The organism is Knoellia sp. Soil729 (assembly GCF_001427985.1).
Taxonomy (GTDB): domain Bacteria; phylum Actinomycetota; class Actinomycetes; order Actinomycetales; family Dermatophilaceae; genus Knoellia.
In genome coordinates this window covers 57,672-115,342 of record NZ_LMSA01000007.1, presented here as the reverse complement: position 1 = coordinate 115,342, position 57,671 = coordinate 57,672, and the positions used below count along the sequence as shown (strand labels likewise).

The 57,671-nt window shown below is 67.4% G+C and carries 51 protein-coding genes (1 of these 51 only partly in view); 13 read left to right on the top strand and 38 right to left on the bottom strand.

What is annotated here, in order from left to right; genetic code table 11:
• Positions 1-24 precede the first annotated feature (24 nt).
• Complete coding sequence (locus ASG74_RS16620) at positions 25-609, top strand: hypothetical protein (RefSeq protein ID WP_056146319.1); 585 nt, start codon at positions 25-27, stop codon at positions 607-609.
• Between the two features lie 268 nt (positions 610-877).
• Here ASG74_RS16620 and ASG74_RS16615 read toward each other — a convergent pair whose 3' ends face one another.
• Both ASG74_RS16615 and ASG74_RS16610 read right to left on the bottom strand, forming a co-directional pair.
• The gene (locus tag ASG74_RS16615) at positions 878-1,813 is read right to left on the bottom strand and encodes an acetamidase/formamidase family protein (protein ID WP_056146316.1); all 936 of its coding nucleotides are present in this window, start codon (positions 1,811-1,813) and stop codon (positions 878-880) included.
• Positions 1,814-2,515: 702 nt separating this feature from the next.
• Positions 2,516-3,589, bottom strand: a complete 1,074-nt coding sequence (locus ASG74_RS16610) for a YeiH family protein (RefSeq protein ID WP_056146357.1) — start codon at positions 3,587-3,589, stop codon at positions 2,516-2,518.
• Between the two features lie 154 nt (positions 3,590-3,743).
• Here ASG74_RS16610 and ASG74_RS17965 point away from each other — a divergent pair, with 154 nt between their 5' ends.
• A complete protein-coding gene (locus tag ASG74_RS17965; protein ID WP_082569863.1) occupies positions 3,744-4,646 on the top strand; it encodes a LysR family transcriptional regulator in 903 nt (300 codons plus the stop codon).
• 128 nt (positions 4,647-4,774) lie between these two features.
• Here ASG74_RS17965 and ASG74_RS16605 read toward each other — a convergent pair whose 3' ends face one another.
• The 15 genes from ASG74_RS16605 to ASG74_RS16540 form a co-directional block, all read right to left on the bottom strand.
• Positions 4,775-5,521 (bottom strand): GntR family transcriptional regulator, encoded by a 747-nt coding sequence (locus ASG74_RS16605; RefSeq protein WP_082569862.1) that lies wholly within the window; start codon positions 5,519-5,521, stop codon positions 4,775-4,777.
• Positions 5,505-7,826 (bottom strand): penicillin acylase family protein, encoded by a 2,322-nt coding sequence (locus ASG74_RS17050; protein WP_082569861.1) that lies wholly within the window; start codon positions 7,824-7,826, stop codon positions 5,505-5,507. Before ASG74_RS17050 ends, ASG74_RS16605 begins: the two co-directional genes overlap by 17 nt.
• Positions 7,823-8,770, bottom strand: coding sequence for an ABC transporter ATP-binding protein (locus tag ASG74_RS17045; protein ID WP_235499077.1), 948 nt, complete (start codon positions 8,768-8,770; stop codon positions 7,823-7,825). Before ASG74_RS17045 ends, ASG74_RS17050 begins: the two co-directional genes overlap by 4 nt.
• Positions 8,771-8,820: 50 nt before the next feature.
• A complete protein-coding gene (locus tag ASG74_RS16595) occupies positions 8,821-9,852 on the bottom strand; it encodes an ABC transporter ATP-binding protein (RefSeq protein ID WP_056146308.1) in 1,032 nt (343 codons plus the stop codon).
• A complete protein-coding gene (locus tag ASG74_RS16590) occupies positions 9,845-10,696 on the bottom strand; it encodes a polysaccharide deacetylase family protein (RefSeq protein WP_156465456.1) in 852 nt (283 codons plus the stop codon). Before ASG74_RS16590 ends, ASG74_RS16595 begins: the two co-directional genes overlap by 8 nt.
• Positions 10,697-10,700: 4 nt before the next feature.
• The gene (locus tag ASG74_RS16585) at positions 10,701-11,489 is read right to left on the bottom strand and encodes an SDR family NAD(P)-dependent oxidoreductase (protein ID WP_056146301.1); all 789 of its coding nucleotides are present in this window, start codon (positions 11,487-11,489) and stop codon (positions 10,701-10,703) included.
• A gap of 23 nt (positions 11,490-11,512) precedes the next feature.
• Complete coding sequence (locus ASG74_RS16580; RefSeq protein WP_200942652.1) at positions 11,513-12,316, bottom strand: ABC transporter permease; 804 nt, start codon at positions 12,314-12,316, stop codon at positions 11,513-11,515.
• 209 nt (positions 12,317-12,525) lie between these two features.
• The gene (locus ASG74_RS16575; RefSeq protein WP_200942651.1) at positions 12,526-13,494 is read right to left on the bottom strand and encodes an ABC transporter permease; all 969 of its coding nucleotides are present in this window, start codon (positions 13,492-13,494) and stop codon (positions 12,526-12,528) included.
• A 1-nt stretch (position 13,495) separates the two neighbouring features.
• Positions 13,496-14,989, bottom strand: a complete 1,494-nt coding sequence (locus tag ASG74_RS16570; protein WP_056146299.1) for an ABC transporter substrate-binding protein — start codon at positions 14,987-14,989, stop codon at positions 13,496-13,498.
• A gap of 113 nt (positions 14,990-15,102) precedes the next feature.
• Positions 15,103-16,332: a threonine synthase gene (locus ASG74_RS16565; protein ID WP_056146296.1), complete on the bottom strand. Its 1,230-nt coding sequence runs from the start codon at positions 16,330-16,332 to the stop codon at positions 15,103-15,105.
• A gap of 786 nt (positions 16,333-17,118) precedes the next feature.
• Positions 17,119-17,595: an SRPBCC family protein gene (locus ASG74_RS16560; RefSeq protein WP_056146292.1), complete on the bottom strand. Its 477-nt coding sequence runs from the start codon at positions 17,593-17,595 to the stop codon at positions 17,119-17,121.
• Entirely contained in the window at positions 17,592-18,335 is a 744-nt protein-coding gene (locus ASG74_RS16555; protein WP_056146289.1) for a DsbA family protein, read from the bottom strand. The genes ASG74_RS16560 and ASG74_RS16555 overlap by 4 nt, the downstream gene beginning before the upstream one ends.
• Before the next feature lie 234 nt (positions 18,336-18,569).
• A complete protein-coding gene (locus tag ASG74_RS16550; RefSeq protein ID WP_056146286.1) occupies positions 18,570-18,776 on the bottom strand; it encodes a hypothetical protein in 207 nt (68 codons plus the stop codon).
• A gap of 21 nt (positions 18,777-18,797) precedes the next feature.
• A complete protein-coding gene (locus ASG74_RS16545) occupies positions 18,798-19,466 on the bottom strand; it encodes an LLM class flavin-dependent oxidoreductase (protein WP_056146283.1) in 669 nt (222 codons plus the stop codon).
• 285 nt (positions 19,467-19,751) lie between these two features.
• A complete protein-coding gene (locus ASG74_RS16540; protein ID WP_056146281.1) occupies positions 19,752-20,504 on the bottom strand; it encodes a YqjF family protein in 753 nt (250 codons plus the stop codon).
• 140 nt (positions 20,505-20,644) lie between these two features.
• Between ASG74_RS16540 and ASG74_RS16535 the strand changes: the two genes are divergently transcribed.
• On the top strand, positions 20,645-21,961 hold the full coding sequence (locus ASG74_RS16535) for an NTP transferase domain-containing protein (RefSeq protein WP_056146278.1): 1,317 nt from the start codon (positions 20,645-20,647) through the stop codon (positions 21,959-21,961).
• A 45-nt stretch (positions 21,962-22,006) separates the two neighbouring features.
• Here the strand turns inward: ASG74_RS16535 and ASG74_RS16530 are convergent, their stop codons facing one another.
• The 4 genes from ASG74_RS16530 to ASG74_RS16515 all read right to left on the bottom strand — a co-directional run bounded on the left by ASG74_RS16530 (position 22,007) and on the right by ASG74_RS16515 (position 26,970).
• On the bottom strand, positions 22,007-22,669 hold the full coding sequence (locus ASG74_RS16530) for an HAD family hydrolase (protein WP_056146276.1): 663 nt from the start codon (positions 22,667-22,669) through the stop codon (positions 22,007-22,009).
• An 86-nt stretch (positions 22,670-22,755) separates the two neighbouring features.
• The gene (gene dxs, locus ASG74_RS16525; protein ID WP_056146273.1) at positions 22,756-24,630 is read right to left on the bottom strand and encodes a 1-deoxy-D-xylulose-5-phosphate synthase; all 1,875 of its coding nucleotides are present in this window, start codon (positions 24,628-24,630) and stop codon (positions 22,756-22,758) included.
• A 162-nt stretch (positions 24,631-24,792) separates the two neighbouring features.
• Complete coding sequence (locus tag ASG74_RS16520; protein WP_056146269.1) at positions 24,793-26,409, bottom strand: M4 family metallopeptidase; 1,617 nt, start codon at positions 26,407-26,409, stop codon at positions 24,793-24,795.
• Positions 26,410-26,538: 129 nt separating this feature from the next.
• The gene (locus ASG74_RS16515) at positions 26,539-26,970 is read right to left on the bottom strand and encodes a hypothetical protein (RefSeq protein ID WP_235499074.1); all 432 of its coding nucleotides are present in this window, start codon (positions 26,968-26,970) and stop codon (positions 26,539-26,541) included.
• Positions 26,971-27,095: 125 nt separating this feature from the next.
• On the opposite strand from ASG74_RS16515, the gene ASG74_RS16510 reads away from it, so the two are divergent.
• From ASG74_RS16510 to cobA, 5 genes are read left to right on the top strand one after another with little or no spacing between them, the layout of a single operon-like run.
• On the top strand, positions 27,096-28,799 hold the full coding sequence (locus ASG74_RS16510; RefSeq protein WP_056146264.1) for a nitrite/sulfite reductase: 1,704 nt from the start codon (positions 27,096-27,098) through the stop codon (positions 28,797-28,799).
• Positions 28,796-29,512 carry a phosphoadenylyl-sulfate reductase gene (locus ASG74_RS16505; protein ID WP_056146261.1) on the top strand — a complete coding sequence of 239 codons (717 nt, stop codon included), beginning with the start codon at positions 28,796-28,798 and terminating at the stop codon, positions 29,510-29,512. The genes ASG74_RS16510 and ASG74_RS16505 overlap by 4 nt, the downstream gene beginning before the upstream one ends.
• The gene (cysD, locus tag ASG74_RS16500; protein ID WP_056146259.1) at positions 29,509-30,450 is read left to right on the top strand and encodes a sulfate adenylyltransferase subunit CysD; all 942 of its coding nucleotides are present in this window, start codon (positions 29,509-29,511) and stop codon (positions 30,448-30,450) included. The genes ASG74_RS16505 and cysD overlap by 4 nt, the downstream gene beginning before the upstream one ends.
• The gene (locus tag ASG74_RS16495; protein WP_056146256.1) at positions 30,450-31,829 is read left to right on the top strand and encodes a sulfate adenylyltransferase subunit 1; all 1,380 of its coding nucleotides are present in this window, start codon (positions 30,450-30,452) and stop codon (positions 31,827-31,829) included. The genes cysD and ASG74_RS16495 overlap by 1 nt, the downstream gene beginning before the upstream one ends.
• Positions 31,817-33,037, top strand: coding sequence for a uroporphyrinogen-III C-methyltransferase (gene cobA / locus ASG74_RS16490; protein WP_056146253.1), 1,221 nt, complete (start codon positions 31,817-31,819; stop codon positions 33,035-33,037). Before ASG74_RS16495 ends, cobA begins: the two co-directional genes overlap by 13 nt.
• An 84-nt stretch (positions 33,038-33,121) precedes the next feature.
• On the opposite strand, the gene ASG74_RS16485 is transcribed toward cobA, so the two are convergent.
• From ASG74_RS16485 to ASG74_RS16460, 6 genes are all read right to left on the bottom strand, one after another.
• A complete protein-coding gene (locus tag ASG74_RS16485; RefSeq protein WP_056146250.1) occupies positions 33,122-34,381 on the bottom strand; it encodes a hypothetical protein in 1,260 nt (419 codons plus the stop codon).
• An 87-nt stretch (positions 34,382-34,468) separates the two neighbouring features.
• Positions 34,469-35,419 carry a hypothetical protein gene (locus ASG74_RS16480; RefSeq protein ID WP_056146247.1) on the bottom strand — a complete coding sequence of 317 codons (951 nt, stop codon included), beginning with the start codon at positions 35,417-35,419 and terminating at the stop codon, positions 34,469-34,471.
• 295 nt (positions 35,420-35,714) lie between these two features.
• Entirely contained in the window at positions 35,715-38,561 is a 2,847-nt protein-coding gene (locus tag ASG74_RS16475) for an aconitate hydratase (protein WP_156465453.1), read from the bottom strand.
• 225 nt (positions 38,562-38,786) lie between these two features.
• Complete coding sequence (locus ASG74_RS16470; RefSeq protein ID WP_056146239.1) at positions 38,787-39,668, bottom strand: potassium channel family protein; 882 nt, start codon at positions 39,666-39,668, stop codon at positions 38,787-38,789.
• An 85-nt stretch (positions 39,669-39,753) separates the two neighbouring features.
• Complete coding sequence (locus tag ASG74_RS16465; protein WP_056146236.1) at positions 39,754-41,070, bottom strand: class I SAM-dependent RNA methyltransferase; 1,317 nt, start codon at positions 41,068-41,070, stop codon at positions 39,754-39,756.
• Positions 41,067-43,076, bottom strand: coding sequence for an APC family permease (locus ASG74_RS16460; protein WP_056146350.1), 2,010 nt, complete (start codon positions 43,074-43,076; stop codon positions 41,067-41,069). Before ASG74_RS16460 ends, ASG74_RS16465 begins: the two co-directional genes overlap by 4 nt.
• Before the next feature lie 64 nt (positions 43,077-43,140).
• Between ASG74_RS16460 and ASG74_RS16455 the strand changes: the two genes are divergently transcribed.
• Both ASG74_RS16455 and ASG74_RS16450 read left to right on the top strand, forming a co-directional pair.
• Positions 43,141-43,803, top strand: coding sequence for a potassium channel family protein (locus ASG74_RS16455; RefSeq protein ID WP_056146233.1), 663 nt, complete (start codon positions 43,141-43,143; stop codon positions 43,801-43,803).
• Positions 43,804-43,818: 15 nt separating this feature from the next.
• Positions 43,819-44,505 (top strand): potassium channel family protein, encoded by a 687-nt coding sequence (locus tag ASG74_RS16450; protein WP_056146230.1) that lies wholly within the window; start codon positions 43,819-43,821, stop codon positions 44,503-44,505.
• Here ASG74_RS16450 and ASG74_RS16445 read toward each other — a convergent pair.
• The 7 genes from ASG74_RS16445 to ASG74_RS16415 all read right to left on the bottom strand — a co-directional run bounded on the left by ASG74_RS16445 (position 44,490) and on the right by ASG74_RS16415 (position 49,306).
• Complete coding sequence (locus ASG74_RS16445) at positions 44,490-45,182, bottom strand: DUF3159 domain-containing protein (RefSeq protein ID WP_056146227.1); 693 nt, start codon at positions 45,180-45,182, stop codon at positions 44,490-44,492. The two genes, ASG74_RS16450 and ASG74_RS16445, sit on opposite strands and share 16 nt — an antisense overlap.
• A complete protein-coding gene (locus tag ASG74_RS16440; RefSeq protein WP_056146225.1) occupies positions 45,179-45,547 on the bottom strand; it encodes an OB-fold nucleic acid binding domain-containing protein in 369 nt (122 codons plus the stop codon). The genes ASG74_RS16445 and ASG74_RS16440 overlap by 4 nt, the downstream gene beginning before the upstream one ends.
• Complete coding sequence (locus ASG74_RS16435) at positions 45,547-46,323, bottom strand: DUF3710 domain-containing protein (RefSeq protein WP_056146222.1); 777 nt, start codon at positions 46,321-46,323, stop codon at positions 45,547-45,549. Before ASG74_RS16435 ends, ASG74_RS16440 begins: the two co-directional genes overlap by 1 nt.
• Entirely contained in the window at positions 46,320-46,814 is a 495-nt protein-coding gene (gene dut, locus ASG74_RS16430; RefSeq protein ID WP_056146219.1) for a dUTP diphosphatase, read from the bottom strand. Before dut ends, ASG74_RS16435 begins: the two co-directional genes overlap by 4 nt.
• A 53-nt stretch (positions 46,815-46,867) precedes the next feature.
• Positions 46,868-47,167: a DUF4193 domain-containing protein gene (locus tag ASG74_RS16425; protein WP_056146215.1), complete on the bottom strand. Its 300-nt coding sequence runs from the start codon at positions 47,165-47,167 to the stop codon at positions 46,868-46,870.
• 155 nt (positions 47,168-47,322) lie between these two features.
• The gene (locus tag ASG74_RS16420) at positions 47,323-48,186 is read right to left on the bottom strand and encodes an inositol monophosphatase family protein (RefSeq protein WP_056146212.1); all 864 of its coding nucleotides are present in this window, start codon (positions 48,184-48,186) and stop codon (positions 47,323-47,325) included.
• Position 48,187: 1 nt separating this feature from the next.
• A complete protein-coding gene (locus ASG74_RS16415) occupies positions 48,188-49,306 on the bottom strand; it encodes a ferrochelatase (protein ID WP_056146209.1) in 1,119 nt (372 codons plus the stop codon).
• A 114-nt stretch (positions 49,307-49,420) separates the two neighbouring features.
• Between ASG74_RS16415 and sepH the strand changes: the two genes are divergently transcribed.
• Positions 49,421-50,725 carry a septation protein SepH gene (gene sepH / locus ASG74_RS16410; RefSeq protein ID WP_056146207.1) on the top strand — a complete coding sequence of 435 codons (1,305 nt, stop codon included), beginning with the start codon at positions 49,421-49,423 and terminating at the stop codon, positions 50,723-50,725.
• Positions 50,726-50,797: 72 nt separating this feature from the next.
• On the opposite strand, the gene ASG74_RS16405 is transcribed toward sepH, so the two are convergent.
• The 4 genes from ASG74_RS16405 to ASG74_RS16390 form a co-directional block, all read right to left on the bottom strand.
• The gene (locus ASG74_RS16405; RefSeq protein WP_056146204.1) at positions 50,798-51,475 is read right to left on the bottom strand and encodes a thymidine kinase; all 678 of its coding nucleotides are present in this window, start codon (positions 51,473-51,475) and stop codon (positions 50,798-50,800) included.
• Positions 51,476-51,486: 11 nt separating this feature from the next.
• Entirely contained in the window at positions 51,487-52,761 is a 1,275-nt protein-coding gene (locus tag ASG74_RS16400) for an alkaline phosphatase family protein (protein ID WP_327035470.1), read from the bottom strand.
• Complete coding sequence (locus ASG74_RS16395) at positions 52,758-53,417, bottom strand: DUF5998 family protein (protein WP_156465452.1); 660 nt, start codon at positions 53,415-53,417, stop codon at positions 52,758-52,760. Before ASG74_RS16395 ends, ASG74_RS16400 begins: the two co-directional genes overlap by 4 nt.
• Positions 53,418-53,534: 117 nt before the next feature.
• Positions 53,535-56,198 (bottom strand): bifunctional acetate--CoA ligase family protein/GNAT family N-acetyltransferase, encoded by a 2,664-nt coding sequence (locus tag ASG74_RS16390; protein ID WP_056146342.1) that lies wholly within the window; start codon positions 56,196-56,198, stop codon positions 53,535-53,537.
• 31 nt (positions 56,199-56,229) lie between these two features.
• Between ASG74_RS16390 and ASG74_RS16385 the strand changes: the two genes are divergently transcribed.
• Both ASG74_RS16385 and ASG74_RS16380 read left to right on the top strand, forming a co-directional pair.
• Positions 56,230-56,859: a nitroreductase family protein gene (locus ASG74_RS16385; protein WP_056146201.1), complete on the top strand. Its 630-nt coding sequence runs from the start codon at positions 56,230-56,232 to the stop codon at positions 56,857-56,859.
• A 69-nt stretch (positions 56,860-56,928) separates the two neighbouring features.
• On the top strand, positions 56,929-57,671 hold the beginning of the coding sequence (locus tag ASG74_RS16380; protein WP_056146199.1) for a DNA gyrase/topoisomerase IV subunit A. Its footprint extends 1,705 nt past the window's final position; the window shows 743 of its 2,448 coding nt (coding positions 1-743); the start codon lies at positions 56,929-56,931; its stop codon lies beyond the right edge, outside the window.

The window sequence follows — 57,671 nt, the reverse complement described above, 5'->3', positions numbered from 1 at the left end:
GGGCTGTCATGGATACTGCGACACATGAAGCTCAAGAAGGTCCGCAGGCTGCTCGCCGAAGCGCTTGAGGCACATCGGGTTGTTCGTGTGTGGCGAGACCCTTATGACTCCGCATTTACGGATGGGTTCATCATCGGGCTCACCCACGACTGGGTCGTCATGCATGAAATCGACGACGGGGTGTACCTCGACGGCTTGCTGATGATGCGAGTGAGGGACATCAGCACCGTCATCGATGGACACAATGGCTACGTCGATCGAGCGCTCCGAGGGCTGGGTCAGTCGGTCGCTGAGTTTGCCTGTCCCGACAAGGCAACGGTTCGGGACCTTGTCGTTGCCGCTGCCGGCCTCCATCAGCTCTCGGTCTTTGCACTTGGGGACGAGGATGAGGAGCAACTCATGGTCGGCCGCCTGATCAAGGTCGGCAAGAAGCGTGTCCGGCACCACTTCTTGCGACCCGATGGGACGTGGGCAGCCGACGTCGACCGGTGGAGGTACGAACAGGTCTCCAGCATCCATATCGGGGGTCGCTATCTCGATGCGCTGGCTCAGTTTGGGGACCCGTATCCCGGCGACGGCCCGGGCGCGTCGCCTGAAGTCGGGCGCTGAGGTCACCGCAGAACGGCTGACCGCCTACTGGTTCCTCGACACTCAAAGTCCCGGTAGAGCGGCGGGGACGCGGCGGATCAAACATAAGTTCACAGGGCGCCACCAATCGCGGCAGAAGCGGACGTTTCCTACGCAGACCAAGACTGGAGTCCCCGCAGCATGTTTGCCCACGTTGGTCAAACCTTCTTGGACGATGCGGTAGGAGTCGCAGCCCAAACTGCACACAACGCTGGCGCGGCTCTCGGTGAGATCAGGGCATTTCACCGGTTCATTTCCTGGGCAAGAGGTACTTCTTCTCTATACGAGCTACGGTGACTGCGCCGACTGCCCTGAGTGGGTGGAGCGGGTCAGGCTCTCGCGAGCCTGCGGGCCCTCCTAGTTCAGTGTGGCCCACAGCGCTCAGGACGGTGTACGCATCCTCGCGGCTGAAGCAGTGCTCTGTGACTAAGACGTCGAACAGCGACTCGTAGGCCATAATGACGGAGTCCTGGACCTGCTCGCCCAAGCCGACACAGACGAGCTCGTTACCGGTGTCGATGCGGGGAGCACGAAGTGAGAGGCCCTTCACGACGTCAACGCTTACCGTGGCGGTACCGGCGACCTCGATGGCCACGAAGGACGACTCCCCGCGGCTCATGACGGCGTGGAGGTCGCCAATCGCGAGCAGCGCGCCATGGACCTCGACCGGCAAGTAGACGGTCGAGCCGGGACGGGCGTCGGTGAGGTCCATGTTTCCGCCCGTGGGGTAGGACGGCATGAGTGTGGACCTGATGCCCTCAGACGGCGCTACCCCGATGCAGCCGATCATTGGGGCCACGGGCGTGCTGACCCCGTCAGCTAGCTGCACGGTGCCGTTCTGGATCGGGACTTGACGCACGTACCATTCCTCGCCCATCCGTCCGGCCAGGGCTCCGGCGCCCGGGATGTAAATCGACCAGCCCTGAGGGCCAAGTGTGATGTCGTGGATCGTCACAGCGAGAGCATCGCCGGGCCCTGCATCTTCTACGAAGACCGGCCCGGTGACGGGGTTGCGGGTTGCGGTGATCCTGCCGAGGTCGCGAAACTCTTCCATCTGTTTGTGCGCCGCGTCATCGGTCTGGAAGGTGATCCGTTCGCCGGTGCCCGGTCTGATTGTGAGGGCCGGAGTGATGTCGCGCGCGAAACCTGCCTTGCCGTGTTCTTTTCCAAGGAAGTAGTCCGTCAACGTGCCTGCACCTCTCGCTTAGCCCTCGACATACCTTCCGGAGCGCCACGGCGACGTCCTTGAAAAGCCTCCCAAACAGGCGCTTGTTGCCGTACAAAATACAAGGATCGTGAGCGTAAGGGAAGCGATACCATCCATCATCGTGTCGGTATGACAGGATTAGGGCTAGATGGTGCCTCGCTGATCACCGCGATAAGCTGTATGGCCGCCTTCTTGGCGGACAGTTCGCGGCCGGATGCCAAATCTGGACTGCAGGCTCATATATCTCTTGGTCCCGCAGCAGGCGCTGCGGCGCTTCCCGAGCGAAGCAATTTCCTTGATTGCGGCCTTACTCCGCACGGCGCACCTTTCTGACGCAAGATCTAGGTATCCGGGTCCTTGCTCCCTTCTTTGGGCAACTTGCCCACATGCGGAGTATGGTTAGGAATCAGAGACGAACGAACGTGACGCTACTCCCTGAAATCAGGGATCTACGGTCCCGCAGGAAATGGAGACTCTTTTGCGTGCTTTCGCGACCCTGGGGAACGCGAGTTCGGTCGTCTGGCACTGATTTCTGCGGACGAAACTGGGACGACGCATTAGCTGTCAAAACAGTGATGGCCCGCAGCAATTCGACCCTGCGCGAATGGCTTCGCGCCGCTATCGTGGTTCTAGGACACGAATGAGCTCGGTGGCGCTGGGAGCTCTTGACTGACGTCGTGGTCAACCGATGAGGAGCACACCGGTCGTTGCCACCGCAAAGACCCACACGGTGGAAAGCGCACCCAGCACCACTGGCCTGCCTCCGACCTTCTTGAGCACGCTGACGCGCACACCGCAACCCAACGCGAACATGGCTGCCGATAGAAGGATGGTTTCCAGCACCTTTCCGCCAGCCAAGATTGTGGGGCCAAGGGGCAGCAGTGTTCGGGCTAGCGCGGCTACCAAGAAGCCGGCGACGAAAAGCGGGATCAAAGGAGGTCCACTGTCGCCGACAGGGGCGTCTCCACGCCTACGGAGAAGTCCGATCACCGTGATGACAGGCGCGAGCATGAGTACTCTGGCCAGTTTGACAACCACTGCAGTAGCCAGTGCTCCCCCGCCGAGAATGCCCCCCGCGGCAACAACCTGAGCTACCTCGTGAATCGATCCACCAGCGATGAGGCCCTCCTGGTGGTGGGTGAGGTCCATAAGGCTCAAAATAGCTGGAACGAGCCCGATCATGAGAGTGCCGAACACGACGACGAGTCCAATGGCGGACGCGACGTCCTCCTCTTCCGCCTCAACCGCCCCGTCAACCGCAGCGACAGCGGCAGCTCCGCAGATAGAGAAGCCACAGGCGATCAGGAGTCGCTGCATGGGGGGCACCCCGAGAGCTTTTCCCATCACGAAAGTGCCACCGATACCAAGCCCCACAATCAACAGAACGACGATAATCATGCCTAGGCCCAGCGCAAGAATGTCGCCCAGTGCTAATTGCAAGCCAAGCGCCACAATGCCGAGACGCAGAAGGCGCTTTGCCGCCACCTTCATCCCGGGGGCGAAGGTGTCCGGGATACTCCATAGATTCGTGAGGGCAACTCCGAGCACTATTGCGACCAGCAGGGGGCTAACCGGTGGAGCGACCCATTGCACGAGGAGTGCGACGGCCGCTGCGCCAAGTGCTAAACCGAGCCCCGGCAAAACAGAGGACTGCCTGCGGTCCGTTCGGCGCTCGTCAGCAGGGACGGGGACGGTGGAACTGTCTGGCACCACTGGCGCCGGTTGTCCATTCGCTCCTGAGGTCACCGGACTCATCTTTGGCAACGGGTCAGCGCTAGAGGAGCCCCTTGGGTCGGCGTCTTTATCCATGCTTCCACCTTGCGGCAGCCAGCTAGACCTGGGTACTCCCCAAACTCGGATAAGGTCATAGACGTGGGCTATGACAGGGTCATCAGGGAGGCGCTAGAACATGGCGGACCGTTGGCCAGATCTTGACGTCCTACAGTTGCTTGTTGGCGTGGCAGAGTTGGGCAGCGTGGGTGCGGCAGCGGCACACGTCGGTATAAGTCAGCCAAGTGCAAGCTCCAGCATCACGCGCTGTGAGCGGCGACTTGGGTTTAAGATTCTGGACCGCTCCCCTCGAGGTTCGACCCTGACCACGGACGGCGCCCTGTACGTAGACTGGGCTCGGGACCTGCTGTTCGCTGCAGAACGTATGCAGTCGGCCACTGCCGCTTTGAGATCTGCGAGGGCGGCTCACCTGAGGGTCGCCGCAAGCATGACTGTTGCCGAGTACCTGGTACCGAAATGGCTGGGCGCGTTTAGGCGTAACTTCGCGCGCGTAGACGTGAACTTGTCAGTCCTCAACTCTGACCAAGTCGTCGAGGAGGTGAGCGGCGGCCACCAGGATTTAGGGTTTATCGAGACGACCCAACCGGTGCGAGGATTGCACGTCGCGACTTTGAGACGGGATCAGTTGGTCGTCGTTGTCGCTCCGGACAACGTCTGGGCCCGACGCAGCAAGCCAGTGCCTGCCGCCGAGCTGGCGGCAACCCCGCTTGTGCAGCGTGAGGAGGGATCCGGTACCCGCCGGACCTTTATCGATGCCTGTCGGGCTGCGGGCTTGGAGCCCCCAAACCCAGCGCAGTCTTTGGCCAGTAACACGGCTGTTCGCGTTGCAGCCATGGCCGGGACAGCGCCTGCCGTCCTCAGCCAACTAGCCGTAAGAGATGCAGTTGCAGTGGGAGATCTAGTCGTCGTCCCTGTTAGCGGCATAGACCTTCGCCGCCCTATCCGAGCCATATGGACCGGTCCCAAGCGGGCACTCGGCCCTACGGCCGACTTTCTCTCGCTGGCGCAAGACCCACCCTAACAAGGAATACAGCGCCTAACTGGATCCTTGAGAGTCGGTTCCTACCCATCGGCCGACTCAAGTGGCTTTGTGTCGTGTCTTCACGGCCGCGTCAGGTGATGTTCGTCGATGGGCAGCAGACAATGGACTCAGGACTCCTCCGGTTCAGATATTGAGGTCATGAACGTCATCCTGACACTGGCCATATGTCTCGACGCGGCGGATTGAGCCGCTTCCAAATCAGCTCGTTCAATGGCCTCGACAATAGCCAAATGCTCCTCTAGTGATTTCCTCACTCGACCGGGAAGGCGAGCGGAGAGGCTGTTTCCCAGTTTCATCTGACCCAGCAACTGTTCGCCCGTGTCGCGTATGCGCTTGTTGCCGCAAAGGACCCACAGCTTTTCATGAAACTCGACGTCCGTCCGCCGGTACGCGTCAACATCGTCCAGTTCTAGGAACTCGCGTTGAAGCTCGCAGTTCGCACGCAGTTCTTCGGCGATGGCGAAGTGCTGTGCCGATGCGGCGGCCCGACCCCCGGCCAAACGGTCCAGCGCCTCCCGCATCTCATAGATTTCACTCATGTCTTGGATGCTGATCTCCGGTACGAAGTACCCTCGGTGCAACTTAGAGATGAGAAAGCCCTCCCGCTCGAGCTTCATCATTGCCGCTGTGACGGGGGTCGCTGACAAACCGAGCTGCTCTGCGATCGGCCGCACGGTCAAGCGCGATCCTGGTGGAATCTTTCCGTCAACTATCATCTCCCGCAACGCGTCATACGCCTGTTGCGCAAGTCCGAAGCGTTGCACCACCGTTGCTTGTTCCACGTTACCCGCCATCACACACGCTTCGAGACCATAATCGACGACCGTCCGACGGATATCACGATGCTTCATCATCCACGACGGCCATAGGTACCAACCTGTCCATTGCCCAAATCCTCAACTGATCTTCGTAATGAGGACTTCCAGGATCGCCGCTGGCGCCACCCGGAATGACCCATTCCGATTTTTCGAGGGCACCCAAGTCGAGTATCTGACGGTAGACGGCCGTATTCGTGACTTTAAAGCTGCTGCCACGTGGCCAAGCGTAAGCCGCCGCCTGCACCGTCTCTGCGTCACCACCGGCACTGACTGGTTGGGGGGAGCGCCACTCGTCCCCCATTGTGTCGGCCAAGGTGTGCATGGGTTCTAACCAGTGGTGCTCCCGCCAGCGCCACGTGTCGGAATCCGGTCCCGCGATCGCCGAAGCGTCTGCCCATGCCCCTGCAAGCGCGGCGCAGAGGTCTAGGTCCGGGATCGAATCCGCCTCTGAGCTGTGGCCATCGGTCGGCCAGATCAGTTGAGCGAACCACCGCTTGAGGAGGACGCCACCAGCAGGGATATCAGTCCCTGCTAGGAGTCGTTGCCCGCGCGGCCCGACACGCTCAGCGATAAGTCGCTCGGCCAGCGTTCGACGGAAGCAGGCATAGACCAGTCCGGCCTCCCTGTCACTGGCCAGATCGCCATCCCAGTCCAGCATTGCTGCACGGGCCAGTTCGACGTCACCCTTGTAGGGGCCCCGCAGGGCAAGGTGGCTGGACCAACTGCGCGCAGCGATAGACGTTCTGTCCGATTGGACGCACCCCATGCTGACAGCATCGTGAGTTCGCGAGGTCTCAAGCAGCTCGTGAATCCGCTGGATGCGATAGAAGTCGTTGATTGCATGGCTTACCTTCACGGTGCCATAAGCGTCCGTGATGGCATTGTTACCGCTGACGATAAAACCGATTGCGGGGTTGATCTCGCGCGGCATGTCCTCGAAAGCCACGTTTCCGTCCCACTGCGAATCGCCTTCCCAACCGGGCACGGGTACCTGCAAGCTGGCGGGTCGGCGGCGCTGAGGAAGAGCCCCCCGGAGCAGGTATCCGATGTTTCCACCGGTGTCGGCACAAAGAAAATTGTTGACGGGGTCCACCCAGTTCCGCTGCGCCTCGAGAAGTCCCTCGACGTTGTCGGACTCCAGCATCTCCTGTAACACGCCGAACTGACGGCAGGGCTCCTCAGTGGCGGTCCAGCGCAGTGCCAATGCTCGTCCGTTGTCAGGGTCGCCGTGGACAACGGGCCCGTTGGGCGTGCTTACACAGCGGACCATAACCGACTCACCGCCGGCTACGTCGATGGTCTCCTCGTCAATGTCGACGTCCGCCCAACCGTCAGCGGTGCGCACTTGGAGCCCGTGGACGTCGGTCCGGAACACCTCCGTGACCAAATCCTGAGCGTCCGCCGCCGCGTTAGTTATGGCCCAGCCCACTCGGCCGTTATGGCCGAAGTGAGGGAAGCCTGGGATGCCCGGAAAGGTGGCACCGACAATTTGGAGGTCCGGGGTACGCAGCCGTGCCTGCCAGTAGACATTTGGCACCTCTGCTGCCCTGTGAGAGTCGCTGGCCAGCAGCGGCGCCCCTGACGCGGTCATCCTTCCTGACACTGCCCAAGCGTTGGAACCGGCCTCAACTTCCGTCAGAAAGCCGAATTCGGCGGCGGCGTTCGTGACGTCGCGGTGGGCTTCAAGCAGCAAGGCGGCTTCCTCGGGGCCGGGAGCTCGTTGGTGAGATCCCGCCGGCGTGGTCAGTCGCATTCCTTCGCGAGGAACGGGGTCGAACTCGGCAAATGCGTCCGCGCCCTCCGTCGCATACAGCAGAGCCCGCGCCAGTTTGTATTGCCATGCTCCCATGAGGACGTGCCGTATTTTGAAAGCAGCTATGGAGTGCCACGGGAGCCAAGGTTCGAACTGAAGGCCTCGACTTTCGTATTCGGGGGGCAAGCCACCTGGCCTGCAGGCTGCTGCGTTCACCCCATCTGCGTAGTCCGCGAACGACTCCCGGGTGCGGGTATCCATCGCCTCTACATCTCGCTGGGCGGCATCGGCCAGACGAAGGCGTCGAGCCAGAATGTCGCCGACCAAGGCTCGTCGGCCGATCACCTCTGACCATCGGCCGGTTGCGCGGCGCCGATCGAATTCCATCTGCCACAAGCGGTCTTGGGCGGCCGCATAGCCCATGCCCCACCAGCCCCCCGCAACTGTATCGGCCGTGATGGTAGGGATACCGTACGTGTCCCGTTCCAAGAGGACGTGTGCATTTCTTGGCGCTGGCAGTGAGGTGACGTGCCCCGAGTTGCCCGGGCTTTCGTGATCTTCTGTGGGAGGTGGTGTACCGGCGTTCACGCGAGCTTCCTAACATCGGCTGTCTCAGCAAAATGACAAGCGGCCCGATGGCCTGGGGTGATGGTGCGCAACTGCGGTACTTCCTCTGCGCAAATCTGTTGCGCCAATGGACACCGCGTCCGAAACGGGCACCCGGACGGCCGCGCAAGTGGACTCGGGATCTCTCCGCGCGGTTTGACCCTTGCCGGCCGCTGCGACTGAGGGATGGGCACTGGTGATGCAGACAGAAGAACCTGCGTATATGGATGGCGTGGATTATCGAATAGCTCGGCCGTGGTGCCGTCCTCGACGATGTCGCCTAGGTACATCACCGAAGTCCGCTCGCACATGTATCGCACGAGAGTCAGGTCGTGCGAGATGAACAGATACGTCAGGTTCAGTTCACGCTGAAGCCGATTCATCAAGTTGAGGATTTGGGCCTGTACTGACACGTCGAGAGCCGAAACAGGCTCGTCACAGATAATGACGCTAGGGCGCAAGGCAATGGCGCGCGCAATGGCGATGCGCTGCCGCTGCCCGCCAGATAGTTGGCGGGGGTAGCGGTCTGCCATCTCCTCCGTTAGACCCACTAAGTCCAACAGGTCGAGAACTTCCTCGCGAAGTTTTTTTCCCTGTGCGCTGCGGTGGACGCGGAGCGGCTCTGCCACCAGATCGAACACAGACATTCGCCCGTTCAGTGCTGCGAAAGGATCTTGAAAGATGACTTGAATATCCTTTCGGACCTCGCGCATCTCCTTGCCACGAAGGGAGGTGATGACACGGCCATCAAGTGTCACTTCGCCGGACGTGGGTTGCTCTAGGTTGAGCAGCATTTTAGCCACGGTGGACTTTCCGCACCCCGACTCCCCCACTAGGCCGTAGGTTTCTCCCCGGCGAAGGGCCAGGGTAAGGCCGTTGACGGCTACGAGATCCCGATGCCCTTCGGGGGTTCGGATCCGGTACACCTTGCGGACGTCCTGCGCCTCTAGCAGCACTGGGCTCAATGTCGAGCTAGTCACCGGGACCTCCCCGACGTATGCGGATGCCAGCAGGCCACGTCGTGATCCGGCAAGACCTGTTCAAGGGGGGGCATCGTCAAACACTCCTGGGTTGCGTCGGAACATCGCGGGTGGAAGGGGCAGCCAGCTGGTGCCGCGCCGGGCGCCGGCACGCTGCCGGGGATAGCGGGCAGATCGACACCTCTAACGCTGTCCGTTCGTGGAACGCTGTGGAGAAGGGCGTCTGTGTACGGATGGGCTGGAGTCGAGAACGTCTCGACTACGTCTGCTGACTCGATCACATGGCCGCCATACATGACAACGACCCTGTCGGCAACCTCGGCGACAACGCCCATGTCGTGGGTTATGAACAACACTGCCGTGCCGCGGGCCTGCGTTACGTCTTTAAGCACCTCAAGGATCTGTGCCTGGATAGTGACGTCGAGTGCGGTTGTGGGCTCGTCGGCGATAATGAGTCGGGGTTCGCCAATCAAGGCCATGGCAATCATAATTCGTTGTCGCAGACCTCCTGAGAACTGATGGGGCAGCTGTCGAAGCCGGTTGGTCGGATCCGGTACACCTACGGCATCCAGGAGGGCGATGACCTTGTCTCTCCGTTGGCCGCGGCCAAGGTTCGTGTGGATGCGCAGGGCCTCGTCGATCTGTCGACCGACGGCCTGGAGCGGGTTCAGTGCCACCATTGCGTCCTGAAAAATCATGCCCATGGCGCTCCCGCGGTAGCGCCGCAGAAGCCGCTCGGGGGTGCCGATAATCTCCTTGCCGCACACGGTGATGCTTCCAGCGAGGACATGCGCCTCGGGGGGGAGCAACCCCATTACTGAAAGCGCCGTCAAGCTTTTGCCGCAGCCCGATTCCCCAACTAAGGCGACAACCTCTCCGGCGCGGAGGGACAAGGACACATCGTGTAGGGCAACGCGTTCACTTGCCCGCCCAAACGCTACTGAGAGGCCTTCGACTCGGAGAACCTCCTCCCGTGCCTCGCCCGCGCTACGACCGTCTGCGACAACGCCTTCGGCTTGCTCAGGCATTGCTTCCTCCATCAGTAGCCAAGTTCCATGACGTGTCTACGTTCGGACTCAGCCCGCCGTGCCATTGCGCTACCTCCTCCGCGGTGGCGCACCAGAGCGTGCTCGATGCGACGTGCTCAAGAAGCTGCCCAAGAGCAGAGGCAGCCGCCGCTCTTCCGGATAGCCAGTCGTGGACGGTCAGTACCGCCAGCGTTCCGTATTGCGCAGCGGAGTCCAATTCGTCTTTCCACGCACTCATGAGGTCAGAGGGGCGCACAGGGAGTTGGCCGGGATCGGGTCCACCAACATACCGATAGAACGGCGCGTCATCCAGAGTCCACTGGACGGGTACCTCGACCAGATCACCGATAAAATAGGGGGTGTCCGAGCCCATCATGGAACTGTCGTAGCGAAGGCCAGCATCAGACAGCACGGCAAAGGCGTCGCTTGTCATATCCCAACTGGGGGAGCGGAATCCCGTGGGGCGCTCGGCTCCGGCATGGATGAGGGCGTCCATGCTGCGGCCCAGAGCCGAGGCAAAGTCGGTTTTGGAGAGGGCGGTGGGCGGCTCGTGCAAGTATCCGTGCAGCCCGATCTCGTGACCGCGCTCAGCGATGCGCCGAACGTGTCCGGGGTATCGGTCTGCGTACTGGCCGGGCACGTAGAAGGAGCCAGTGATGTTGGCGTCGTCGAACATGTCCAACAGACGCGATAGACCCACCCGTGGGCCGAATTGTCGCTGTTCCAGTTCGGCGAGACGGGCAGTTCCGTCACGCGAGCGCCAACGCAGCGGCACGTCGCCATCGACGTCCACCGAAACAACGCAAGCACCGGACGCGCCGTCCGGCCACGGATAACGTGACATCACCTCAGCGCCCTCCGAGCGTCTGCGCGGGCATCGGCTTGAGGGTTCCCGCGGTTCGGCCACCGTCCACAGATATGGTCGAGCCAGTGACGAAGGATGCTCGGGGCGAGCATAGGAAAAGCACTGCTTCGGGAGCGTCGCCAGGGCCGGAGGTGCGCGCCAGCGGGATAGTGCGAATCATGGCCTCGATGTAGTCATCCTCTAGGTGACTCACATCACTACCGGGGGCGAAGCCAGGTTGCACAGTGTTGACACGGATTCCGAAGGATGCCAGCTCCAATGCGAAAGCTCGGGTGAACATGTGCAGAGCAGCCTTGCTCGCCGCGTATGCAGCTCCTCCGGTCGCCGGACTGAGTCCGGCGCCCGAGCCGATGTTGACTATCGAACCGTGGATACCGGCCTCGATCATGAGTTCAGCCACACCGCGGCTGAGGGCAAAGGGCGCGACCACGTTGATCTCGAAAATCCCCCGAACGTCAGAGGTTGAGGTTTCCAGAACGGAGCCGTGCGGGTAAATGCCCGCATTGTTTACCAAGACGTCCGGGCTGCCCCATGCTTGGCGGATCGCAGCAAGTAATTCGATCTGGCCTTGGTCCGTGCTTAGGTCTGACTCGACCACGTGGACCGTCGCGCCGCCGTGCCGTAGCTCATCTGCCAGCCGCTCGACCTGGTCCTCACGTCGGTCCGTGAGCAGCAATTCGGCACCTTCCCTGGCGAAGGCTTGGCTGATCCACGTGCCCAAGACGCCAGCTGCGCCGGTGATAACGACCTTTTGGTGTTGGTGCTCAGACATGTATGCGCTCCCTGTGGTGGGGTTCATGAGCGAAGGGCTCGCTCGGAGGGGTCCAACTGGTCACGGACAAAGTCGCCAAGCATGTTCACAGACAAGACGAGGAGGAAGAGAGCAAGCCCTGGGAAGGTGGCTAGCCACCATGCCGTGCCGATGTACTGCTGCCCGTCGGACAGCATCGAACCCCAGCTCGGAGCCGGTGGCTGAACGCCCAAGCCAATGAAGGACAGTGATGCTTCATAGAGGACCATCAGTCCCAGTTCGAGCGTCGCGACGACAATGATGGCGGGAATAACCTCGGGGATGATGTGCTTGCGAATCACCCACAACGGAGGCGAGCCCACGGCCACAGCAGACCGGACGAACTCCCGTCCTTGTGCCTCGAGAGTCTGGCCGTACGCGACGCGCGTGTAACGGGGCCACCGGACCAGGGCGAGACAGAGCACGACGTTAACCAGACTCGGACCAAGGACGACCACCGTCAGAATGGCCAGGAGAAAGAAGGGGACAGACAGCACCATGTCGGCGATTCGCATAATGACCGCACCAACCCACCCTCGAAGGGTGCCGGCGGCAACGCCGAGCGTCGAGCCGATGATGCCAGCGCAGAACACCGCCGCGAAGGCGATGGTGAGTGACGCTCGACTCCCATAGACAATCCTGCTCCACACGTCTCGACCAAGCTGGTCGGTTCCAAGCCAATGGGTCACTCCCGCGCTGGTGGTCCCTGGGCGAAGCAGCCGTCCTGGAAGGTCTGCTCTCAGAGGCTCGGCGGTGGAGAACAGGGCCGGCACCAGTGCAAAACAAAGGAAGACCAGGAGGATGGCCACGAAGCCCCACACCCTGCGGGAGGCGCGCATCTTGTTCCAGAAGCGGCGGCCACGGGGCATCGTCACCGCGTCGCCAGCGGGTACTGCGGGTGAACTCTCTAGCGACACTGAACCCATGGTCGGCTCTACACCGTCCGCCGCTTGGACGGGAAGGTCCCCGGTCTGAGGACTCGTTGCGTGGAGCCGTTTGCGCGGCCCAGTACCCGTGTTCATACCTGCTCTCCTGATCCGGCCAAGCGAACCCTGGGGTCGATCACTGCGTACAGCATGTCGGTCAAGAGGTTGACCCCGATGTAGATGATGGCGACGAAGATGACGATTGCCTGCACAACCGGGAAGTCACGGGCTTGAATTGCTTGGACGGTGAGTTGCCCGATGCCGGGCCAAGCGAAGATGGTCTCGGTGATCACGGCGCCGCCTAATAGCGCGGCAATTTCTAGGCCCAGGAGCGTAACGATCGGAATTGCGGAGTTCCGTAGGACGTGGCCCATGAGCACGCGAGCCGTTCCGGCACCTCGTGATCGAGCCGTTCGCACGTAGTCCGCATTGAGTTGTTCGAGGAAACTTGAGCGAGTGATGCGCGCCAATGTCGCCATGGACAGGGACGCAAGCGTTATCGCTGGCAGTATCAGGGAGGTGAGGCCGTCGAAACCGGTAGACGGAAGCCACCGCAGCCGGACGCTGAAGAAAAGGATCAACAGCAACCCGAGCCAGAACGCGGGCATGGACTGCCCGATCAGGACGAATGGCATGAGTGCCCGTCCGAGGAACCTACGGCGGAAGTACGCGCTAGCCATCCCTACAGGAATCCCTACGAGCATGGACAGGAGAAGCGCCGCTAGCGCCAAGTTGATGGTGTACGGCAGCCGTTCAGAGATAAGGTCGACGGCGCTGCGCCCCTGCACATACGAGTATCCGAAGTCGAAGCGGGGAAGCTTGCTCAGGTACTGCAGGTACTGCTCCCAAATGGAGGCGTCAAGGCCGAGCTGAGTACGGATTCGCGCAATATCCTCAGCCGTGGCTTGCTGCGGGACCAGCAGCCGAGCAGGGTCTCCGGACAGCCGAAGTACCACAAAGACGATGGTTACAACACCGAATAGCTGTAGGGCTGCCTGCCCGACCCGGCCCGCGATGTAGCGGGCCGAGCCGGAGGCGAAGGCACGTCTCAGCATGGACATGTCAGCCCTTGCCGCCCAGCGTCATTTCGTCGACATACAAGCTCTCCACTGCATCCGGCTTCCATTGGAGGTCCTTGGAAGCGCCGTAGATCGCGCTCTCTTGATAGAGACCGATACCCGGGAGGTCACGATTCAGGATCGAGAATGCTGTGTTGTAGGCGTCCTTCCTCACCGCCGGATCGATGTTAGTCCTGCCTGCCTCCACCGCCTTGTCGAAGTCCTTGTTGGAATAGCTGGACCAGACCGTTCCAGTGTGGAATAGCGGATAGATGACACCGTCGGCATCCAAGCACGAACAAGACCAGCGTCCGAAGCGGATGCTGCCCCAGTCGTGGGCTGGGCTTTGAACTTTCTTTAGGTAGGTGGCCTGGTCGGTGTTGGTGATGTTCACCTTGAAGCCCACCGCCTCGAGGTCGGACTGGATGGCCTGTAGCAATTGCGCGTTGTACGCAGGCGACGCTGGGAAGTTCAGCACCGGGTTCGGGTTGCCTGTCTCCGCCAGTAGCGCTTTGGCCTTCGCAGGATCGTAAGCGAAGTTCGCAGCCTTCCCCGGATAGCCGAACGCTAGGGGTGTAAGAACAGCACCAACCGGCTTCGCGTACCCACCGACCAGGTTCTTGATTAACGACTCGTAGTTGATTGCTGCAGCGACCGCCTGGCGCACCTTGAGGTCTTTCGTAGGTGTGTTGCCTAGGACGTTTAGCCCGAGGTAGGCGACCCGCTCGGTGGGCACGGCCAGCACCTTGTTTGCAGTACTGGACTTCAGCTGATTCGCCTGATCGGCAGCAAGCGTGGTGACGAGTTGGGCGCGCCCAGACTGCAGATCCGCTACCCGTGTTGCCAAGTTCGGCACGGCACGGAAAATCACCTTCGAGATGGAAGGCTTCTTGCCCCAGTATGTGTCCCTGCGGGCCAAGGTCACCTCCGAGCCGGCACGAGTCGATTCGAGCGTGTACGCTCCCGAGCCCATCGGCTTCTCGTTCAGTCCGGCCTTGCCGACTTTCTTCGCGTACGTCTCGGAGACGATGCTTAGCGTGGTCAAGTAGCTCAGCAGCGTCGCAGAAGGTGCCTTGGTTTCAACAACGAGAAGGTGGTCCTCCGGTGCAGAGGCCTGCTTGACCGCGCTGAAATTGGCAAATTGTGGGGACCCTAGGTCCTTGTCGAGGATGCGATTGAGGCTGAAGGCGGCGTCCCGTGCGGTGAGCGCGCTCCCATCCGAGAACTTCACATCGTCCCGCAGCTTGAACTGCCACGTCGTCGGGCTGCTCTGTTCCCATGAGGTGGCGATCCACGCCACTGGCTCCAGAGAGTCGGGGTCCCGACGCAGCAGCTGGTCGTAAATATTGCGGTAGACGGGATAGGTGGAGCCGTCGTATTGCAGACCTGGGTCAAGCGTGGAGGGGTAATCCGGGGAGTCGATGGTGAGGGTCTGCTGCGCGCCTCCAGCAGATCCCCCATTGCCGTCGGTGGAATTGGAGGAGCCGGAGGAACCCATACTGCACCCTGCAAGCAGTGCCAGGATCGGTGCGAGCGCCAAGGCGGTAGCTGACCGGCGCCGCGCTGAATTTTTGGACATGTGTGTTACTCCTTTGGCTGATGAAAGAGAGGTCATTGGGCATCCACTAGACTCGCGTCACGCTGGACAATCGGAAGTTCGACGGCGACGGCGTCGGCATACTTGTTGCCGGCTCCCGTATTGAGGACGACGACTTCGTCGCTCTCTGAAATCCAGCCGCTCTTGCGTAGCGCGGCGACCGCGGTCATCGTTGAGGCGCCCTCCGGACAGGGCAGCAGGCCTTCCATCGACGCGCAACGGCCGATGTACGAAAGCAGATCCTCGTCAGACACCGCGATGGCCGTGCCGTTAGTGGCGCGCACAGCTTCCAGTACCAAGCGGCCGCCCAAGGGAGAAGGAACGTTGATCCCGAAGGCGATTGTCCGAGTATCCTGCTGAGCTTGGACTTCGTCTTCACCACGCTCGAACGCTTGGACAATGGGGTCGCAGCCTTCAGCTTGAACTGCGACCATTCGCGGCAGCTTGCTCCCGATCCAACCCAGGGTCTGCAATTCAAGGAGAGCCTTGTAGATCCCAATCAGCCCCACCCCACCACCGGTCGGGTACGCGATGACGTCGGGAGCTCGCCACCCAAACTGTTCCAGGATTTCCAGCCCCATGGTCTTTTTGCCCTCGACACGGTAGGGCTCCTTCAACGTCGAGGCGTCGAACACGCCACCCCGTCCGACGAGTTCACCAACCATCCTTCCTGCGTCGGAGATCAAGCCGTTGACGAGGGTGACACTCGCTCCCGCAAGTGCCGCCTCAGAGCGCGTGATGGTTGGGGCATCTGTGGGCATGACCACGGTGGCCTCTATACCGCTTCGCGCGCAGTAGGCGGCCCACGCCGCCCCCGCATTGCCGTTGGTTGGCATAGCCAGACGTCGCACCCCTAACTCAGCAGCACGGGAAACACCCACCGCCGCCCCTCGTGCCTTGAAGGAGCCCGTGGGCAGTGGGGCCTCGTCCTTGACCAACAGGCGAGGTACTCCGATTGCCTCGCCGAGGCGAGGTAGGCCGAACATAGGAGTCATCCCCTCGTCAAAGCCGCGCACGAACCGAGGATCGCGTACCGGCAGTAGCTCGTGATACCTCCAGAGGTTGCTAGGGCGCGACGCGATGTCAGCCGGGGTCAGTTCATCGCGTAAGGCCGTCAGGTCGTACACGGCTAGGAGCGGTGCAGAGCAGCACCTTGAGAGGTTCTGCAAGGTGTCGGCGTCGTATCGCTCGTCGCACTTGGAGCAACGCAGTTCGCTGAGATAGCTGAAGGAGAGATCAGTCACATTATTCCTTTCATTGCGTTCAGTTTTCAATATTTAATTGGATCTGTCAAGGGTACGAGCGACCTGGAACCGGATCGCACTCAGCTTGGAGCACCACCGTAGGAGTGTCCGGTCCGCTCCTGGTCAGCTTCAGGCGGCCGGGGCTGAAGTGGACGCGCTGGGCTTCGATCGGATGTCGCGAGTATCTGGACTGAGTGAGCAGGCGCGCTCCATTAAGGGGCGCTCACCGCGCAAGGCTGCAGATCCGTGTGTCAGCGGTGCTCGCTTCGTTCTCGGCTTGCCACCCGTCTAGCGGAAACCTTCCCGAGTCGGCGCCCGCGAAACATCGATGGGCTGCTACGTCACGTGCCTTCCGGAGGAGCCACTGCGTCTTGATGTAGGCCCATGGCGACGCACCCGCTGACACCAACTGGTCAAGCTTGTCTGGGCTGAGGACGGTCAGCGCCCACAGCATTGCGTATTCCCGGTTCTTTGCTCTCACGTTGACAAGAAGGTCCCGTGACCTGATGGCCAGTGACCTCACTGGCGGACGTCCGACATTCGGCATGTGGGTGAACGAAGAGTGCGTCACTCCGCCGCCTGTCGGGCATCTGGATGCATCGATCTGCTGACGAGTCGGTGAGGCGAGAGCGTGCTCGCCAGGGTGACGTTCTGCACGCCGGATGCGCCATGGGCATGGTCGCCACGCTCCTCCGAGTCGTCAGCGTCCAGCACGAATACGCTTGGTTGGTTGAAGAGCGCATGGCGGGGCCGAACAAGTACTCCTGGCGGTATGGCCGTGGTGGTTCAGGCGGTCTCGGCGATCTGCTTGATCTCGGCGAGGGTCTTGGGGATCCCGGCGTGGGCATGCCGGGTGCGATCCTCGATCTCGTCCGCGGCCCGGTCGCCGAACTTGTCCGCGAACATCGACAGTCCCTCCGGCAGGAAGTCCCAGGTCTCCGTCAGCCGCGTACCCTCTCCCTCCGCCTCGAAGGTGAAGCCCCACCGCACGAACCCCTTGCCCACGACCCAGGCGAACTCGCGGCCGCGTTCGGCCGCGACCACCTGAGACCGGGTCTCCCAGGTGCGGTCTGGGAGCTCGTTGTGCCCGGTGAACCAAGCGCCGACGCGACCTGCCTCGGCCTCGTCGTCCCACCAGCACGAAGTGCAGACGGGGCTCCACTCACCGGTCCGAGTGATGTCACTGACGAGGTCATAGACCGCCTCAGGGGTTGCCGCGACGATCACCGCGTCCTGATGGGTCCGTGACTCTGACTGCGTCATCCGCGCTCACTCCTTTGGCGACGGCTGCCACCATGCCAGTCCTCCTGCGAACCGACGGTGCCGGGCTCCATACCGAACCCGACCAACTGCGGCTTCTCGCGCAGGCTGCGCTTGAGCTCGGCGAAGCCGGGGAAGCGGGCCAGACCGACCACGTGGTCCCACAACTCACCGGCCTGTTCGGGCTCGGGAAGCCGGCTCAACACGGGGCCGAAGAATGCCACCCCGTTCGGCGGCTCGAAGTGGATGATCGGCGTGCCGACGTCCTTGCCGGTCAACGCGAGAGCCTCGTCGCCGTCCGCGCGGATCGCGTCATCCCAAGAGGTGTCCTCCAGCGCGTCGGCAAGGGCGGTGGGCAGATCCACCTCGCGCAGGATGGGCTCCAGGAACTCCCGCGTGCCGCGCCGCTCGCGGTTCGCCTTCTCGTCCGTAGCGTCGGCCGGAGGCGTGTCGAAGATGTGTGCCCCCAGGGCGGCCTGCAGCGAGTCCACGGCCTCGGCGCCATGCTCCTGTCGCGCTCGGGCGACCACGCGCAACAAGCGCAATCCGGCGGTGTGCTCGGCCTCGTACTCGGGCGGGAAGTGGGCGTCGTAGTCGATGTGCTCATTGATCAGACGCAGCGAGATGAACCGCCAGTCCACCGACAGGTCGCGCTCGGCCTGCACCATCCGTATCCACTTGCTCGTCAACCAGCAGAAGGGGCACACCGGATCAAAGTAGAAGCGGATGTCAGCACATGTCATCGGTCCACACTAGGACCCGGACCCACATGTGGCGTCGGCCAACTGCCGAAATGGACGATGTCGCGATCACAGCGGTGCTGCGTCCTTTCGCCGCGATTCGACCATCTTGACGTGACAGGTGTGCGCGCTTCGCGGGGAACGTCGAGCGGGGCTTGGTCCGGGCAACTCCGCCGGGGGTGAGGCCGATCGCGGCCGCGTCAGTCAACAACATGGGCTGACGCCTCGCGTCGGCATTCACCCCTCGAGGTCAGCCAGCGACTCTCCCACCACATCGACTGACTCGGCAGTGATCGGGTCCAACACGAGCTGCAGGTGCGTCGCACCAGCCTGCGCCAGCCCCCGCACGTGGTCACAGAGATCGTCGGGCGTGACCGTCCTGACCTTCGCGTCGTACGTATCACCCATCAACCGGCCCTCGGCACCAGGCAGGGTGACCAGCACTGCCGCCGTTGCCTCGACGCGTCAGCCCTCCGGCATCACGGCGTCAACTTTCGCCTTCGCTTCCGCGAAGCGCTCCACCGAGTTGTCGTACCGGCTCCACCAGATGTTCCACGAATCCACGACCGGCAGCCCGATCTCCAGCATTCGAGGGCCGGTCGAACCCAGCATGATCGGCGGCCCGCTCTCCCGGACCGGGCGCGGGTCCAGCACGCAGTCCTCGACGTCGTAGAACTCCCCGTGGAAGGTCGTGCGTCCTGTCCGCAGCAGCGGAACGATGATCGCCAGCGCCTCCTCGAAACGTGACACGCGCCGGTCGTAGGGGAAGCCGAACGCGTCGTACTCCCGCCGGTTCCAGCCCGCTCCGAGCCCAACGATGAGCCGCCCCTGCGAGATCGCGTCGACCGTCGCGGCCTGCTTCGCCAGCATCGCCGGTGCGTGAAAGCTGGTCGACGCGACGAGCGGTCCGATCTCCACTCGCTCGGTCACCGCCGCGATGGCCGCCAGTGTGGTCCAGACCTCGTATGGCCCCCGCGTCAACCCGTTCGGCAAGTCGTAGAGCAGGTGGTCACCCACCCAGATCGAGTCGTAGCCGGACGCCTCCACTTGCCGCGCCAGATCCTGGTACTCAGGCCACGGCATGAACCGTTCCACCTCAGGCAACTGGACACCGACCTTGCACATGCTCGTCATGGAAGGACCTTAGATATCGACCAGCCGGACTGCCAGACGGGGCTGCGGGGGGCCGGGCCTGTCGGCCATGCTCGCGGGTTGTTGCCGAGGGACTGCTAGAGATGTTCCTCCGCGGGGCGCCACGTCCACGCCAACATCCCGTGGGTGCAGCACCACAGGCCGTTCCGCCTCCGGTCGGCTCGACAGAGTCCGGCCGCAGCATGATCTTGGTGCGCAGCGAGGCATGTGCCTCGCGTTGCTGAGAAATCGTCCGGGACGCGATCGTCCTGTGTCCTCAGCCCCTGATTACCCGCGGCGCCGAGTCGCGTCCTGCGGGAGCCCAAACACGGTGTGCACCCCCGGGCTGAAAGCCACGTGAACGGGTGGACGGGACGACAGGTCCGGCAGCCCAGCGGACGCCAGCAGCCCGTCCTCCAGCGCCAGCACCTCCGCGTCGTGGATTGGCCATGCCTCGTGGTGATTGGGGACGTACAGTGTCCGACCCCACCAGTGCACGTGCAGTCCCCAGCGTGCGGTGAGGAAGTCGTCGAGCGCGGTGCGCTGACGTCTTCCTCCTGAGCGAATGACGACGTGGCTGCCTGTTCGTCCTCCAGGGCCGCGCAGGCGTGTGTCGTACGTGTGCACGCCCCCACTGGCCCGGTAGTCCATCCGTGCCCAGCGGTACGGCAACCCCAGCGCCATGCGCGCACCGACCACCACCGCAGCCCGGTCGGCGTCGAGACTGAGAAACACGATTCCGCGGCGCCCGGTGCGATCGACCGAGTAGAGCCGCACATTGGTCTCCAGGAACGAGCCCAGGTAGGGGACTCCGGGACCACCGGCGACCCCCGCGCCGACCATCCGAAACGGGATGAGCCCAACGTACGTGACGCCGTCGAGGGTGTCCGGCCGGACGCCAGGAGGCATCCGGTCCGCGACCGTCTCGGGGCTGACGGCCCAATGCAGAAACGTCAGGTCCCGCCAGCTCTGGTTCATCATCAGGGGGCCTGTCAGGTCGGGCGCTTCAGAGGAGACGGGCTCGACGCCTGAATGGCTCATAGCTGCCACCCTAGGCGGACCGAGGGGGCTGGACGGCGCGATGTTGAGGCTTCAGGGACCGATCATCGTGGTCCGATCTTCGGAGTCGCGATCTCCCTACTCCGGGCCCGGCGCTGGCGTGGTGACGCATACTGCGAGCCATGGACCCCCGCCCCGAGACCGATGCCCAGCCATGGGTGACGAGCGCTGTCGTGGTGACGGCGGAGGCGAGGCAACGGTCCGGCTCGCTCCGGCCGACGGTGTTGCGTCGGGTGGGCGGCGTGACGCTGCTCGACCGCACGGTCAAGGTGCTGGGTGAGGCAGGAGTGACCCGGATCGTGGTGGTGGCCGGCTACCGAAGCGAGGACGTGGCAGCGACCATCTCCTCCCACGGCCTCCCGGTCGAGCTGGTCGTCAATCCCGACTGGCACCAGGGCACGTCGACGTCGGTGCTGGCTGGCCTTCGGCAGGTCGACGAGGACCTGTGCCTTGTCGTCATGGGCGACCACGTCTTCGAGGCCGACGACGTGCGGCGGTTGATGGCTGCACCGGGTCGCAACGTGCTGGCCGTCGACCGCGACCCGCAGCGGCAGGTGGGCGGGCTGGGAGGCGTGCCACCCCTCCGGGTGCGGACCGCGGCCGATGGCCAGGTGCTCGAGCTGGCAGCCGACCTGAACGAGTACGCCGCGGTCGACGCCGGACTCAGCTCAGTGCACGTCGCCGACGTGCTGGAAGCGACCGCGGGCGCACCGGCGATGCCGTGGACGGCCGTGCGGCGGCGGATGCTGGACCACGGATTCCAGATGACCACCTGCGACTTCACCGGGCTCTGGGCTGCGGTCGACACACCCCAAGGAGTTCGGGCCCTGGAGCGGGTGATGTGGCACCGGTACGGGCCCAAGCCCACCGACCAGATCATCGCCCGGACCGTCAACCGGCGCATCTCCGGACCCCTGACCCGCCAGCTGCTGCGGACCGGGCTCAGCCCGCAGGTGGCCACATTGCTGGCCTTCGCCACCGCATTGCTGGCCTCCGGCCTGATAGCGGTCGGCGACCGGTGGGCGATGGCGGCGGGCGGGCTCGGCGTCCTGCTCGGCTCCGCCCTCGACGGCGTCGACGGCGAGATCGCGCGAGTCAGCGGCCGGGCCTCGCGCCGCGGCGCCGCGCTGGACACGCTGTTGGACCGCTATGCCGACCTCGCCGTGGTGGTCGGTCTGGTTCTCGGTGCCGGCCACACCGAGACTGCCTGGGCCTGGGGGTTCGCCGCCGGGTGTGGCTGCCTGCTGATCCCCTACATCCACGCAGTGGGCCGCGACACCGGCGTGCGGCTCCTGTTCCGGCGCGAGGTCCGGTTGCTGATCTTCGCTCTGGCGGCGATCAGCGGCCTACCGCTGTTGGGGCTGGCGGTCATCGCCGTTGCGGCCAACCTCGATACGGCGCGCGGCGTGGTGCTCCTCCTGCGCGCGATCCATACCTGACAACCGCGAGCCGAGGCCCACGAGCGACTCCCCCGGTATACGGGTTCAGCGGCTGGCGCGAGCCAAAGGCGTGCCATCCAGTGCGTAGCGGAAGGCCACCAGTGACTCGAAGACCATCAGGACCCCAGCCTCCTGCAGCTCACCGACCGAGTAGCCGCCCGTACGCACTCCGAGGGTCGGGATGTTGAGCTTGGCCGCCGCCTGGGCGTCGTAGATCGAGTCACCCACCATGATGCCGCTGGCGCCCTCGACCTTGCCCAGCGCCGCCGACACGAGGTCCGCGGCGGGCTTGCTGTTCTGCACATCGTCCGAGGTGGTCCACGCATCCGCGAGGGACTTGCCGTCGATGAGGTCGAGGAAGGCCTCGACGTGCTCGGTCTTGCCCGAGCTGGCAAGAACCAGGCGGAAGCCGCGATCCTTCACCTCTGTCAGCAGTTCGTGCGCGCCCTCAAAGGGCCGGATCTCCCCGATGAGCTGGTCAAACTCTTCCGACCATGCCTGGCGCAGGTCGTCCCCGTGTGCTTCCTCCACCTCGGGACCTCCGACGGCGGAGACGAACTTGTCCCCGCCCATCCCGATACCGCGGTGGATTCGCCACATGGGCCGGGTGATGTCGTAGCGACGCAAGGCCCTGAACCACGCGAGCGCATGGTGGTAGTTGGTGTCCACGAGGGTGCCGTCAACATCGAAGATTGCAGTGTCAGCCATGGCACCTTCATACCCGGCCCGGGAACGCTGCACACGCGTTGATCTGCTTGCCAACGCGATGCGAATGGCTGAACGGACGCTGAAGCTCAGCGGAGCGTGTCGAGCAGCTTCGCGGCGATCGCCTCAGGCGTGAGACCCACTCGGTCGAGGACCTGACCCCGGGACCCGTGGTCGAGGAACTCGCGCGGCAGCCCGAACAGGCTCATGGGTGCGTCAATACCGTTGTCCCGCAACGACCTCATGACATGTGAGCCCACTCCCCCGGCCACCGAGTTGTCCTCGACGACCGCGATGTGACGGGCAGCCTGCGCCAGGCCCCCGACAGCCGGGTTGACGGGCAGCGCCCACACCGGGTCGACCACCCGCACGCGCAGCCCCTCAGCACTGAGCTTCTCCGCGACGGTGAGGCAGGTGGCGACCATGGACCCGACACCGACGAGCAGCAGGTCCACCTCGTCGCCCCCCGAATCGGGCTCGACCAGGACGTCGACCCCGTCGACGGTGCGCACCGCGGTGATGGCATCGGAGAGCGAACCCTTGGGGAAGCGGATCACCGAGGGGGCATCGCTGATGTCGACGGCGGCGCGCAGGGCGATCGGGATCTGCTGGCCGTCACGAGGAGCGGCGAGGTGGAGGCCGGGCACGATCCCGGCGATCGACATGTCCCACATGCCGTGGTGCGAGGCACCGTCCGGCCCGGTGATCCCCGACCGGTCGAGCACGAACGTCACGCCGGCCTTGTGGAGCGCACAGTCCATGAGGAGCTGGTCGAAGGCACGGTTGAGGAAGGTGGCATAGATCGCGACAACCGGATGCAGGCCGGCATACGCCAGGCCTGCGGCCATGGTCGTCGCGTGCTGCTCGGCGATCCCGACATCAAAGGTCCGCGAGGGGAAGCGCTTGGCGAACGCATCGAGCCCGACCGGGATCATCATCGCGGCCGTGATGGCGACCACGTCCGAACGCTCCTCCCCCAGCTCGACGAGGGCGTCGCTGAACTCGTCGGTCCAGCTGCGACCGGAGATCTCCAGCGGCAGTCCGGTCTCGGGGTTGATGACGCCGACCGCGTGGAACTGGTCGTTCTCGTCGTTGATGGCCGGGTCGTAGCCCTTGCCCTTCTGGGTGATGACATGCACCAGGACGGGTCCCCCGAAGGCCCGCGCCCGGCGCAACGCCTGCTCGAGGGCGACCTCGTCGTGGCCGTCGACGGGCCCGACGTACTTGAGGCCGAGGTCCTCGAAGAGACCCTGCGGCGCGACGATGTCCTTGATGCCCTTCTTCATCCCGTGGAGCGTCTCGTACATCGCTCCACCGACGACCGGGGTGCGGTTGAGCGCCGACTTGCCCCAGTCGAGGAAGCGCTCGTAGCCGCGGGTCGTGCGCAGCGTGGCGAGGTGGTCGGCCAGGCCGCCACGAGTGGGCGCGTAGGAGCGCTCGTTGTCGTTGACGACGATGACCAGCGGCAGGTCGGACTCGGCGGCGATGTTGTTCATCGCCTCCCAGGCCATGCCGCCGGTCAGCGCTCCGTCACCGATCACGGCGACCGTATGCCGGTCGCGCTCCCCCGCGATGACCCGACCGGCAGCGATGCCGTGCGCCCACGACAGCGAGCTCGAGGCGTGGGAGCTCTCGACGACGTCGTGCTCGGACTCGGTGCGACTCGGGTATCCCGAGAGGCCGCCCTGCTTGCGCAGAGCAGTGAAGTCGTGGCGCCCGGTGAGCAGCTTGTGCACGTAGGACTGGTGGCCGGTGTCGAAGACCACCGCGTCACGGGGGCTGTCGAAGACCCGGTGGATGGCGATGGTCAGCTCGACGACACCGAGGTTGGGTCCGAGGTGTCCACCCGTGCGGGAGACCTCCTCGACCAGGAAGGTCCGGATCTCCTGGGCCAGCGTCGCCAGCTCCGTGCGGGTCAGGTCCTTGAGGTCCTCAGGTCCCTCGATGCGCTCCAACACGCTCACGCGCTCTGCCTCTCGCTGCCGTTGTCCACCAGCAAGAGTCTAGGTGCTGTCGTGCGCAGGGCCTCGCCCCGCACGGCCCCCCGGCGACCTTCCACACAACGTTCACGGGTCCCACACCCCTGCTCGAGGTGTGGGACCCGTGCTCGCCCCGCCAGCCGTGGGCTACTTCACCGAGACGGCGTCCCAGGTGGCGGCGACGGCGCCGGCCTGGGTCGACCCGGCGCCGAAGAGGTCGCCGGCCGCCTTGACCGTGGCGGCGCGCGCGCCGGAGTAGGTCGTCGACGACGTCATGTAGACGGTGAGCGCGCGGTACCAGATCTTTGCGGCAGCATCCCGGCCGATTCCGGCGAGCGTGGAGCCGTCACAGGTCGTCGAGGAGTGTGCCTTGCCGCCGATGGTCTTGCTGCCCGATCCCTCGGCCAACAGGTAGAAGAAGTGGTTGCCCACACCGGACGAGTAGTGCACGTCGAGCGAGGCGACCGTCGGGCTCCAGCAGTTGACCGACGAACCGTCCGAGCTGGGGTTGTCCATCCGGCGGAAGCCGAGCCCGCTGGCGAGGTCGAACTCCTCGCCGATGAGGTAGTCGCCCGGGTCGCTGGCGTTGTTGGCACTGAACTCGACCATCGATCCGAAGATGTCGCTCGTCGACTCGTTGAGCCCACCCGACTCCCCGGAGTAGGTGAGGTTGGCGGAGTTCTCGGTGACACCGTGGCTCATCTCGTGGCCAGCGACGTCGAGGGAGACGAGGGGACCGAACGAGCTGCCGTCACCGTCGCCGTAGGTCATCTGCTTGCCGTCCCAGAAGGCGTTGACGTAGCCCTTGCCGTAGTGGACCCGGCTCGGTGAGCCCTGCCCGGTGTTCCAGATCCCGTTGCGTCCGTACGCGGTCTTGAAGTAGTCCCAGGTGCGGGCCTGCCCGTATGCCGCGTCGACGGCTGCGCTCTGCCGGTTGGCATTGGTGCCGTTGCCCCAGGCGTTGTCGGCATCGGTGTAGAGGGTGCCGGTGGTGCAGCCCATCTGCAGGAGCTGGCACCTCATGCTGTCGGTCTTGTTGGCCATGTCGCCGACCTGGGAGCTGCCGCGGGTGGCGTCCTTGAGCTGGTAGCTCGAGCCGGACAGCGTGGTCTGGATGGTGACGGTGCCGCTGTAGAGCGAGGCCCCCGTGCCGTCCGCCTCGTGGATCTCGTCTGCCGAGCCCAGCACCTTCCCGGTGGACGCGTCGACCCAGGTGTGCAGCCGGCTCGGAGTCCCGTTGGCGCGGACACCGCTGCTGCGGACGTCCCAGACCAGGCGCGGAGCCCCGTGCGTCGCGTCGACGGCGAGGGTCGGCTTGCTCCCGTCGACACTGACCCCTGCCGGCAGGGTGGAACGCGTGGCGGCCTGCGCCGTCGAGGCCGAGACTGAGGGGTTCGTCGAGACGGTGACGGGGGCCGTCAGGGTCTGGCTCACCGAGTCCACGGCGCCATCCGCACCGAGGTGGGCCACGAGGTCACCACCGAGGACGGGCAGCCCCTTGTAGGTACGGTCCATGCGCACGTGACGGGCGCCCGAGCGCTCACCCAGGGCCGAGGTGGCCACGAGGTCCTCGGCGGCAGAGAGGCGCACGAGGCCGGGGGCCGCGCGCAGCGCCTGCTCGGCCGGCGCACCGACCGCGGAGACGTCGAGCGGGCGGAGCGGGCCGATCGGGTCGGCGGGCCGGGCGTGCGCCGCAGGGAGCGCCGTGGCCAGCGCGGCAGAGCCCGCAGCCAGGCACGCGAGGAGGGGAAGCGATCGACGCATGGGACTTCCTTGTCAGAGGTCGAGACGTCGCCGCGAACCGGCGACCTCGAACATCAAAGCCGTCCCGGGTGCCGAGAGAGAAGGCTCTTTGCCAACTACTTACTGAACGTATACCTCGGTCAAGGAGGCTCACAGCCGAGGCACGAACGCGTGGCCCTCCATCGCCTCGAGCAGCAGCCCGGCTGCGCGCCGGGCGGCGAGCAGGCGCGCCCCCTCGGCCTCGAGGGCGGCGAGCGAGGCCGCGATCCCCTCGGGTTCGACGTGGTCGCCGAGGTCGACCCGCAGACCCCGGTATGCCGTCCGCATGGCTCCCAGCTGACCGTCCAGGTGGTGCGTGGTCACCCAGGCGAGGGCGATCGGGTGGCGGCGCCACACGGCATACATGCGGTAGTCCGAAGGACAGTGGTCGAGCAGCCAGCCGACGGCGGGCACCTGCCAGCCCGGCGCCTCCGGAGGCGGCACCCGGTCGGGCCACCCCGGCGGGCCCGGACGACCCGAGCCACCCGGAGCTCCCGGGCTCGCGGCACGTCGCAGCGGTGGCCGCGCCGGTGTCTCGAACATGTGTTCGATACTAGCGCCTCTCCCCCGGCTTCGACGTGGCCACATCGTGGACTCCCGCTCCGATGAGCCATAACGGGCGCTTATGGTTTCCATCAGCAATACCACCCATTGAGGAATGAGGACCCATGACGAGCGTCGTCTCCGGCACCCGCACGCTACGGCCTCCGCGCACCGGCCGCTCCAACGGCCAGTGGGCCGTCGACGGGCGSGAGCCGCTCAACCCCAACGAGTCGTTCAAGGCGGAGGACAACGGCCTCAACGTGCGTGAGCGGATCGAGACGATCTATGCCCACGCAGGATTCGACGCCATCCCCAGTGACGACCTGCACGGCCGCTTCCGCTGGTGGGGCCTGTACACCCAGCGCAAGCAGGGCATCGACGGTGGCCAGACCGCCTCGCTCGAGCCACACGAGCTCGAGGACAGGTTCTTCATGCTCCGGGTCCGCACCGACGGCCAGGTCCTCTCCCCCGCGCACCTGCGTGTCATCGGCGGTATCTCCAGCGACTTCGCCCGGGAGAGCGCGGACATCAGCGACCGGCAGAACATCCAGTTCCACTGGGTCGCCATCGAGAACGTCCCGGAGATCTGGCGGCGGCTCGAAGCGGTCGGCCTGCAGACGACCGAGGCCTGCGGTGACACCCCACGCGGGTTCGTCGGCTCCCCCGTCGCCGGAGTCGCTGCCAACGAGATCATCGACCCGACCCCGGTCATCCGCGAGATCACCTCGCGCTGGCTCGGCGACACGGAGCTGTCCAACCTGCCGCGCAAGTTCAAGACCGCGATCACCGGGCACCCGAGTCTCGACGTCGTCCACGAGATCAACGACATCTCCCTCGTCGGCGTCGTGCACCCCGAGCTGGGGCCGGGCTACGACCTCTGGGTGGGTGGTGCACTCTCGACGGCGCCACGCCTGGCCGAGCGGCTGGGTGTCTTCGTCTCCGAGGCCGACGCCCCCGACGTGTGGCACGGGGTCATCTCGATCTTCCGTGACTACGGCTACCGCCGGATGCGCACCAAGGCGCGCCTGAAGTTCCTGCTCGCCGAGTGGGGCACCGAGAAGTTCCGTGAGGTGCTCGAGACGGAGTACCTCGGACGCCCGCTCCCCGACGGCCCCGCTCCTCAGCCGGCCCAGGGTCCGGGCGACCACGTCGGGGTGCACGCGCAGAAGGACGGCCGCTTCTATGTCGGCGCGGCACCCGTGGTCGGACGGGTGAGCGGCACGATCCTCTCGGCCCTGGGTGACCTCGTGGAGCGCGTGGGTGGTGACGGGGTGCGGCTGACCGCCCACCAGAAGCTCGTCGTCCTCGGAGTTCCCGAGGAGCGGGTCGACGAGCTCGTCGCCGGCCTCGAGGACCTGGGACTGACCGCGGCTCCCAGCCCCTTCCGTCGCACGACCATGGCCTGCACCGGGATCGAGTACTGCAAGCTCGCGCTGGTCGACACCAAAGACACGGCCGCAGCGGTCATCGCCGAGCTGGAGCAGCGCCTCGCCGGCGTGGAGCTCGACACTCCGATCTCGTTGCACGTCAACGGATGCCCGAACTCGTGCGCCCGCATCCAGACGGCCGACATCGGGCTCAAGGGGCTCATCACGACCAACGACGCGGGTGAGAACGTGCCCGGCTTCCAGGTCCACCTCGGTGGCGGACTGGCCTCACCCGAGAGGGACGAGGCCGGCCTGGGCCGGACCGTTCGGGGCCTCAAGATCACGGCCAGCGACCTGGCCGACTACGTCGAGCGGCTCACCCGCCGCTTCCTGGCGCAGCGGGTGGCCGGTGAGTCGTTCGCCTCGTGGGCGCACCGCGTCGAGGACGAGGAGCTCGCATGAGCACCATGATCACGCGCACGGCCAGGCGCTCCGAGGAGGAGCTGCGCGCGCTCGCCGCGCAGGGTGCGCTGCTCGACGACTCGGATGCCGTCGGCGTCGCACGATGGGCTGCCGAGAACTTTTCCGGCACGCTGGCGGTTGCCTGCAGCATGGCCGAAGGCGTTCTCCCGCACCTGATCTCACAGCAGGTGCCAGGCGTCGACGTCCTCTTCCTCGAGACCGGCTACCACTTCGCGGACACCATCGGCACGCGGGCCCGGGTGGTTGACGAGCTCGACGTCACCGTCGTCGACGTCCTGCCCGAGCTCACCGTCGCCGAGCAGGACGCGAAGTTCGGGGCACGTCTGTTCGAGCGCGACCCGGCGGCCTGCTGCGCCATGCGCAAGATGGAGCCGCTCGCACGTGCGCTCGGCGGCTACGAGGCCTGGGTGACGGGTGTGCGCCGCGACGAGGCGCCGACCCGCACCGGCACGCCGCTCGTGACCTTCGACGAGAAGCACGGGTTGGTCAAGATCAACCCCTTGGTGACGTGGTCCCTCGACGACCTCACTGCATACGCGTCCGAACATGCCGTCCCCGTGAACCTCCTCGCCTTCGACGGCTACCCGTCCATCGGCTGCGAGCCGTGCACCCGCCGGGTGGCACCCGGCGAGGACCCCCGATCCGGCCGCTGGGCCGGCCTCTCCAAGACCGAATGCGGGATTCACACATGAGCGCTGTGACTGCGGAACGACCGATCACCACGACCCCCGAGACCCACGTCCTGGGTCAGCTCGACGCCCTCGAGAGCGAGGCGATCCTCATCATCCGCGAGATCGTCGGCGAGCTCGAGCGGCCCGTGCTGCTCTTCAGCGGCGGCAAGGACTCGGTCGTCATGCTGCACCTGGCGGCCAAGGCGTTCTGGCCGGCGCCGATCCCCTTCCCGGTGCTGCACGTCGACACGGGCCACAACTTCCCTGAACTGCTGGACTACCGCGACGAGACCGTCGAGCGCCTCGGGCTGCGGCTCGAGGTGGCGAGGGTGCAGGACTACCTCGACGACGGGCGGCTGCGTGAGCGTGCCGACGGCCTGCGCAACGCCCTCCAGACGGTGCCGCTCCTCGACGCCATCAACGAGCACCGGTTCGACGGCGTCTTCGGTGGTGCCCGGCGCGACGAGGAGAAGGCCCGCGCCAAGGAGCGGATCGTCTCACTGCGCGACGAGTTCGGGCAGTGGGACCCCAAGAACCAGCGGCCCGAGCTGTGGAACCTCTTCAACCCGCGGCACCGGCCGGGCGAGCACGTGCGCGCCTTCCCGATCAGCAACTGGACCGAGCTCGACGTCTGGAAGTACATCGAGCGCGAGGACATCCCCCTCGCCCCGCTCTACTACGCCCACGAGCGGGAGGTCTTCAACCGCGACGGCATGTGGCTCGCGGTCGGCCCCTACAGCCAGCCGCGTGACGACGAGCCCGTCGAGACACGCCTCGTGCGCTATCGCACCGTCGGCGACATGTCGTGCACGGGGGCCGTCGAGTCGCCCGCCCGCAGCAACGCCGAGATCGTCGTCGAGGTGGCCGCCTCGACCCTGACCGAACGCGGTGCCACGCGCGCTGACGACCGGATCTCCGAGGCCGCCATGGAAGACCGCAAGAAGGAGGGCTACTTCTGATGAACCCCACCACCAATCTCCTGTCCCCGGCGCTGGACACTGGCTCGTCTCCTGCCCTGGCCACGGGCACGCTGCTCCGACTGGCCACGGCAGGCTCCGTCGACGACGGCAAGTCCACGCTCGTCGGGCGGCTGCTCCACGACACCAAGTCCGTCCTCTCGGACCAGCTCGCGGCGGTCGAGCGCGTCTCACGCGACCGTGGCCTCACGGGTGCGGACCTCGCCCTCCTCACTGACGGCCTGCGGGCGGAGCGCGAGCAGGGCATCACCATCGATGTCGCCTACCGCTACTTCGCGACCGCCACGCGCTCGTTCGTCCTGGCCGACTGCCCCGGTCACGTGCAGTACACGCGCAACACCGTCACTGGCAGCTCGACCGCCGATGTCGTCGTGCTCCTCATCGACGCCCGCAAGGGCGTCCTCGAGCAGACGCGTCGTCACCTCGCCGTCACGGCACTGCTCCGGGTGCCCCATGTCGTTGTAGCCGTCAACAAGATCGACCTCGTCGACTTCGACGAGGACGTCTTCGACCGGGTCAACGCCGAGGTGCAGTCGGTGGCTCGCGAGCTCGGCGTGGTGGATGCCACGGCGATCCCGGTGAGCGCCCTCGACGGCGACAATGTGGCCGAGCGCTCTCCGCGCACGCCCTGGTACTCAGGACCCAGCCTGCTCGAGTTCCTGGAGGCCCTCCCGCCCGCGGTCGACCCGGTGCACGAGGCCTTCCGGCTGCCCGTCCAGCTGGTCATCCGTCCGCAGGGTGCGGCTCTCGATGTGGCTCACCGCGACTACCGGGGGTATGCCGGCCAGGTCGCCTCCGGCGTGGTGCGCGTCGGTGACGAGGTGGTCGCCCTTCCCTCCGGGCGGCGCTCGACGGTCACGGGCATCGACCTGGGCCCGCAGTCACTCGACGAGGCGTTCGCGCTCCAGTCCGTGACCCTGCGCCTCGCCGACGAGATCGACATCTCTCGAGGTGACGTGATCGCCTCGGTAGCGGATGCACCCGAGCCGACCCAGGACATCGCGGCCGTCGTGTGCTGGCTCGCCGATGCACCGTTGCGTCCGGGCCAGCGCCTCCTGCTCAAGCACGGTTCACGCACGGTGCAGTCGGCCGTGCGCTCGATAGACGGGGCCCTCAACCTCGACGACCTGCGTGCCGTGGCGGCAGAGAGCCTGCCGCTCAACGACATCGGGCTCGTGACGCTGCGATTGGCGAGCCCTCTGCCCGTCGAGAACTACTCCACCTCCCGTCGGGGCGGGTCCTTCCTCCTCATCGACGCCCACGACGGTCGCACGGTCGCGGCCGGGATGGTCGGGGCGACGCTGCCGACGGCAGCCGATGCTCCGACCCGGCCCGAAGGTGAGGAGGAATGGGAGATCTGAGCTCGGCTCTGCCCATCTTCCTCGACCTGACGGGCCGGCTCGTCAGCGTCTTCGGCGGTGGCCCCGTCACGGCTCGCGAGCTCACGGCGTTCCTCGACGAGGGAGCCCTCGTGCGCATCGTCTCCCCGTGGGTGTGCGAGGAGGTCCAGGACCTCCTTGTCGAGCACCGCGAGCGAGTGACCTGGCTGCAGCGCGAGTATGCCGGCCCGAACGACCTCGAGGGCGCCTGGCTCGTCCACACGGCCACCGGTGATGCCGACGTCGACACCCGCATCCGCGTCGACTCGGCCGACCGGCACCTGTGGTGCATCGGCACCGCGACCACCTCCGGTGCCATGGCCACTCTCCCGGCCCGAACCCGGGTGAGCACCCCCGACGGTGACGTCTCCGTGGCCGTGCACGCCCACGACGACCAGCTCCTCGCGAGCACGGTCCGCGACGGCATCGACCTCGCCCTGCGCAGCGGCGAGCTCGACCTGCGCCGGCACCGCCCCCGCGAGGCAGGCTGGGTCGCTCTCGTCGGTGGCGGTCCCGGAGCCGACGGGCTGCTCACCACCCGCGGCCACGAGCTGCTCGCCTGCGCCGACGTCGTCGTCATCGACCGGCTGGCACCGCTGGGCGTCGTGTCGCGCCTGCCGACGTCGGTGCGGGTCATCGACGTGGGCAAGACCCCGGGGCACCACCCCGTCCCGCAGGACCGGATCAACGCCATCCTCGTCGAGGAGGCACAGCGAGGCCTGGGCGTCGTCCGCCTCAAGGGCGGGGACCCCTACGTCCTCGGGCGCGGAGGCGAGGAACGCCTCGAGTGCGAGGCACACGGCATACCGGTGGAAGTGGTCCCTGGAGTGACGAGCGCGGTGGCTGTCCCGGCAGCGGCCGGCATCCCCCTCACCCACCGTGGCGTGGCGAAGGCCTTCACGGTCGTGTCCGGTCACGAGCAGATTCCCACCCTGCCGCCGGGCTCCGACCACACGCTGGTCCTCCTCATGGGCGTCTCCACCCTGCGCGCCAGCGCGAGCTCCCTCATGGCGGAGGGTCGCCGCGCGGACTGCCCCGTGGCCATCATCGAGCGCGGGTTCCTGCCGACCCAGCGAGTCACCACCGGCACGCTGGCCGACATCGCGGACCTCGCGCTGTTCCGCGGAGTGGAGTCCCCCGCAGTCGTGGTCGTGGGCGACGTCGTCGCTCTGGCGCATCCGGTGCACTGAGGGACGACCGGCGGCCCGGTGGAGTGACGACTGGCGTGAGCTCGTCGACTCCACCGGGCGATCGGCCCAGGCAGGAGGCCCCGCTCAGCCGGTCACCATCCGGCGCCGCGTGCCCACCATGAGCAGCGAACCGAGCGCGAGCAGCAGGAACGCGCCGCCGAGCAGGGCGCCAGAGTTGGCTCCCGTGTAGGCCAGACCCGCCGTTGCCGGCTGCATGGCGTTCATGGCCGTCCGGTCACGCAGGGTGGTCCGGACGTTGCCACCTCGGCTGGTTGCCGAGTTCGCGTTCCGGACCTCGCCCGGCTGGGTGGCTGTTCCCGGCTGGGCCGGGTTCACCGGCACCGCGGGGTCAGTCGGATCCACCGGCGCAGTCGGATCCACCGGGACAGTGGGATCCACCGGGACGGTGGGGTCCGTGGGGTGGGTCGGCTCCTCCACCGCCGGCGTAGAGCCGCCAGTGGTCGTGCTGCCGTCGGTGGTGGAGTCGCCCACGACCGAGACGGCATTGCCACCGATGGTCACCGGAACCACGACGGGCACCACGACCTGGTTGCCACCGAGGAGGGCTTCCTCGCCGGTGGTCGTGCTGCCACCGCTGGTGCCGGAACCGCTGGTGGAGCTGGATCCGGTGCTCGCACCGGTGCTGCTCGCGTCCCCGATGACCGAGACCGCATTGCCGCCTGCGGTGACCGGAGCCACGACCGGCGCCAGGACCTCGTTGCCACCCAGAAGCGCTTCCTCGCCCGAGGTGGAGTTCTCACCCAGTGCGCTGCCACCAGAGGCACCACCACTGGTGGGGCTCGAGCTCGCCGAGTTCTTGGTGCTCGAGTCGCCGACGACGGAGATGGCATTGTCACCGACGGTCACCGGAACCTTCACTGGTGCGGCCACCTGGTTGCCGCCACCGGCCGAGTCCTCGCCCGAGGTGGAGTTCTCACCGGCAGTGCCGGCACCACCGGTGCTCGACGCAGAGCGCGAACTCGTGCTGCTCGAGTCGCCGACGACGGAGATGGCATTGCCACCGACGGTCACCGGAACCTTCACCGGTGCCGCCGCCTGGTTGCCGCCACCGGCCGAGTCCTCGCCCGAGGTGGTGTTCTTGCTTGCCGTGCCGCCGCTACTTGTGCTCGACGCAGAGCTCGAACTGGTGCTGCTCGAGTCGCCGACGACCGACACGGCATTTCCGGCGACGGTCACCGGCAGCTCGACGGAGACGACCGACTGGTTGCCGCCGAGGACGCTGTCGACACCTGTGGTGTCGTCCGCGTGTGCTTGGGCGGAGAAGACGAGGCCTCCGCCGACCACGAGGGCGATCTGGAGCCCTCGTCGAAGTGATGCATGCATAGCTGTTCCCCTTGCGTGGTTGATGCGTGCGAGCCCGCGGTTGCGGGCACAGCTCGGACAGCGCCGTGGCACGGCGCCGGAGCGGCATCAATCAGGGCGGGAACCGGGGTCCGCGACGGGACCCGGCCTGGGATGGAACATGCGTGCGCGCAGGGCTCCGGAGGAGGTCTCAGCGAGCGTGAACGTGGCGGGCGTCACCGCGAGGTCGCCGCCGACAGGCGCGGACGATCCGTGCGCACCGGAGCCCTGAGCAGCACCACCGGCCGGGAGGGCAGGCGTGGGCAGGTGCTCAGGGGCGGGAGCCGCCGGCTGGTGGACCGGCGTGCGTGAGGGGTTGGCACGCGCGGTGACGTCGGCTGAGCCCGTATTGATGCCGAAGCCGGGCCAGGGCGCCACGGCGCTGGGCTGGAGGGCGAGAGTCGGTGGGAGTGCTCGTTCGGCCCGGATGGCCCGCTCCGTGCGCGCCCGATCGACCACCGAGGCGGCGGGACCCGGCGCCTGCTCGGTGACGGGGAGGGCAGCCGTCGGCGCGACGCCCTGAGCGGGCTCGAGCACGTCGGGCAGCCCGGCCGAGGACGGCTGCGCAGCGACAGGAACGATGGCGTCGACGACCTCGACGACCGGGTCGACGACGTCCTCCCCGCCCGTCAGGAGCGGCTTCAGGGTGCGGCTCACTGCCGAGGTCGTGGTCGTCACCACTGTCGTGGACTTGCTGACGGTCGAGGTCGTCGCCGCGACGACGGCCTTCACCGGCCGGGTCAGAGGGGGGTCGACGACCTTGAGCGGCGCCTCGACGATCGCGTCGACGGGCTGGACGACGGCCGTCACCGTCTCGGAGGGCTTGACTGCCGCCACAACCTTCTCGACCGGTTGCTGGACGATCGCCGTCGGCACCCTTGCTGGGTCGAGGATCGGCTGGACGTCGGTCGCGGTGGAGACGAGCTTGTCCAACGTCTTCGTCAGACCGAGGTCGTCCGCGCTTGCTGTCGTCGAGGACGAGAGCAAGAAACCGAAGAGGACGAGCGCAGCGCCGAGCATCAGCCTACGAAGGCTGATGGACGACGGATGAACCCCCACGCCAAACTCCTCTTCCGGGACGTCCTCCATTCCTACTCGCCAGTTCGACCAGAAAGAACTACGTAGGCCCCCCCAATTATGACTATCTTCGAGGGACGGCGCAGCTGTGTTCAGCACCACGCCTCACGGGCAACTCGGTCCGAAAACCGTTGTCGCACAGCCCGTGTGAACGACTGGGCTGCACCACGAACGCACGGCGCCGGTATGCCGTGGGCTCACGGCATACCGGCGTCGTGTGTTTCCGACGGAGTCGGGACTACTTCACGAGCGACCGCAGGACGTACTGGAGGATTCCGCCGTTGCGGTAGTAGTCGGCCTCACCGGGGGTGTCGATGCGGACGACTGCATCGAACTCCACGACCTCTCCCCCCTCCTTGGAGGCAGAGACCTTGACCGTCCTGGGCGTCGTGCCGTCGTTGAGGGCGGTGATGCCCGAGATCGAGAACGTCTCGGTGCCGTCGAGGCCGAGGGAGTCGGCGTTCTGGCCCTCCGGGTACTGCAGCGGGATGACGCCCATGCCGATGAGGTTGGAGCGGTGGATGCGCTCGTAGCTCTCGGCGATGACGGCGCGCACGCCCAGGAGCGCGGTGCCCTTGGCGGCCCAGTCACGCGAGGAGCCCGAGCCGTACTCCTTGCCGGACAGGATCACCAGCGGGGTGCCGGCAGCCTGGTAGTTGGCGGACGCGTCGAAGATGGTGCTCTGCTCGCCGTCCCTGGTGAAGTCGCGGGTGAAGCCACCCTCGACACCATCCAGCAGGAGGTTCTTGAGCCGGATGTTGGCGAAGGTGCCCCGGATCATGACCTCGTGGTTGCCACGACGCGAGCCGTAGGAGTTGAAGTCCTTGCGCTCGATGCCGTGCTCGGCGAGGTAGACACCCGCCGGGCTGTCGGCCTTGATCGAGCCGGCGGGGCTGATGTGGTCGGTCGTGACCGAGTCGCCGAGCTTGGCGAGGACGCGTGCACCCTCGATGTCGGTGACCGGCGTGGTCTCGATCTGCATGCCGTCGAAGTACGGGGGCTTGCGCACGTAGGTCGAGTCGGCGTCCCAGTCGAAGGTGTTGCCCTCGGGCGTGGGCAGGCTCTGCCACCGCTCGTCACCGGCGAAGACGTCGGCGTAGTCCTTGGTGAACATGTCCTGGCTGATGCTCGAGGCGATCGTCGACTCGACGTCGGCGGGAGCGGGCCAGATGTCCTTGAGGAAAACGTCGTTGCCGTCGGTGTCCTGCCCCAAGGGCTCCGCCTCGAAGTCGAAGTCCATTGTGCCGGCCAGCGCGTAGGCGATGACCAGGGGCGGTGAGGCGAGGTAGTTCATCTTGACGTCGGGGTTGATGCGGCCCTCGAAGTTGCGGTTGCCCGACAGGACCGACACGACGGCGAGGTCGTTGGCGTTGACGGCCTCGGAGACCTCCTCGATGATCGGGCCGGAGTTGCCGATGCAGGTCGTGCAGCCGTAGCCAACCAGGTAGAAGCCGAGCTTCTCGAGGTAGGGCCACATGCCGGCCTTCTCGTAGTAGTTCGTGACGACCTTGGAGCCCGGAGCCATGGAGGTCTTGACCCACGGGGCCACGGTGAGGCCCTTCTCGACGGCGTTCTTGGCGAGCATCGCGGCCGCCATCATCACCGAGGGGTTGGACGTGTTGGTGCAGCTCGTGATGGACGCGATCGACACGTGGCCGTGGTCGATGACGACCTCCTGGCCGTCGAGTGTCACCGTGGCGGGGTTGCTCGCCCGGTCCAGGCTCTCGTACGCCGGCGAGTGGGAGGGCCGCCCGGCGCTCTCGGACGCCTCGAGGGCGTCGTGCGAGGGCGAGTCGGACGCGGGGAAGCTCTCCATGAGCTCCTCGTCCACGCTGCTCTTCTCGATGCCGTTGCCATTGACCACGTAGTTCTTGAGGTCGTTGCGGAACTGCTGCTTGGAGCGGGAGAGCTCGATCCGGTCCTGGGGACGCTTCGGGCCGGCGATCGAGGGCACGACCGTCGACAGGTCGAGCTCGATGCGCTCGGAGTAGCGGGCCTCCGGCTGGTCCGGGCCCGCGTTGAGCCACATGCCCTGCTCCTTGGCATAGGCCTCCACCAGGGCGACGGACTCATCGGAGCGACCGGTGAGGCGCAGGTACTCGAGGGTGACGTCGTCGATCGGGAAGATCGCGCAGGTCGAGCCGAACTCGGGGCTCATGTTGCCGATGGTCGCGCGGTTGGCGAGCGGCACCTGGCTGACGCCCTCGCCGTAGAACTCGACGAACTTGCCGACGACGCCGTGGTCGCGCAGCATCTCGGTGATCGTCAGGACGACGTCGGTCGCGGTCGCACCGGCCGGGATGGAGCCCGACAGCTTGAACCCGACGACCCGCGGGATGAGCATCGACACGGGCTGGCCGAGCATGGCTGCTTCTGCCTCGATGCCACCGACTCCCCAACCGAGGACGCCGAGACCGTTGACCATCGTCGTGTGCGAGTCGGTGCCGACGCACGTGTCGGGGTAGGCCACCGTCCTGCCGTCGAGCTCGCGGGTCATCACCGTGCGGGCCAGGTGCTCGATGTTGACCTGGTGGACGATGCCGGTGCCCGGGGGGACGACCTTGAAGTCGTCGAAGGCGGTCTGGCCCCATCGCAGGAACTTGTAGCGCTCGTTGTTGCGCTGGTACTCGATCTCGACGTTGCGCTCGAAGGCGTCCGCGCGGCCGAAGACGTCGATGATGACCGAGTGGTCGATGACCAGCTCGGCCGGGGCGAGCGGGTTGATCTTCTCGGGGTCGCCGCCGAGGTCGGCCACGGCCTCGCGCATGGTGGCGAGGTCGACGACACAGGGAACGCCCGTGAAGTCCTGCATGATCACGCGCGCCGGCGTGAACTGGATCTCGGTGTCGGGGGTGGCGTTCTCGTCCCAGCCCCCGATCGCGCGGATGTGGTCGGCCGTGATGTTGGCGCCGTCCTCGGTCCGCAGCAGGTTCTCGAGGAGGACCTTGAGGCTGTACGGGAGGGACTCGCTGCCCTCGACCGCCGCCAACCGGTAGATGTCGTAGGCCTTGTCGCCCACCTGGAGTTCGCCGTGTGCCTTGAAGCTGTCAGTGCTCGTCACGAGCCTGCTCCTTCCGCGCGTCATCGCGTGTGTCGGTCCACCAATTATCTTGATATCAAGATACTAGTGGGGGGTCGTCATGTCCAGCCTCCCACGCCGCCTCGGGTCGCGGTGGCTCTCCTTCCCCTGCGTACCCACCACACCCGTCCTCGGGCGTACTTCTGGCAACGGAACGGCGGTGCCCGACTCGACCGGGGCCGCCTTCAGGTCGTCATGGTCCATACGACCGAGGCATGCCAGGGCCTTCGCTCAGCGAAGCGTGGGCTGCTCGTGGTCCCGAGCGAACGCTGCCAACGTCTCCGCCCGGCCATCCACCTCACCGAGGTACTCCCGGCGCAGGAGAGTGAGCAGTTCATCGAGGGCCGAGGCGAGCATCGCCGCGGCGTTGCGGACCTCCGAGGCTGAGGACCTCTCCCCTGAGTCGACCAGGTCCACGACGTACGACAGTGTGGCGGCCAGTGAGAGGTCGGACTGGACTTCCCGGAAGAAGTAGGACTCCGCGTACTGCAGGAGGTCCATCTCGATCGAAGCCAGCTCGCTGCGCACGCCTTCCAGGTACTGCACCGCAATACCGGCCTCCCCCTTCTCCACCACCTCAGCGGCGCCACATCGAGCCATGCTGCTCAGCCGCCGTGCCAGCGCGCGACGGCGGATGAGCGCTGGGTACAGCTGCAAGCCCCACGAAATACCCGCTGTCAGCAGCACGAACCCGACCAAGGCCTCCAAGGGCACCACGGCCCTCAGGACGGGCGTCGCCGGCAGGATGTCACCGAACCCCAGCGTGGCCACCGCGACGATCGACAGGTAGACCGAAGCGACGATGTCCGACGACATCGTCGGCTCCAGGGAGGACCCGAAGTAGAAGCCATCCGGCATCCGGGGCAGATAGACCAGGGCAAAACCCAGCACCGAGAGAGCCGCCCACATGCCGAGCGTCGCGAGAAGCCCCAGCGGCCCTGCCAGCTCGGTCGAACGGGACTGGCGACCGGCGAGCTTGGTGATCCGCCACGTGCCCCTGAAGATGAACCGTGAGAGGGTACCGAACCCTGCGGGGTGCCACAGCGTGTGAAAGATGTCGCGCAAGGCCAGCAGGATCACCACGACACCGGCCACTGTCATTGCCCACGTCATCGAAAGACCCTATCCGCCGCTGTTGCCACTCCTCGACACACAAGGTCCGGGCCGGCGGCGGTGGATCACTTCACCGCGAAGCGCGTCACGGCAGGTCAGGGCCGGTCCTGGTGAACACCGCGACGCATTCGACGTGGTGGGTCATCGGGAACGCGTCGAAGGCCCGCAGGGACGTGAGCGCGTAGCCGCGCTCCAGAAGGTATGCCGTGTCGCGGGCGAGCGCTGCCGGGTCGCAGGCGACGTAGGCGAGGGCTCGCGGACCGAGGGCGACGACAGCCCCGACCACGGCCTTGCCCGCGCCGGTGCGTGGCGGGTCGAGGACGACGAGGTCGGCGGTCGGTGGGATGTCGCTGCTCGGCCGCCGTGGTCCGGGGCGACGACGGCCGCCCTTGCGCGTGCCGGACACGCGGCCGGTGGACTCCACGCCGAAGACGTGGTCGACGCGGCCCTGGACGTAGCGGACCCACGGCGTCGACGCGACGTTGAGGCGAGCCTGGGCGACAGCGATCGAGTCGGACTCCACGGCGATGACCTGCCCGCGCTCACCGACTGCCTGCGCGAGGGCGGAGGCGAAGACACCCACTCCGGCATAGAGGTCGAGGCAGCGTTCGCCCGGCTGCGGGTCGAGCCCCGCGATGACGGCGTCGACGAACGTGGCGGCCGCTCCCGGGTGCACCTGCCAGAAGCCTCGCGCACTCACGTCGAACTCTCTCGACAGCGACTGTGCCGCAACGTTCTCGGTGACCACCGGTGCGACCGCCTCGTCCGACGGGATGCGTACGACCACGGCGTCGCCGTCACTGGGAGCCACGACGTCGACCGCCTTCTCCCCCGCCCAGTCCGCCTGCAGCACAGCGGTGCCCACGACTCGTTCGCTGGCGATGAGGCAGTCGTCGATGGGCAGGAGGGCGTGGCTGCGGTGACGACGCATCCCTGCGCGGCCGGCGGGGTCGACGGCGAACTCGGTGCGGGTGCGCCAGCGCAGACCATGGGTGTCGCCCGGGACGGGCTCGACAACCACGTCGCGCTCGAGGTGGGCCAGCCGCTGCAGCTGCTCGGCCACGACCGTCGCCTTGAGGCGGCGCTGGGCAGCCACGTCCACGTGCTGGAAGTCGCAGCCTCCGCACAGGCCTGGGCCGGCATACGGGCAGGGTGGCTGCACGCGGTCGGGCGACGCCGCGAGGACCTCGACCGCGTCGGCGCGCAGGAACCGGTCGCCGGCAGCGCCCTCGGTGACACGGACCCGCACCTGCTCCCCCGGCAGCGCGTGGCGGACGAAGAGGACCCGGCCCTCGTGCCGGGCGACGACGAAGCCACCGTGCGCGATCGGACCGGCGTCGACGACGACCTCCGACCCGGCAACGAGCTCCGCGGTCGAAGGGGTCCCGGGTTCCTGGCTCATCCTTCGCCGCGGCGCACGTCGCCGGCGACGGGGCCGTCCATGCGGTCCTCGAGGCCCTCCGACGAGGCGAGCTGCCAGGGGACGGAGGACACCATGACGCCCGGGGTGAACAGCAGGCGGCCCTTGAGGCGCAGCGCGCTCTGGTTGTGGAGCAGCTGCTCCCACCAGTGGCCGAGGACGTACTCGGGGATGTAGACGGTGACGAGGTCGCGGGGGTTGCCGGAGCGGATCGACCTCACGTAGTCGACGATCGGCCGGGTCACCTCGCGGTAGGGGCTGTCGAGGGCCTTGAGCGGCACCGGGATGTCGCGCCTGTCCCACTCGTCCTGGAGCGCCTTGGTCTCGTCCGGGTCGACGTCGACGGTCAGCGCCTCGAGGAACGAGGGCCGCGTGGCCCGTGCGTAGGCCAGGGCGCGCAGCGTCGGCTTGTGGATCTTGGACACGAGCACGATGGCGTGCACCCGCGAGGGCAGCAGCTGCTGGCGGGTGTCGCGCTCGTCGACCCGCAGCTCGTCCCGGACGCGGTCGTAGTGCTTGCGGATCGAGACCATGACGGCATACAGGACGATCATGGCGGCGATGGCGTAGCCCGCGCCGTGCAGGAACTTCGTCGCGAGCACGACGAGCAGGACGAGCCCCGACATCACCGCGCCGACTCCGTTGATGATCCGGCTGCGGTGCATCCGGGCCCGGGTGCGGCCGTCGCGCTCGACCGCGAGGTGGCGGTTCCAGTGCCGGATCATGCCCACCTGGCTCAGGGTGAACGAGACGAAGACACCCACGATGTAGAGCTGGATGAGCTTGGTGACCTGGGCGTCGTAGAGCGCGATGAGCCCGGCTGCCGCCCCGGCGAGGATGAGGATGCCGTTGGAGAAGGCGAGCCGGTCACCGCGGGTGTGGAGCTGGCGCGGCAGGAAGCCGTCGCGCGCGAGGATCGACCCGAGCACGGGGAAGCCGTTGAAGGCGGTGTTGGCGGCGAGGATGAGGATGAGACCGGTGACGATCGAGACGAGCACGACCCCGGGGTGGAAGCCGTCGAAGACCGCCTTGGAGACTTGGCCCATGACGGTGTCCTGCACGTAGCCGTCGCCGACGGGCTGGCCGTCCTTGAGCAGCTGCGTCGCCGGGTCTTGCGCCACCTTGACCCCCGTCCACCGGGCGAGCGCCACCATCGACGCGAGCATGGTGACCGAGATGGCGCCCATGAGGAGCAGGGTCGTCGCGGCGTTGCGGCTCTTGGGCTTCTGGAACGCGGGCACCCCGTTGGAGATCGCCTCGACGCCGGTCAGCGCGGCGCAGCCGGACGAGAAGGCGCGCAGCAGCAGGAAGGCCATGGCGGCAGTGCCCAACGCCCCCATGCCGGGCTCGGGAGCGAGCTCGTACTGCGCGCTCTCGGCACTCGGGAGGGTTCCGGCGGCCTCGCGGAAGAAGCCCACGATGCCCATGCCGATGATCGAGAACATGAAGAGGTAGGTGGGCACGGCGAACGCCTTGCCCGACTCCCTCACCCCGCGGAGGTTCATGGCGGTGAGCAGCACGACGAGGCCCACGGCCGCGGTGGCCTCGTGCCCTCGAAGGAAGGTGAAGGCGGACGCTGCATTCTGCACGCCGGAGGAGACGGACACTGCGACCGTGAGGACGTAGTCGACGAGGAGCGCGCTCCCGACCGTGAGTCCGGCCTTGGGCCCGAGGTTGACGCTCGCGACCTCGTAGTCGCCACCGCCTGACGGGTAGGCGTGGACGTTCTGCCGATAGCTGAGGACGACGACGGCCATGACGAGCACGACGCCGAGGGCGATCTGCCACGAGTGGGTCGCCGCCAACGCACCACCGGCGAGGCCGAGGGTCAGCAGGATCTCGTCGGGGGCGTAGGCCACCGACGAGAGGGCGTCGCTGGCGAAGACGGGAAGGGCGAGGCGCTTGGGGAGGAGGGTCTCACCGAGACGGTCCGAACGCATGGCCCGACCGAGGATGACGCGTTTGACCACGCGACCTGAGGAACTCACGACCGTCACTCTATGCACCTGCGCGCCCCATCGCGCCCGAGGTTCACCGGTGTAGCGTCGGAGCGTGCATTTCGTCATCATGGGCTGCGGCCGCGTCGGCGCCTCCTTGGCCAGAGCCCTGGAGCGGGTCGGCCACGAGGTCGCCATCATCGACCAGGACGAGCTGGCGTTCCGCCGCCTCGGGGGCACCTTCGAGGGGCGCCGGGTGGTGGGTCTGGGGTTCGACCGGGACACCTTGCGACAGGCGGGGATCCAGGACGCCTACGCCTTCGCCGCGGTGTCCAGCGGCGACAACTCCAACATCCTCGCGGCCCGCGTGGCCCGGGAGAAGTTCGGCATCGAGAACGTCGTGGCACGCATCTACGACCCCGGCCGCGCAGAGATCTACCAGCGGCTGGGCATCCCCACGGTCGCGACCGTCAAGTGGACCAGCGACCAGGTCCTCCGCAGGCTTCTCCCCCAGGGCCACGTGCCGGAGTTCAGCGACCCGAGCGGTCGGGTCGTCATCGCCGAGATGCCCGTCAACGCCAAGTGGGTGGGTCGCCGCGTGTTCGACATCGAGCAGGTCGTGGGCGGACGGGTCGCCTTCGTCACCCGCCTCGGCGAGGGCCTCGTCCCCACCGCGGAGACCGTGCACCAGGACGGTGACCTCGTCCACTTCGCCCTCGACCGTGCTCGCCTCGCCGAGGCCGAGCGCATCCTCGACGCCGCTCCCCCGGCGCACTGACAGCAAGGACCCAGCATGCGCGTCGTCATCGCCGGAGCGGGAAGCGTCGGGCGCTCCATCGCCCACGAGCTCATCCGCAACGGTCACCAGCTCCTGCTCATCGACCGTGACGCCGACGGTGAGCGCGTGGCCAAGGTTCCCGAGGCCGCATGGCTCCAGGCCGACGCCTGCGAGCTCAGCGCGCTGACCGAGGCCGGGGTCGCCGACTGCGACGTCGTCGTGGCCGCGACCGGGGACGACAAGGCCAACCTCGTGGTCTCCCTGCTGGCCAAGACGGAGTTCGGTGTGCCCCGGACGGTGGCGCGGGTCAACAACCCCAAGAACGAGTGGATGTTCGACGACGCCTGGGGCGTCGACGTCGCCGTCTCGACGCCGCGCCTCATGACGGCCCTCATCGAGGAAGCCGTCTCGGTCGGTGACCTCGTGCGCATCTTCGAGTTCCAGCAGGGACGCGCCGCGATGGTCGAGATGACGTTGCCGGAGGGCAGTCCGTATGCCGGCAAGCGGGTTGGCGACATCACCTTCCCTCCCGACACCGTCCTCACCGGAATCATCCGTGGCGGCGCGCCGATCGCGCCCAGTCGCGACGATGCCCTCGAGCCGCTCGACGAGCTGTTGTTCATCACGACCATCGAGGGCGAGTCGGACCTCGAGTCGATGCTCAGCCCGGGTGCCCGCCAGAAGCGTCAGCTGGCCGACTGACCCAGGCTCTCGTCCAGCTCCTGAGGGGTGTTGCCCCTCATGAGCAACCAGCCCATGACGGCCACCCCGCCGATCCACAACGGCCATCCCAGGACGATCTTGGCGGCGCCCAGGGCGGCCACCTGTCCCGCGAGGTAGAGCGGGACCTGGATGGACAGGCGCACGACGTAGAGCGCGACGAGGACCCAGGTCAGCCGCGAGCACACCCGCACCATGCCGGCGTCACGTCGCCAGCCGAAGGGGTCCTCCGCGGCACGCGGGTCGCCGGCGCCGACGAGGAAGCCCACGACCGGCCACCGGACGAGGATCGAAACCAGCGTGCCCACGAGGTAGGCCCCGGACAACAGCATGCCCGGGAGGAAGGCGTCCTCGGCCTTGCCGCTGCGCATCGCGAAGAACGCGGCCAGGCCCGTCGCGAGGACCGCGCCGAAGACGTGCTGCAGGCTCGACCGCTGGACGAGGCGGACGACGGCGAGGACCACGGCGACCGCCACGGCGGTCCAGACGGCCTGGCGCAGGTCCTGACGCCAGGTCCAGACTCCGACGAAGGCGATGGTGGGCAGGGCGGTCTCGAGGGATCCACGCCATCCACCGAGGGCGGCTGACAGCCGGTGGCGGATGAGCTCCTCGACCGTCTGAGCGGTCACGAGGTGGTCGGGGGCGGCGTCCGGACTCACGTGGCGGCGACGATCTGGTAGGTCGGGTTGAAGATCGTCGGACTGCCCTTGACCTTGGCGATGCGACCCTGGGCGGTGAGGAAGACGCCGGGCTCGATGCCGGCGATGTGCCGGCGGCCGATCCAGACGAGGTTGACCGAGCGCTCACCGTCGAAGAGCTCGGCCACGAGCACGGGCATGCCCTGGCGCGGCGGCATGGTGATGCAGCGGACAGAGCCCGCCACCATGGCCGGCTGTCGGTCCTTGAGCTCGCCCGCACAGGCCACTGCGGCCGCGGGGCTGGCGATGGTGCGCTGGCGGATCTCATCGGCCTCGAGCTGCGACTCGGTGCGAGCCAGGTCGCGCAGCCGCTCCTTGAGCCCCATCACCGCACCTCGGTGATCTCGGGCCCGCGTTCGAAGGGGTTGAGGTCGTCGGTCGAGGTCTGGTCGACGCCGTCCTCACCGTTGGGGGCGGGCGGCATCGGCGTGGCGTCCTCCTGCGGCAGGCGCAGCGGCAGCAGCTCGCGCGGTGCCATCGGCTCGCTGCCGCGCACGACCACCGTCTCGCGGAGGATCTCGAGCAGTGGCGCCGCAGCCTCGTCGTCGATGGCACCTCGTCCGGAGATCACGCCACGCAGGAACCATCGCGGACCGTCGATGCCCAGGAAGCGTGCCGGTGCGAAGACCGTGCGGCCATCGGGGCCTGCGCTGGGCATACGCGTGCGCAGCTCCGTGCCGAGGTCGGTGTGCTCGAGGTCGGCGGTGCCACCCTGGCTGGCGATCGAGTCGGCGATCTCCGAGCGGATCTGGGACCACAGACCGCCCGATCGGGGTGCCGCGAAGGCCTGCAGCTGCAGTGCGGACTCCCCCACGACCGCCGTTGCGGCGATGACGTTCTGCTGCTCCTGGTCGATCTCGAGCCGGAGCTCCATGCCCTCGCGGCCGGTGATGCGCAGCGAGCCCAGGTCGAGGCGGCCGTCGTCGTCCTCGACCTCGGTCGCGTCGAACGGGCCGGACGAGCGGTCGACCGGGGCGTCGCTGACGACCTCATCGACCTCGTCAAGGGCGTCCTGGTCGGACGCCTCCGAGTCGATGTCGCCGGCAGTCCCTGCCTCGACGGCGTCCTCTGCGTCGGCCTTGCGCCGGCGAAAGATGCTCACGGTGTGGTCACTTCCTCGAAGGTGTCTGGAGACGTCATGCCGAAGCCTCCGGTGGATCCATGTCCAGTGTCACCCCGGACGCTGTCCGGGAGCGAGTCGGTCTCGCTGAAGTCTGCGTGGAGGTACTCCTGCACCACGAGCTGGGCGATGCGGTCGCCCACCCCGACGGTGAAGGACTCGCTCGGGTCGAGGTTGACGAGGTTGACGAGGATCTCGCCCCGGTAGCCCGAGTCGACCGTCCCGGGGGCGTTCACGACGGTGATGCCGTGGCGGGCCGCCAGCCCCGACCTCGGGTGGACGAGCCCGACGGTGCCTTCCGGCAGCGCGATCGCCAGGCCTGTCGGCACGAGCGCGCGCTCGCCGGGTGCGAGGGTCACGGTCGCGGTGGCGGACAGGTCGGCGCCCGCGTCGCCGTCGGAGGCGTATGCCGGGATGCGGGCCTGTGCGCAGAGCCTGCGGAAGGCAACCGGAATGCGAGAAGGGCCAGTCACGGGGACTGACCCTATCTCGGACATCGGCCCCTTCGGACCACGGTGGGAGCTGCTCAGGCGGCGCACTCGCGGCAGACCATCTGGCCGCCCTTCTCACTCGCCAGCTGGCTGCGGTGGTGCACGAGGAAGCACCGCGAACAGGTGAACTCGTCGGCCTGGCGCGGGATGACCCGCACCGACATCTCCTCGCCGGACAGGTCCGCACCGGGGAGCTCGAAGCCCTCGGCCTGCTCGGTCTCGTCGACGTCGACGCTGGAGGACCGCTTGTCGTTGCGACGGGTCTTCAGCTCCTCGATGGAGTCCTCCGACAGCTCATCGTCAGTCTTGCGCGGGGCGTCGTAATCGGTCGCCATGGCTCTCCCTTCCCAATGTCGTGTGGCCAATTCCCGACGAAATGTCGAGCCTGGCATCCCTGCTGGCCCAGTCAACGCACAACGCGTCGATTTTGTGCCCGTGCGAGCGGCGATTGTGCACCATCTGGCCGCAGCGTGCCACAGCGCGCCTGAGACTAGCCCCTGAGGTGCTCGCGCGTGCCCGCTTTCACGAGGTCGGGAAACACCGGATCGAGCCCCGGGACGCACGCCCAGGTGAGCGGCTCCGCGGGTCCGTCGAAACCACCGACGAGGACTCCTGCCTCCGTCGCGACGAGCCAGCCGGCCGCCAGGTCCCACGCGTTGAGTCCGGTCTCGAAGTAGGCGTCGAGCCGGCCGGCCGCAACGCCGCACAGGTCGAGCGCAGCACCGCCGTGCCGACGGATGTCGCGGATCCGGGGAAGGACGTCGAGCAGGAGACGTGCCTGGCGCTCGCGGCGCTCGGCGGCGTAGCCGAAGCCGGTGCCCACGAGCGCCTGGCCGAGGTCGGTGCACCCCGTCGGCACCAGCGCCCGCTCCTCGCCCGCGACGACCACCCGGGACCCGCCACCGGACCGGGCGGCATACATCTCGTCGCTGACGGGGTTGAAGACCGCACCGGCGCAGGGACGCCACGCGCCGGGTGTCGTCGGGTCCCCGACGACGGCGGCGACCGACACGGCATACGCGGGTATGCCGTAGAGGTAGTTGACCGTCCCGTCGATCGGGTCGATGACCCAGGTGATGCCGGACGTGCCGGTGGCTCCGCCGCTCTCCTCGCCGAGGACGGCGTCGTCGGGGCGCGCCTCGCGAAGTCGCGCGATGAGGTGGTCCTGGGAGCGCTGGTCCATGACCGTCACGACGTCGGTCGCGGTGGACTTGGTCGAGGCGACCTCCACCGCGTCCGGGCGCTCGTCGACCACGAGGCGACCGGCGGAGCGGGCGACGTCGACGGCGATGGCCTCGAGGTCGGCCATGAGGGCCTCGTCGGGCAGGTCCGGGTCCGCGGCGGCCACGCCCATGTCAGTCCCGACCGCAGAGGGCCGGACGGGCGGCGCGCAGGTTGGGGCAGCAGCCCGGTGCGCAGACCGACGGCCGCAGGTCGCGCGTGTCCGCCTGGGGGTGGACGACGACCTCACCGCGGGCCTCCGCCGCCCGCTCCTGGAGCAGGTCCACCAGCGCCTCGACGAACAGTGGGTGGGTGCCGGCGGTGGGCACGCGCACCATGGAGAGCCCGAGCCGTTCAGCGGTCTCGCGGGCCTCTCGGTCGAGGTCGTTGACGACCTCCATGTGGTCGGAGACGAAACCGATCGGGGCCAGCACCACGCTCGTCACGCCCTCGGCCGCAAGCTCCTCGAGACGGTCGTTGACGTCCGGCTCGAGCCACGGCGTGCGCGGGCTGCCCGAGCGCGAGCAGAAGACGAGCTCGTGCTCCAGGGTGACCCCGGTGCGCTCGGAGAGTCCCTGGGCGATGAGGTGACCCGCCCTCAGGTGCTGGTCGACATAGAGGTTGCCGTCACCGTCGCCCGGTCCGGAGGTGTCGTCCATGGCCTCCGGCACCGAGTGCGTGACGAACAGCAGACGCGTCGTCGCCAGGTTCCCCGGGTCGACCTGCTGGACCGCCTCGACAAGTCGTTCGGTGTTGGCGGCGATGAAGCCGGGGTGGATGGCGTAGGGCCGGACCTTGTCGATCTGCAGGTCGACCGCGGCCAGGCCGAGCTCCTCCGTCGCGGCCGCGAGGTCCTCGCGGTACTGACGGCAGCCGGAGTAGGAGGAGTAGGCCGAGGTCACGACGACGCAGATGTGCAGGAGCCCCTCGGAGCGGGCGGCACGCAGGGTGTCGGCCACGTAGGGGTCGCTGTTGCGGTTGCCCCAGAGCACCGGCAGGGCCGAGCCGCGCGCGGAGAGCTCGGCCTGGAGCGCGGCGACGAGCTCGCGGTTCTGGGCGTTGATCGGGCTGACCCCGCCGAAGTGGTGGTAGTGCTCGGCGACCTCCTCGAGGCGCTCGGGCGGCACGTCGCGTCCCGCGGTCACCCGCTGCAGGAACGGGACGACCTCCTCTGGGGCTTCGGGCCCACCGAAGGAGAGGAGGAGTACGGCGTCGTAGGGGGCGAGGGTGTCATCGGCCGACAGGTTCTGCATGGACTCAACCTAACGAGCCCCGGCTCGTCGCTGACGACCGGCGTGGGCTGCTTTGTCGATGGCCCTCGGGGTGGCACAGTCAAGGGTGACCTGACCACACCCCGGGAGATACAGATGCAGGACCTCCGTCTCATCGGCGTCCACGAGGACGGCGAGCACGTTCTCCTCTCCGACGCGGAGGGGAAGCGCTACCGCGTCGCCCTGGACGAGGCGATGCGTGCTGCCGCCCGTCGTGACCGCCCACGCCTGGGCCAGCTGCAGATCGAGATCGACGGCGGGCTGCGTCCGCGCGACGTCCAGTCCCTCATCCGCTCGGGACTCTCCAGCGAGGAGGTCGCCGACCGCGCCGGTTGGACCGTCGAGAAGGTGCGGCGCTTCGAGGGCCCCGTCCTGGCCGAACGTGAGTACATCGCCAACCAGGCCCGCGCCTGTGTCATCGGCACCTCTCGACCGGGCCCCTCGGACGGCTCCGGCGCGGAGCAGACACTGGGCAGCCGCGCGGACGAACGCTTCAAGGAGCGCAGCGTCCCGGGCGAGCTCGTGCGCTGGGACTCGTCCCGCCTCGACGACGGACGGTGGAGCGTCACCGCGGTCTTCCCCGCCGGCGGACGTGAGCGACTCGCCTCCTGGTACTTCGACCCCCGTCTGCGATCGCTCGTGCCGAGCAATGATGAGGCCCGTTGGTTGAGCGAGGACTCGACCGGCGACTCGGCCATCCCCACGCCGCACGTCGCGACCAACAGCAACCGGGCCACTGCCGTCTTCGACGTGGAGGCCGAGGGCGGGGTCGACGAGAAGCCTGCCCGTCGCGCGAAGTCGCGTGAGCCGATCGACCTCATGGCGGCGATGCGCGAGCAGTCCACCCGGTCCCGCCGCGGTCGGCGTCGCTCCTCCCCCACCCACACCGCGGTCGAGGAGTCACCTCGCGAGGACGCCCTGCCCATCGAGGACCTCGTGATGGACCCGGCCGACGCTCCCGAGCCTCCTGTGGCGCGAGGCGATCACCCGGTGTCGGCGCACCTCGACGAGCGCGCCGAGCCCGACGTGTCGGACGAGTCGGACGAGTCGGACGAGTCCGGGGAGTCGGGCAAGTCCGAGGAGTCGGGCGAGTCGGGCGAGTTCGGCGAGCGCCACGACAACGTCCGTCAGCTCGGGACGAGCACGCACGAGGTGGACGAGGCGGAGAACGTACACGCCGCCGCCGACGACCTCGAGGACGAGGAGCCGGCGGGTGACACCACGGCCGACGTCCGCGACTCCGTGCCCGAGGTGGAGGACGACGTCGTGGAGCAGGAACCGAAGCCGGCGTCTCCGCAGCCGCGCAGCACCCCCAAGAGCGGCGGCCGCAAGTCGGGCCGGCCGAGCGTGCCCAGCTGGGACGACATCATGTTCGGCGGCCGAGGCGGCAGCACCAGCTGACCCACCGCACCGCGCGGCGGACGGCAGCGGCAGGTGATCCGACCGCCCACGGGTGAGCGGACGGCATACGCCTCAGTCGCGCGGGGGCACCGGGCAGACGTCGAGGTCGAACGGCAGCACGTCCGGTGTCGCTGACGCGAGCCGCGCGGCGTGGCTGTTCATCCGTCGCATGTAGTGGCGGCGGCAGAGCACCTCGTACTCGACGAGGGCGCTCTCGGAGGCCGAGGTGTCACCCACGACGACCTGTTCGCCCTCGACCACCATGACTCCGTCGATGATGCGGGCGTTGTGCGTGGCTCGGGCGCCGCACCAGCACAGTGCCGCGACCTGGAGGACCTGCACCCGGTCGGCGAGCTCGAACAGCCGCTTGGACCCGGGGAAGAGCTCGGTGCGGAAGTCGGCCGTGATGCCGAAGCAGTTGACCTCGATGCCGAGCTCGTCGACGATGCGCGCCAGCTGCTCGATCTGCGCGGCGGTGTAGAACTGGGCCTCGTCGCAGATGAGGTAGTCGGCGCGCTGCCCGTGGGTGAGGTGCTCCACGACGACGTCCCAGAAGTCGAGGTCGTCCGTCACCTCGTGGGCCTGCGTCGAGAGCCCGAGGCGTGAGGACAGCACCGACTCGCCCAGCCGGTCGAGCTTGGTGAAGATCAGGCCCACCCGTGCGCGGGCCCGCTGGTTGTGGTCCATCTGGAGCGCGAGGGTGGACTTGCCACAGTCCATCGTCCCGGAGAAGAACACCAGCTCAGCCACGAGGCGACACCCTATGACGCCCGTGCCGGGACGTGGAACATCGGGACCGGGACCTCGTCGTCGGTGAGTGAACCGTGCAGGCCGATGAGCGCCAGGAGCTCAGGCCGGTGGTGTCGTGAGTCGACGACTGCGTGCGCGTCGCGCATCGGCACGACGACGTCCCCGATGCGGGCGAGGTGCTCGTCGTGGACCGCGCCGAACAAGCCCTGCGCGACCGCCTCGTCGCGCGAGAGCACCCAGGCGAACTCCCCCACACGCGCCTGCCACGTCTCGAGGACGTCACGGACGGCGCCCGGTTCGCAGTAGAGCTGGGGCGCTCGGGGCTCGCCACCGGTGTGGCGCACCCCGGCGGCGAGCTCAGTGTCGAACGCCACGTCGATCCGGTCGGCCATCGGCACGTCCACCATGCCGTGGTCGGCCGTGATGGTCAGCGAGCAGTCGGACGGGAGCCCGTCGGCGAGCCGCGCCAGCGCGCGGTCGATGGTCTCGAGCTCGTCACCCCACTGCCACGACTCGCAGCCGTGCACGTGGCCCACCTTGTCGAGGTCGCCCCAGTAAAGGTAGGTGAGGCTCGGCAGCGGTGAGCGGGCATGGAGGAGGGTCTCTTCGACACGAGCGTCGAGTCCTTTGGCCGCGACGAAACGCCCTCCGCGCAACGCTGCCCGCGTCAGGCCGGAGCCGTCGAAGAACCCGGGACCGGTGCGCATGACGTCTATGCCGGCAGCCGCGGCCCTCTCGAACCACGTGGCCCTCGGCTGCCACCGCTCTGGGATCGGCCCGTCCTCCCAGGACAGCTCGTTGAGGAGCCGGTCCTCGCCGGGCACGAGCACCTCGAACCCGAGCATCCCGTGCGAGCCGGGCACGAGCCCCGTGCCGAAGGAGCCCATGGAGACCGGGGTGGTTGACGGGAAGCCGCTGACGATGCGACGACCGTCCCCGAACAGGGACCGCAGCCAGGGGGCGTGCCCGCCGCGGCGCCGGAGCAGGTCGTAGCCCAAGCCGTCCACGAGGACGACGACGGCACTGCGTGCTGGAGGAAGGACCCACTGGGGCCCCGCGGCGGGCACACCGAGGGAGGCAGCCACTGCTGGGAGGACGTCACTGAGACCACCCTGTGCATAGGCGGGAGCCGGGACCGGTGGCCCGAGCGGGAGACCGCTGGGCCGCACGGGCGAGGCGGCGGGAACGCCGGACGCGGCCTCGACGGCGGATCGCCGCGCCGCACGCGGCTTGCGTGGCTTGCGCGGCTCCCTCGCCTCGCTGGGTCGGGGCTCCGTCTCGGTCACTGGCCGAGCGACGCCGAGAGGGCGTGCGCGAAGCCGATCGCCTGCTGCAGGGCCACGTCGCCGTCCGCCGTCGCCGAGACCCGCAGGGCGATGTCGTCGCTGGAGATCGTGCCGTCGTAGCCGTGGTCGGCGTCGCAACCGGGATCGCCGCAGGTCGCAGGCAGCAGGTCCACCCGGCTCACCGCGCCCCAGCCGAGCGTCAGGGTGAGCTCACGGCCGAGGGAGCCCGGCACGTAGTTCTGGGGGTCGGACACCACGTGGGTGAGCATGACGCCGCGCACCGCCGACAGCGGGATGCTCTCGGTCGTGGCCGTGGCGACCTCCTGTCCGCCCGCCGCCGCGCTGTCGAGCTCGGCATCGGTGGACGCTCCTGCGCCACCAACTCCGTCGGTCACGCTCGCACCCGCGGCCTCGTCGGCGTGGTCGTCGGCGTGCGCGATCACCAGCCGTGACGGCGTGAGGACGAGGACGGTGACGTGGCGCCGGATGACGTCGTGGTCGAACGTCGTCTCGAGGTGGACGAGGTGCGAGCGCACCTGCTCGCCCGCGAGCGCAGCGGCGACGACGTCACCGACGAGGGCCGGGTAGTAGCCCGCCCGTTCGATCGCCGCAGTGAGGTCCACCGGCAGGGTGGGAACGTCGAACGATCGCATCATGCCGCCATTCTGCCGCACGCCTCCAGTCGCGAGCTCCGCGCTCGGGTTCCTCTCACCTCGCGTGACCGCGGCGATGAGGCGAACTGAGAGAAACCCACTTCCGGCGGGAAAGATGGGTCAGGTGAGGGAGCGACGCCCGGGGTCGGCCCGGCGGGCGGTGGGGGCGACGGTCACCTCGGCCCCGAGGACCTGCACGCCGCCGGGGTGGGCGTTGACCGGGTTGAGCCGCAGAGAGGCGATCTCGGGCATGTCGTCGCTCATCGTCGAGACCCGGGCGATGAGGTCGGCGAGCGCGGCCCGGTGCACGGGAGTGGAACCTCGGTGGCCGTGGAGCACGGGCGCCGCCTTGACCGAGGAGATGAGCTCGGAGACGGCGACGTCGGTGAGTGGGGGGATCCGGTGCGAGATGTCGTCGAGCAGCTCGGTCGGCAGCCCGGCCACCCCGAAGCTCACGACGGGTCCGAACAGTGGGTCCTCCTCCGCGGTGACGACGCAGGACACTCCCGGCGTCGCCATGCGCTGGACCTCGAGCTGGCCGGCCGCGAGCGGTGAGAGGCGTTCGTTGAGCGAGGCCCACGCCTCGCGGACCGACTGCTCTCCCACCAGGTCCACCCGCACACCGGTGATTCCGCCCTGGTGACGCAGCATGGGGGCCGTGGACTTGAGCACGACCGGGTAGCCGATGTCTCCGGCGGCCTCCACCGCCTCCTCGACCGTGGCGGCCCGCCGGGTGGGCCACACCTCGATGCCGTAGGCCGTGAGCAGCGCCGCCGTCTCGTCGGGATCCAGCCGGCGCCCCTCGGGGTCGACCGACAGGACGGTCTGCACGACGTCCTCGGCGACCCTGCGGTTGACGCCGGCCGGGGCCACCGGGACCCCGTGGTCCTTGTTGCGCCACTCGGCATACTTCGTGGCCTTGGCCAGGGCGTACGCCGCGTCCTCGGGCATCGCATAGATCGGGATGGCCTGGCCGGTGCCGCCCTCGTCCATGTAGGTGGACGAGTCGACCCCGCGCATGCCGAGGAAGGTGGCGACGCAGGTCTTGTCGGAGCCCCGCGCCGCCGAGCGCACGGCGTCGGTGACGTCCTCGTCGTGGGCCACGATCGGCGGGATGAAGCAGGTGAGCACCGAGTCGACGTCGGGGTCCTGGAACGCCCTCGTGAGGGCCTCGAGGAACTCCTCGGCCGTGGCCTCGGACGGGAGGTTGACGGGGCCGTGCGTGACGGTCAACCCGCGACTCGCGACGGCCCCGGCGGAGAGTGCCCCCAGCGCCGAGGAGTTGCCCACGATGGCAACCCGGCGACCGGCGGGCAGCGGCTGGTGAACGACCAGCTGGGCCACGTCGAACATCTGGTGGACGTTGGACACGCGGATGACACCGGCCTGCTTGAGCATCGCGGTGAACACCGCCGGCCGCATCTTGGTGCGTCGCACCCGGTGCCCCGGCGGCACGCCGTAGGCCGAGACGCCGGACTGGACCACGATGACTGGCTTGATCCGCCCCAGGTTGCGCGCGATCCGCGAGAACTTGCGCGGGTTGCCCATCGACTCGAGGTAGAGGCCGACCGTGTGGGTGTCGTCGTCGTCGATCCAGTACTGCATGAAGTCGTTGCCCGAGACGTCGACCCGGTTGCCGGCCGACCCGAACGTCGAGATCCCGAGGTTGCGCCTGGCCGCGGAGGCGAGGACGGCGATGCCCAGGGCGCCGGACTGCGCGAAGAGGCCAAGGTGCCCCACGGGGGGCATCGTCGGTGACAGCGAGGCGTTGAGCGAGAGCGCCGGGTCGGTGTTGATGAGCCCGAACGAGTTCGGCCCCACGATGCGCATGCCCGACCCGCGGGCGCGGCGCACGAGCTCGGCCTGGAGCTCGTCCCCGTCCCCGCCGCCCTCACCGAAGCCCGCGCTGACGATGAGCAGTGCGTCGACGTCGGCGGCCGCGCACTCGTCGACCACCTTGAGGACGTTCTCGGCGGGCACCGCGATGATGGCGAGGTCGACACGACCGGGAACGTCGCTGATCGTGTCGTAGGCCTTGCGACCGAGGATCTTCTTGGCCTTGCGGTTGACGGGGTGGACCTCGCCGGTGAAACCGGCGCCGAGAAGGTTCTTGAGGAAGTGGTGGCCCATGGAGTCCGGCGAGCGGCCCGCCCCGATGACCGCGACCGTCGAGGGCCGCAGCATGCGCCGCACGCTGATCGCCTCCGCGCGGTGCTCGCGCGACATCACCACCGCCTTGGAGCGGTCGGTCGGCTCGATGTCGAAGTGCAGCGCCACCACCCCGTCCTCGACCTTGCGGCTCACCTCGTAGCCGGCGTCCGAGAAGACCGTGAGCATCTTGCGGTTCTGGGGAAGGACCTCGGCCGTGAAGCGGGTGATGCCGAACTCCTGGGCGATCGCCGCGAGGTGCTCGAGCAGGACGGAGCCGATGCCCCGACCCTGGTAGTGGTCGCTGACGTTGAACGCGACCTCCGCCGAGCCGGCGTCGATCCGGTCGTAGCGGCCGATCCCGAGGATGTCGTCGCGCACCGTGATGACCAGGGCCACCCGGTCCTCGTAGTCGACGTGGCTGAAGCGGTGCACGTCCTTGTCGGACAGCCGGCGCAGTGGCGCGAAGAAGCGCAGGTAGATCGACTCGTCGGACTGGCGCGCGTGGAAGGCGTGCAGTCCCTCCTCGTCGGAGGGCCGGATCGGTCGCAGGTGCCCCACGCTGCCGTCGCGGAGCACGACGTCCGCCTCCCACTGCACCGGGTAGCCCGGGGGGAGATCGACGTCCTCGCTCATGCGGACATCGTGGCACGGCACGATGACGACCATGGATCTCATCGACGCGGTGTCGCGTCGCCGCATGGTGCGGCGCTTCGACCCCGACCGCGACGTCCCGCTCGACACGGTGCGGCGCCTCGTGACCCTCGCCCAGCGCGCCCCGAGCGCCGGCCACACCCAGGGGTGGGACGTCCTCGCCCTCACCGGCGCGCAGGACCGGGCCCGCTTCTGGGACGTGACCCGCGAGGGCCCGGGCGAGCCCGACGCCTGGCTGCGCGGCGTCTCCGCAGCGCCAGTCCTCCTGGTCATGCTCGCCGACCCGACGGCATACCTCGACCGCTATGCCGAACCGGACAAGGGCTGGACGGACCGTTCACCGGAGCGGTGGCCGATCCCCTACTGGGACACGGACACCGCCATGGCCGCCATGATCGTGCTGCTCGGGGCGGTCGACGCGGGGCTGGGTGCGTTGTTCTTCGGCGTGCCGGCCGCGCGTCACGATGCCCTCAGGACCGCGTATGCCGTCCCGCCGGGTCGGCGGGTCGTCGGCGTCATCGCGTTGGGTCACGAGGCGGAGCGGGTGAGGAGCCCCTCCCTGCGGCGAGGGCGCCGCCCGCTGGACGAGGTGCTCCACCTCGGCAGGTTCGGCGCGTCGGGTGCAGGGACGTCGGAGGCCTGAGGGAGGATGCAGTGATCGTTCGCTGTCCCGCAGCGAGACACCGACATACCCGAGGCAGACCGCTCACCCATGGCCAAGCGCACCCCGACCCCCTCCTCTGACGCCGCGGACATCCACGGCAAGGTCGTCGACATCGACGTCGGGCTCGAGATGCAGAACGCCTTCCTCGAGTACTCCGTGTCGGTCATCCACTCCCGTGCCCTGCCCGACGTGCGTGACGGCCTCAAGCCGGTGCAGCGCCGCATCCTGTACTCGATGAGCGAGATGGGCCTGCGTCCCGACCGTGGCCACGTGAAGTCCTCCCGCGTCGTCGGCGACGTCATGGGCAAGTACCACCCGCACGGGGACACCGCCATCTACGACGCGCTGGTGCGCATGGCCCAGCCCTTCACCATGCGCCTGCCCCTCGTCGATGGGCACGGCAACTTCGGCTCGCTCGACGACGGCCCGGCCGCCTCGCGCTACACCGAGGCCCGCCTCGCACCGGCAGCCCTGGTGATGACGGCCGGCCTCGACGAGGACACCGTCGACTTCGTCCCCAACTACGACGACCAGCTGCTGCAGCCCGGCGTGCTGCCGGCGGCCTATCCCAACCTGCTCGTCAACGGCGTCTCGGGCATCGCCGTCGGCTTCGCGACCAACATGCCACCGCACAACCTCGTCGAGGTCATCGGCGCCGCCCGCCACCTCATCACCCACCCCGACTGCAGCCTCGACGACCTCATGAAGTTCGTCCCCGGGCCCGACCTGCCGCTCGGCGGCAAGATCGTCGGCCTCGACGGCATCCGCGACGCCTACCTCACCGGCAAGGG

Excerpts from the sequence above, each read along its gene's own strand:
- cysD (WP_056146259.1), top strand. The coding sequence starts at position 29,509 with ATGAGCGCTGTGACTGCGGAACGACCGATCACCACGACCCCCGAGACC.
- ASG74_RS16495 (WP_056146256.1), top strand. The coding sequence starts at position 30,450 with ATGAACCCCACCACCAATCTCCTGTCCCCGGCGCTGGACACTGGCTCG.
- ASG74_RS16595 (WP_056146308.1), bottom strand. The coding sequence starts at position 9,852 with ATGCCTGAGCAAGCCGAAGGCGTTGTCGCAGACGGTCGTAGCGCGGGC.
- ASG74_RS16610 (WP_056146357.1), bottom strand. The coding sequence starts at position 3,589 with ATGAGTCCGGTGACCTCAGGAGCGAATGGACAACCGGCGCCAGTGGTG.
- ASG74_RS16605 (WP_082569862.1), bottom strand. The coding sequence starts at position 5,521 with ATGATGAAGCATCGTGATATCCGTCGGACGGTCGTCGATTATGGTCTC.
- ASG74_RS16440 (WP_056146225.1), bottom strand. The coding sequence starts at position 45,547 with ATGGGGCTCAAGGAGCGGCTGCGCGACCTGGCTCGCACCGAGTCGCAG.
- ASG74_RS16555 (WP_056146289.1), bottom strand. The coding sequence starts at position 18,335 with ATGACATGTGCTGACATCCGCTTCTACTTTGATCCGGTGTGCCCCTTC.
- ASG74_RS16520 (WP_056146269.1), bottom strand. The coding sequence starts at position 26,409 with ATGCGTCGATCGCTTCCCCTCCTCGCGTGCCTGGCTGCGGGCTCTGCC.
- ASG74_RS16515 (WP_235499074.1), bottom strand. The coding sequence starts at position 26,970 with ATGTTCGAGACACCGGCGCGGCCACCGCTGCGACGTGCCGCGAGCCCG.
- ASG74_RS16425 (WP_056146215.1), bottom strand. The coding sequence starts at position 47,167 with ATGGCGACCGATTACGACGCCCCGCGCAAGACTGACGATGAGCTGTCG.
- ASG74_RS16620 (WP_056146319.1), top strand. The coding sequence starts at position 25 with ATGAAGCTCAAGAAGGTCCGCAGGCTGCTCGCCGAAGCGCTTGAGGCA.
- ASG74_RS16575 (WP_200942651.1), bottom strand. The coding sequence starts at position 13,494 with ATGTCCATGCTGAGACGTGCCTTCGCCTCCGGCTCGGCCCGCTACATC.
- ASG74_RS16530 (WP_056146276.1), bottom strand. The coding sequence starts at position 22,669 with ATGGCTGACACTGCAATCTTCGATGTTGACGGCACCCTCGTGGACACC.
- ASG74_RS16470 (WP_056146239.1), bottom strand. The coding sequence starts at position 39,668 with ATGACGTGGGCAATGACAGTGGCCGGTGTCGTGGTGATCCTGCTGGCC.
- cobA (WP_056146253.1), top strand. The coding sequence starts at position 31,817 with ATGGGAGATCTGAGCTCGGCTCTGCCCATCTTCCTCGACCTGACGGGC.
- ASG74_RS16450 (WP_056146230.1), top strand. The coding sequence starts at position 43,819 with ATGCGCGTCGTCATCGCCGGAGCGGGAAGCGTCGGGCGCTCCATCGCC.
- ASG74_RS16465 (WP_056146236.1), bottom strand. The coding sequence starts at position 41,070 with ATGAGCCAGGAACCCGGGACCCCTTCGACCGCGGAGCTCGTTGCCGGG.
- ASG74_RS16415 (WP_056146209.1), bottom strand. The coding sequence starts at position 49,306 with ATGCAGAACCTGTCGGCCGATGACACCCTCGCCCCCTACGACGCCGTA.
- ASG74_RS16590 (WP_156465456.1), bottom strand. The coding sequence starts at position 10,696 with ATGTCACGTTATCCGTGGCCGGACGGCGCGTCCGGTGCTTGCGTTGTT.
- ASG74_RS17965 (WP_082569863.1), top strand. The coding sequence starts at position 3,744 with ATGGCGGACCGTTGGCCAGATCTTGACGTCCTACAGTTGCTTGTTGGC.
- sepH (WP_056146207.1), top strand. The coding sequence starts at position 49,421 with ATGCAGGACCTCCGTCTCATCGGCGTCCACGAGGACGGCGAGCACGTT.
- ASG74_RS16420 (WP_056146212.1), bottom strand. The coding sequence starts at position 48,186 with ATGGGCGTGGCCGCCGCGGACCCGGACCTGCCCGACGAGGCCCTCATG.
- ASG74_RS16570 (WP_056146299.1), bottom strand. The coding sequence starts at position 14,989 with ATGGGTTCCTCCGGCTCCTCCAATTCCACCGACGGCAATGGGGGATCT.
- ASG74_RS16475 (WP_156465453.1), bottom strand. The coding sequence starts at position 38,561 with ATGACGCGCGGAAGGAGCAGGCTCGTGACGAGCACTGACAGCTTCAAG.
- ASG74_RS16385 (WP_056146201.1), top strand. The coding sequence starts at position 56,230 with ATGGATCTCATCGACGCGGTGTCGCGTCGCCGCATGGTGCGGCGCTTC.
- ASG74_RS16545 (WP_056146283.1), bottom strand. The coding sequence starts at position 19,466 with ATGACGAGCATGTGCAAGGTCGGTGTCCAGTTGCCTGAGGTGGAACGG.
- ASG74_RS16485 (WP_056146250.1), bottom strand. The coding sequence starts at position 34,381 with ATGCATGCATCACTTCGACGAGGGCTCCAGATCGCCCTCGTGGTCGGC.
- ASG74_RS16480 (WP_056146247.1), bottom strand. The coding sequence starts at position 35,419 with ATGCTCGGCGCTGCGCTCGTCCTCTTCGGTTTCTTGCTCTCGTCCTCG.
- ASG74_RS16395 (WP_156465452.1), bottom strand. The coding sequence starts at position 53,417 with ATGATGCGATCGTTCGACGTTCCCACCCTGCCGGTGGACCTCACTGCG.
- ASG74_RS16390 (WP_056146342.1), bottom strand. The coding sequence starts at position 56,198 with ATGAGCGAGGACGTCGATCTCCCCCCGGGCTACCCGGTGCAGTGGGAG.
- ASG74_RS16505 (WP_056146261.1), top strand. The coding sequence starts at position 28,796 with ATGAGCACCATGATCACGCGCACGGCCAGGCGCTCCGAGGAGGAGCTG.
- ASG74_RS16560 (WP_056146292.1), bottom strand. The coding sequence starts at position 17,595 with ATGACGCAGTCAGAGTCACGGACCCATCAGGACGCGGTGATCGTCGCG.
- ASG74_RS16540 (WP_056146281.1), bottom strand. The coding sequence starts at position 20,504 with ATGAGCCATTCAGGCGTCGAGCCCGTCTCCTCTGAAGCGCCCGACCTG.
- ASG74_RS16535 (WP_056146278.1), top strand. The coding sequence starts at position 20,645 with ATGGACCCCCGCCCCGAGACCGATGCCCAGCCATGGGTGACGAGCGCT.
- ASG74_RS16585 (WP_056146301.1), bottom strand. The coding sequence starts at position 11,489 with ATGTCTGAGCACCAACACCAAAAGGTCGTTATCACCGGCGCAGCTGGC.